The organism is Cognatiyoonia sediminum (assembly GCF_900129845.1).
GTDB classification, from domain to species: Bacteria; Pseudomonadota; Alphaproteobacteria; order Rhodobacterales; family Rhodobacteraceae; genus Cognatiyoonia; species Cognatiyoonia sediminum.
The window spans coordinates 55305-112235 of the sequence record NZ_FQXB01000004.1; the positions used below are offsets into that span (position 1 = coordinate 55305).

General features: G+C 55.8%; 54 protein-coding genes (1 of these 54 cut by a window edge). 36 read left to right on the forward strand and 18 right to left on the reverse strand.

Features of this window, described 5'->3' with window-relative positions:
- The 4 genes in view from BUA85_RS12520 to BUA85_RS12535 are tightly spaced (at most 43 nt apart) and all read left to right on the forward strand, a layout consistent with a single transcriptional unit that may run on beyond the window.
- Positions 1–1140 carry the 3' portion of a M16 family metallopeptidase gene (locus BUA85_RS12520; protein WP_072901632.1) on the forward strand. It extends 171 nt beyond the left edge of the window, so 1140 of the gene's 1311 nt are visible here — the last part of the coding sequence; its start codon lies off the left edge, out of view; the stop codon is at positions 1138–1140.
- 43 nt (positions 1141–1183) lie between these two features.
- Positions 1184–3007, forward strand: coding sequence for a DNA mismatch repair endonuclease MutL (mutL, locus tag BUA85_RS12525; RefSeq protein WP_072901634.1), 1824 nt, complete (start codon positions 1184–1186; stop codon positions 3005–3007).
- Positions 3004–4176, forward strand: a complete 1173-nt coding sequence (locus BUA85_RS12530) for a DNA recombination protein RmuC (RefSeq protein WP_072901637.1) — start codon at positions 3004–3006, stop codon at positions 4174–4176. Before mutL ends, BUA85_RS12530 begins: the two co-directional genes overlap by 4 nt.
- Before the next feature lie 5 nt (positions 4177–4181).
- Positions 4182–4841: an HAD family hydrolase gene (locus BUA85_RS12535; RefSeq protein WP_072901639.1), complete on the forward strand. Its 660-nt coding sequence runs from the start codon at positions 4182–4184 to the stop codon at positions 4839–4841.
- A gap of 58 nt (positions 4842–4899) precedes the next feature.
- Here BUA85_RS12535 and BUA85_RS12540 read toward each other — a convergent pair whose 3' ends face one another.
- On the reverse strand, positions 4900–5550 hold the full coding sequence (locus tag BUA85_RS12540; protein WP_072901889.1) for a ChrR family anti-sigma-E factor: 651 nt from the start codon (positions 5548–5550) through the stop codon (positions 4900–4902).
- An 8-nt stretch (positions 5551–5558) separates the two neighbouring features.
- Complete coding sequence (locus tag BUA85_RS12545; protein ID WP_072901888.1) at positions 5559–6080, reverse strand: sigma-70 family RNA polymerase sigma factor; 522 nt, start codon at positions 6078–6080, stop codon at positions 5559–5561.
- 258 nt (positions 6081–6338) lie between these two features.
- Between BUA85_RS12545 and BUA85_RS12550 the strand changes: the two genes are divergently transcribed.
- From BUA85_RS12550 to BUA85_RS12570, 5 genes are read left to right on the forward strand one after another with little or no spacing between them, the layout of a single operon-like run.
- On the forward strand, positions 6339–7637 hold the full coding sequence (locus BUA85_RS12550; protein ID WP_072901641.1) for an NAD(P)/FAD-dependent oxidoreductase: 1299 nt from the start codon (positions 6339–6341) through the stop codon (positions 7635–7637).
- Entirely contained in the window at positions 7634–8386 is a 753-nt protein-coding gene (locus tag BUA85_RS12555; RefSeq protein ID WP_072901643.1) for a DUF1365 domain-containing protein, read from the forward strand. Before BUA85_RS12550 ends, BUA85_RS12555 begins: the two co-directional genes overlap by 4 nt.
- Positions 8383–9609: an MFS transporter gene (locus BUA85_RS12560; RefSeq protein WP_072901644.1), complete on the forward strand. Its 1227-nt coding sequence runs from the start codon at positions 8383–8385 to the stop codon at positions 9607–9609. The genes BUA85_RS12555 and BUA85_RS12560 overlap by 4 nt, the downstream gene beginning before the upstream one ends.
- Positions 9610–9613: 4 nt before the next feature.
- Entirely contained in the window at positions 9614–10189 is a 576-nt protein-coding gene (locus BUA85_RS12565) for a DUF3833 family protein (RefSeq protein WP_072901646.1), read from the forward strand.
- On the forward strand, positions 10189–10926 hold the full coding sequence (locus BUA85_RS12570; protein WP_072901647.1) for an SDR family NAD(P)-dependent oxidoreductase: 738 nt from the start codon (positions 10189–10191) through the stop codon (positions 10924–10926). The genes BUA85_RS12565 and BUA85_RS12570 overlap by 1 nt, the downstream gene beginning before the upstream one ends.
- A gap of 335 nt (positions 10927–11261) precedes the next feature.
- Here the strand turns inward: BUA85_RS12570 and BUA85_RS12575 are convergent, their stop codons facing one another.
- On the reverse strand, positions 11262–11906 hold the full coding sequence (locus tag BUA85_RS12575) for a histidine phosphatase family protein (protein ID WP_072901649.1): 645 nt from the start codon (positions 11904–11906) through the stop codon (positions 11262–11264).
- Positions 11907–12088: 182 nt separating this feature from the next.
- Here BUA85_RS12575 and recQ point away from each other — a divergent pair, with 182 nt between their 5' ends.
- Together recQ and yaaA are read left to right on the forward strand one after the other, a co-directional pair.
- Positions 12089–14125 (forward strand): DNA helicase RecQ, encoded by a 2037-nt coding sequence (gene recQ / locus BUA85_RS12580; protein ID WP_072901651.1) that lies wholly within the window; start codon positions 12089–12091, stop codon positions 14123–14125.
- A gap of 67 nt (positions 14126–14192) precedes the next feature.
- The gene (yaaA, locus tag BUA85_RS12585) at positions 14193–14963 is read left to right on the forward strand and encodes a peroxide stress protein YaaA (protein ID WP_072901652.1); all 771 of its coding nucleotides are present in this window, start codon (positions 14193–14195) and stop codon (positions 14961–14963) included.
- Here yaaA and BUA85_RS12590 read toward each other — a convergent pair.
- A complete protein-coding gene (locus tag BUA85_RS12590) occupies positions 14960–16135 on the reverse strand; it encodes an acetyl-CoA C-acyltransferase family protein (RefSeq protein ID WP_072901654.1) in 1176 nt (391 codons plus the stop codon). The genes yaaA and BUA85_RS12590 overlap by 4 nt on opposite strands.
- A 140-nt stretch (positions 16136–16275) precedes the next feature.
- Between BUA85_RS12590 and BUA85_RS12595 the strand changes: the two genes are divergently transcribed.
- From BUA85_RS12595 to selD, 5 genes are read left to right on the forward strand one after another with little or no spacing between them, the layout of a single operon-like run.
- Positions 16276–16932, forward strand: a complete 657-nt coding sequence (locus BUA85_RS12595; protein WP_072901891.1) for an ABC transporter ATP-binding protein — start codon at positions 16276–16278, stop codon at positions 16930–16932.
- Positions 16929–19319 carry an ABC transporter permease gene (locus tag BUA85_RS12600; RefSeq protein ID WP_072901656.1) on the forward strand — a complete coding sequence of 797 codons (2391 nt, stop codon included), beginning with the start codon at positions 16929–16931 and terminating at the stop codon, positions 19317–19319. Before BUA85_RS12595 ends, BUA85_RS12600 begins: the two co-directional genes overlap by 4 nt.
- A complete protein-coding gene (locus BUA85_RS12605) occupies positions 19309–20334 on the forward strand; it encodes a lipocalin-like domain-containing protein (RefSeq protein WP_072901658.1) in 1026 nt (341 codons plus the stop codon). The genes BUA85_RS12600 and BUA85_RS12605 overlap by 11 nt, the downstream gene beginning before the upstream one ends.
- On the forward strand, positions 20327–20884 hold the full coding sequence (locus BUA85_RS12610) for a pyridoxamine 5'-phosphate oxidase family protein (protein WP_072901660.1): 558 nt from the start codon (positions 20327–20329) through the stop codon (positions 20882–20884). The genes BUA85_RS12605 and BUA85_RS12610 overlap by 8 nt, the downstream gene beginning before the upstream one ends.
- 24 nt (positions 20885–20908) lie before the next feature.
- A complete protein-coding gene (selD, locus tag BUA85_RS12615) occupies positions 20909–23050 on the forward strand; it encodes a selenide, water dikinase SelD (protein WP_072901662.1) in 2142 nt (713 codons plus the stop codon).
- On the opposite strand, the gene mnmH is transcribed toward selD, so the two are convergent.
- The 3 genes from mnmH to BUA85_RS12630 all read right to left on the reverse strand — a co-directional run bounded on the left by mnmH (position 23037) and on the right by BUA85_RS12630 (position 26940).
- Positions 23037–24089 (reverse strand): tRNA 2-selenouridine(34) synthase MnmH, encoded by a 1053-nt coding sequence (mnmH, locus tag BUA85_RS12620; protein WP_072901664.1) that lies wholly within the window; start codon positions 24087–24089, stop codon positions 23037–23039. The two genes, selD and mnmH, sit on opposite strands and share 14 nt — an antisense overlap.
- 65 nt (positions 24090–24154) lie before the next feature.
- Positions 24155–25750 (reverse strand): phosphoglycerate dehydrogenase, encoded by a 1596-nt coding sequence (gene serA, locus BUA85_RS12625; protein ID WP_072901893.1) that lies wholly within the window; start codon positions 25748–25750, stop codon positions 24155–24157.
- A gap of 47 nt (positions 25751–25797) precedes the next feature.
- Positions 25798–26940, reverse strand: a complete 1143-nt coding sequence (locus BUA85_RS12630) for a phosphoserine transaminase (RefSeq protein WP_072901666.1) — start codon at positions 26938–26940, stop codon at positions 25798–25800.
- A gap of 154 nt (positions 26941–27094) precedes the next feature.
- On the opposite strand from BUA85_RS12630, the gene serB reads away from it, so the two are divergent.
- Complete coding sequence (gene serB, locus BUA85_RS12635; RefSeq protein WP_072901668.1) at positions 27095–27970, forward strand: phosphoserine phosphatase SerB; 876 nt, start codon at positions 27095–27097, stop codon at positions 27968–27970.
- On the opposite strand, the gene BUA85_RS12640 is transcribed toward serB, so the two are convergent.
- Both BUA85_RS12640 and BUA85_RS12645 read right to left on the reverse strand, forming a co-directional pair.
- Complete coding sequence (locus BUA85_RS12640) at positions 27967–28341, reverse strand: rhodanese-like domain-containing protein (protein ID WP_072901670.1); 375 nt, start codon at positions 28339–28341, stop codon at positions 27967–27969. The genes serB and BUA85_RS12640 overlap by 4 nt on opposite strands.
- 149 nt (positions 28342–28490) lie before the next feature.
- Positions 28491–29177 carry a response regulator transcription factor gene (locus BUA85_RS12645; protein ID WP_072901672.1) on the reverse strand — a complete coding sequence of 229 codons (687 nt, stop codon included), beginning with the start codon at positions 29175–29177 and terminating at the stop codon, positions 28491–28493.
- A gap of 162 nt (positions 29178–29339) precedes the next feature.
- Here BUA85_RS12645 and ribA point away from each other — a divergent pair, with 162 nt between their 5' ends.
- The 5 genes from ribA (at position 29340) to BUA85_RS12670 (ending at position 32333) form a co-directional block, all read left to right on the forward strand.
- A complete protein-coding gene (gene ribA, locus BUA85_RS12650) occupies positions 29340–30410 on the forward strand; it encodes a GTP cyclohydrolase II (RefSeq protein WP_072901674.1) in 1071 nt (356 codons plus the stop codon).
- A 1-nt stretch (position 30411) separates the two neighbouring features.
- Entirely contained in the window at positions 30412–30906 is a 495-nt protein-coding gene (locus tag BUA85_RS12655) for a L,D-transpeptidase family protein (RefSeq protein WP_072901675.1), read from the forward strand.
- 66 nt (positions 30907–30972) lie between these two features.
- Complete coding sequence (locus BUA85_RS12660) at positions 30973–31455, forward strand: RNA pyrophosphohydrolase (RefSeq protein ID WP_072901894.1); 483 nt, start codon at positions 30973–30975, stop codon at positions 31453–31455.
- A 13-nt stretch (positions 31456–31468) separates the two neighbouring features.
- Positions 31469–31945, forward strand: coding sequence for a hypothetical protein (locus BUA85_RS12665; protein WP_072901897.1), 477 nt, complete (start codon positions 31469–31471; stop codon positions 31943–31945).
- A gap of 4 nt (positions 31946–31949) precedes the next feature.
- Entirely contained in the window at positions 31950–32333 is a 384-nt protein-coding gene (locus BUA85_RS12670; protein ID WP_072901677.1) for a DUF1801 domain-containing protein, read from the forward strand.
- On the opposite strand, the gene rnr is transcribed toward BUA85_RS12670, so the two are convergent.
- Both rnr and dapE read right to left on the reverse strand, forming a co-directional pair.
- The gene (gene rnr, locus BUA85_RS12675; protein WP_072901679.1) at positions 32324–34585 is read right to left on the reverse strand and encodes a ribonuclease R; all 2262 of its coding nucleotides are present in this window, start codon (positions 34583–34585) and stop codon (positions 32324–32326) included. The genes BUA85_RS12670 and rnr overlap by 10 nt on opposite strands.
- Positions 34586–34625: 40 nt before the next feature.
- Positions 34626–35771: a succinyl-diaminopimelate desuccinylase gene (gene dapE, locus BUA85_RS12680; RefSeq protein ID WP_072901898.1), complete on the reverse strand. Its 1146-nt coding sequence runs from the start codon at positions 35769–35771 to the stop codon at positions 34626–34628.
- Between the two features lie 133 nt (positions 35772–35904).
- Here dapE and BUA85_RS12685 point away from each other — a divergent pair, with 133 nt between their 5' ends.
- Positions 35905–37083: a Hint domain-containing protein gene (locus tag BUA85_RS12685; RefSeq protein ID WP_131802812.1), complete on the forward strand. Its 1179-nt coding sequence runs from the start codon at positions 35905–35907 to the stop codon at positions 37081–37083.
- On the opposite strand, the gene BUA85_RS12690 is transcribed toward BUA85_RS12685, so the two are convergent.
- Positions 37080–37409 carry a hypothetical protein gene (locus BUA85_RS12690; RefSeq protein WP_072901683.1) on the reverse strand — a complete coding sequence of 110 codons (330 nt, stop codon included), beginning with the start codon at positions 37407–37409 and terminating at the stop codon, positions 37080–37082. The two genes, BUA85_RS12685 and BUA85_RS12690, sit on opposite strands and share 4 nt — an antisense overlap.
- A gap of 95 nt (positions 37410–37504) precedes the next feature.
- Between BUA85_RS12690 and BUA85_RS12695 the strand changes: the two genes are divergently transcribed.
- Positions 37505–38572 (forward strand): transporter substrate-binding domain-containing protein, encoded by a 1068-nt coding sequence (locus BUA85_RS12695; protein WP_072901685.1) that lies wholly within the window; start codon positions 37505–37507, stop codon positions 38570–38572.
- Here the strand turns inward: BUA85_RS12695 and BUA85_RS12700 are convergent.
- The gene (locus tag BUA85_RS12700) at positions 38557–38844 is read right to left on the reverse strand and encodes a hypothetical protein (RefSeq protein ID WP_072901687.1); all 288 of its coding nucleotides are present in this window, start codon (positions 38842–38844) and stop codon (positions 38557–38559) included. The two genes, BUA85_RS12695 and BUA85_RS12700, sit on opposite strands and share 16 nt — an antisense overlap.
- Positions 38845–39672: a 2,3,4,5-tetrahydropyridine-2,6-dicarboxylate N-succinyltransferase gene (gene dapD / locus BUA85_RS12705; RefSeq protein ID WP_072901689.1), complete on the reverse strand. Its 828-nt coding sequence runs from the start codon at positions 39670–39672 to the stop codon at positions 38845–38847.
- A gap of 199 nt (positions 39673–39871) precedes the next feature.
- On the opposite strand from dapD, the gene BUA85_RS12710 reads away from it, so the two are divergent.
- Entirely contained in the window at positions 39872–40690 is an 819-nt protein-coding gene (locus BUA85_RS12710) for an LOG family protein (protein WP_072901690.1), read from the forward strand.
- On the opposite strand, the gene BUA85_RS12715 is transcribed toward BUA85_RS12710, so the two are convergent.
- Positions 40687–41691 carry a LacI family transcriptional regulator gene (locus BUA85_RS12715; RefSeq protein WP_072901900.1) on the reverse strand — a complete coding sequence of 335 codons (1005 nt, stop codon included), beginning with the start codon at positions 41689–41691 and terminating at the stop codon, positions 40687–40689. The two genes, BUA85_RS12710 and BUA85_RS12715, sit on opposite strands and share 4 nt — an antisense overlap.
- A 206-nt stretch (positions 41692–41897) precedes the next feature.
- On the opposite strand from BUA85_RS12715, the gene BUA85_RS12720 reads away from it, so the two are divergent.
- The 7 genes from BUA85_RS12720 (at position 41898) to BUA85_RS12750 (ending at position 50500) form a co-directional block, all read left to right on the forward strand.
- Positions 41898–43127 (forward strand): ABC transporter substrate-binding protein, encoded by a 1230-nt coding sequence (locus tag BUA85_RS12720; protein WP_072901692.1) that lies wholly within the window; start codon positions 41898–41900, stop codon positions 43125–43127.
- A 137-nt stretch (positions 43128–43264) separates the two neighbouring features.
- Positions 43265–44188, forward strand: coding sequence for a carbohydrate ABC transporter permease (locus tag BUA85_RS12725; RefSeq protein WP_083526286.1), 924 nt, complete (start codon positions 43265–43267; stop codon positions 44186–44188).
- Positions 44185–45144 carry a carbohydrate ABC transporter permease gene (locus BUA85_RS12730; protein ID WP_072901694.1) on the forward strand — a complete coding sequence of 320 codons (960 nt, stop codon included), beginning with the start codon at positions 44185–44187 and terminating at the stop codon, positions 45142–45144. The genes BUA85_RS12725 and BUA85_RS12730 overlap by 4 nt, the downstream gene beginning before the upstream one ends.
- 5 nt (positions 45145–45149) lie before the next feature.
- On the forward strand, positions 45150–46229 hold the full coding sequence (locus BUA85_RS12735) for an ABC transporter ATP-binding protein (protein WP_072901696.1): 1080 nt from the start codon (positions 45150–45152) through the stop codon (positions 46227–46229).
- A complete protein-coding gene (locus BUA85_RS12740; protein WP_072901698.1) occupies positions 46226–48619 on the forward strand; it encodes a beta-mannosidase in 2394 nt (797 codons plus the stop codon). Before BUA85_RS12735 ends, BUA85_RS12740 begins: the two co-directional genes overlap by 4 nt.
- A 4-nt stretch (positions 48620–48623) precedes the next feature.
- The gene (locus tag BUA85_RS12745; protein ID WP_072901699.1) at positions 48624–49364 is read left to right on the forward strand and encodes a sugar phosphate isomerase/epimerase family protein; all 741 of its coding nucleotides are present in this window, start codon (positions 48624–48626) and stop codon (positions 49362–49364) included.
- An 11-nt stretch (positions 49365–49375) separates the two neighbouring features.
- Positions 49376–50500, forward strand: coding sequence for a Gfo/Idh/MocA family protein (locus tag BUA85_RS12750; protein WP_072901701.1), 1125 nt, complete (start codon positions 49376–49378; stop codon positions 50498–50500).
- 18 nt (positions 50501–50518) lie between these two features.
- Here the strand turns inward: BUA85_RS12750 and BUA85_RS12755 are convergent, their stop codons facing one another.
- From BUA85_RS12755 to BUA85_RS12765, 3 genes are all read right to left on the reverse strand, one after another.
- Complete coding sequence (locus tag BUA85_RS12755) at positions 50519–51256, reverse strand: hypothetical protein (RefSeq protein ID WP_072901703.1); 738 nt, start codon at positions 51254–51256, stop codon at positions 50519–50521.
- A 60-nt stretch (positions 51257–51316) separates the two neighbouring features.
- Complete coding sequence (rlmN, locus tag BUA85_RS12760) at positions 51317–52495, reverse strand: dual-specificity RNA methyltransferase RlmN (RefSeq protein WP_072901903.1); 1179 nt, start codon at positions 52493–52495, stop codon at positions 51317–51319.
- 97 nt (positions 52496–52592) lie between these two features.
- Positions 52593–53126 carry an invasion associated locus B family protein gene (locus BUA85_RS12765; RefSeq protein WP_072901705.1) on the reverse strand — a complete coding sequence of 178 codons (534 nt, stop codon included), beginning with the start codon at positions 53124–53126 and terminating at the stop codon, positions 52593–52595.
- A gap of 165 nt (positions 53127–53291) precedes the next feature.
- Here BUA85_RS12765 and BUA85_RS12770 point away from each other — a divergent pair, with 165 nt between their 5' ends.
- The 4 genes from BUA85_RS12770 (at position 53292) to BUA85_RS12785 (ending at position 56913) form a co-directional block, all read left to right on the forward strand.
- Complete coding sequence (locus BUA85_RS12770) at positions 53292–54287, forward strand: asparaginase (RefSeq protein ID WP_072901707.1); 996 nt, start codon at positions 53292–53294, stop codon at positions 54285–54287.
- 10 nt (positions 54288–54297) lie between these two features.
- Positions 54298–55086 carry an exodeoxyribonuclease III gene (xth, locus tag BUA85_RS12775; RefSeq protein WP_072901709.1) on the forward strand — a complete coding sequence of 263 codons (789 nt, stop codon included), beginning with the start codon at positions 54298–54300 and terminating at the stop codon, positions 55084–55086.
- 14 nt (positions 55087–55100) lie between these two features.
- Positions 55101–55901, forward strand: coding sequence for a hypothetical protein (locus BUA85_RS12780; RefSeq protein WP_131802813.1), 801 nt, complete (start codon positions 55101–55103; stop codon positions 55899–55901).
- Between the two features lie 94 nt (positions 55902–55995).
- On the forward strand, positions 55996–56913 hold the full coding sequence (locus BUA85_RS12785; protein WP_072901712.1) for a thioredoxin family protein: 918 nt from the start codon (positions 55996–55998) through the stop codon (positions 56911–56913).
- Positions 56914–56931: the final 18 nt, after the last annotated feature.

Here is a 56931-nt window from a genome sequence, read left to right on the forward strand (position 1 = left end):
GATGCGCCCGGTAAGCGTGGTGCGACTAATCTGATGATGGCGCTGATCGAAGAAGGTGCGGGCGATATGGATGCGCAGGCGTTCCAGACAGCCCGTGAAAACCTCGCCGCGAGTTACGGTTTCCGCGCGTTTGATGATACGATTTCGATCTCGGCCGAGTTTCTGACCGAAAACCGTGATGAAGCGGTCGCTTTGCTGCGCGAAGCATTGGTGAACCCTCGCTTTGACCAATCCGCGATTGATCGAGTGCGGGCGCAGATCATTTCCGGCATCAATTCGGACGCCAAGAACCCGAACCGTATTGCCGGATCAGCCTTTGATGCAGCGGCCTTTGGTGATCATCCCTATGGCAGTTCCCAAGATGGCACGATTGAAAGCGTAAATGCGTTGACCCGCGAAGACATCTTGGACGCACATGAGGCCGCTTTGACCCGCGACCGCATGTTCGTCAGCGCGGTGGGCGATATCACGCAGGAAGAGCTTGGCGCGCTTGTTGATGATCTCCTGGGTGATTTGCCGGAATCGGGTCCTGCTTTGCCAGAGTATGTCGATTTCGGTCTTGGGCCGGGTATCACGGTCATCGATTATGAAACGCCCCAGTCCGTGGCGCTGTTTGGTCACAAGGGCATCAAGCGCGATGATGACGATTTCTTTGCTGCCTACATCATCAACCACGTCTTAGGCGCGGGTGGTTTTGAATCCCGCCTAACCACCGAAGTGCGCGAAAAACGCGGTCTGACCTATGGTATCGGCACCTATTTGATCCCGAAGTTCCATGCTGAGCTTTACCTAGGATCGGTTGCCTCCTCGAATGAAACCATTGCCGACGCGATTGAAGTCACCAAAGCCGAATGGGCGCGGATGGCCGAAGAAGGCATGACAGCGGAAGAACTGGCCGACGCGAAGAAGTTCATCACGGGCGAATACCCGCTGCGGTTTGATGGCAACGCAGAGATCGCATCGATCCTAGCGGGCATGCAGATGACCGGCTTGCCGTCCGACTATGTGATCAACCGGAATGGTTATGTTGAGGAAGTGACCTTGGATGATATCAACCGCGTTGCGGGTGAATTGCTTGACCCAGAGGCACTGCATTTCGTGGTCGTTGGACAGCCTGTCGGGTTGGAAACAACCGAATAATCCCGCTCGCAGAATCGCGTGGGTTCATGCTACACCTAGTGGCATGAACCTTGCTGACCCCCAAATACAGGCTAGACCCCTCATTCGGCAGCTGGATGAGGCCGCAATCAACCGGATTGCGGCGGGTGAAGTTGTGGAACGGCCAGCATCCGCAGTGAAGGAACTGGTTGAGAATGCCATCGATGCAGGTGCGACACGGATTGAGGTTGCAATTGCCGATGGGGGTAAGACGCTGATTCGGGTCACAGATGACGGCTGCGGGATCGCGGCAGAGGATTTGCCGCTTGCCTTGTCACGACACGCAACGTCGAAGATTGATGGCTCCGATCTGCTGAACATTCATAGTTTTGGATTTCGGGGGGAGGCTTTGCCTTCGCTTGGTGCGGTCGGCCGGTTGACCATTACCAGCCGTACTGAAGGCGATGCGGCAGAGATTACCGTTGCGGGTGGTGCAATGTCGGCCGTGAAACCTGCGGCTTTGTCCAAGGGCACGGTGGTTGAACTGCGCGATCTTTTCTACGCCACACCGGCGCGCTTGAAATTCCTGCGCACCGACCGCGCAGAGAACCAAGCGATCACAGATGTGGTCAAACGCTTGGCCATGGCGGAACCGTTCATCGGCTTCACGCTGGTGGACGTATCGGGCGGCGATCGCCGTGTAACCTTCCGCGCTGGTGCCGAAACCGGTGATATGTTCGATGCGTTGCATGGACGCTTGCGTGCGGTCTTGGGCAAAGAGTTTGCGGAAAATGCGCTGCCCATCGACACCGAACGCGACGAGTTTCATCTTACAGGCTATGCCGCTCTGCCGACCTACTCACGCGGCGCGGCTGTTGCGCAGTTCTTGTTCGTGAATGGTCGACCGGTTCGAGACAAGATGCTGCTCGGAGCATTGCGTGCGGCCTATATGGATGTGCTGAGCCGCGACCGTCATCCGGTGGCTGCGCTGTTCATCGATTGTGATCCGACGTTGGTTGATGTGAACGTCCATCCCGCGAAATCAGAGGTTCGGTTCCGCGATCCTGGAACCGTGCGCGGGCTGATTGTGTCTGGCCTGCGCCACGCCTTGGCAGAAGCGGGGCACCGTGCCTCGACCACTGTTGCAACGGCCACTCTAGGCGCAATCCAGCCAGAGAAACCTGCCGCACGGGTGTATCAGATGGACCGCCCCAGCTTCACCGCGCGTTCGATGACGTTTCAGGCGCAAGCTCCCGCGTTCATGGAAGAACCCTCCGCGCGGATTGAGCCGGCGCCTGAGCCGGTTGTGGAAGAGGCCCCGCTAGAGGCCAATCCGCTCGGTGCGGCTCGTGCGCAGGTCCATGAGAATTATATCATCGCGCAGACCGAAGCAGGGATTGTGATCGTTGATCAACATGCCGCTCATGAACGGTTGGTTTATGAAAAGCTCAAGACGCAGATGGCAGAAAACGGCGTTGCCGCGCAGGCGTTGTTGATTCCTGAAATCGTCGAGATGACGGAAAATGAGGCCGCGTCCTTGATGGAGATTGCCGATGACCTCTCGCGCCTCGGCTTAACCTTGGAACCTTTCGGTGGTGGCGCGATTGCCGTGCGTGAAACGCCTGCGATCCTAGGCGAAGTGAATGCCGAGGCTATGATCCGCGACATTCTGGATGAACTGGCGGATCAGGGTGACAGCGCAAAGGTGCAATCGAAAATCGAGGCTATCCTCAGCCGAGTGGCCTGCCATGGGTCGATCCGATCGGGCCGCCGGATGCAGGGTGCAGAGATGAATGCGCTATTGCGTGATATGGAAGCCACGCCGCTGTCTGGCCAATGCAACCACGGGCGCCCGACCTATGTGGAACTACAACTCTCCGACATCGAAAGGCTGTTTGGGCGCACATGATTACGCTTGGTGGTACGACCTATGAATTGAGTGATCCCATCGTTTTGCTGGCGCTGGGCGCTGCTGTCGTTCTGTTGCTGGTTGTGATCCTCTTGATTGTCTCTGTGCGGCGTGCAGGGCAATCGGCGTTGATGACGCAACACCTTGCCAGCCAGATGGGCGGGCTGGGCAGCCGTGTGAATGAGTTGTCGAATGGTCAACAACAGCTTTTCGGTGGTCTTAACTCCGTCTCAGAAGCGCAGGCGCAACAGCAGGCCCAAACCTTGCAACTGATGGAACAGCGCTTGGCGCAGGTGAATGAAGCGATGGGCCAGAACCTATCGGCCAGCGCACAACGCACTGCGCAGTCGCTGGGGGAGCTTCAGCAGCGGTTGCAAACCATCGACAAGGCGCAGGAGAATATCACTAAGCTCTCAGGCGACGTGCTGTCTTTGCAGGACATTCTCTCGAACAAGCAGACCCGCGGGGCATTTGGAGAAATCCAACTCAATGACATCGTGTCGAAGGCCTTGCCGAGCGACAGCTATGCGCTTCAGGCGACCCTATCGAACGGCAAACGGGCGGACTGTTTGATCCATCTTCCGAACCCACCGGGGCCGATTGTGATCGACAGCAAATTCCCGTTGGAGGCCTATGAGGCTTTGCGGAATGCGACGAATGATTGGGAGGTCAATGAGGCGGCGAAGCTCATGCGATCGTCGGTCAAACACCACATCAAAGCGATTTCCGAGAAATATATCCTTGAAGGCGAAACCGCTGACGGTGCGTTAATGTTTTTGCCGTCGGAAGCTGTTTACGCAGAGCTTCACGCCAATTTCCCTGAACTCATCCGCGATGGTTTTGCCGCCCGCGTTTGGATTGTCTCACCAACAACATGTATGGCCACGTTGAACACGATGCGCGCGATCTTGAAAGACGCGCGGATGCGGGAACAGGCGGGGGCTATTCGTAAGGAACTGAGCCTACTTTACGGCGATGTTGATCGACTTGGCGCGCGAGTGGAGAACCTCGATCGCCATTTTAGCCAAGCGGCGAAGGACATCACAGAGATCAAGATCAGCGCGGAGAAGGCTGGAAAGCGGGCGCGCCGGTTGGACAACTTCGATTTCGAAGAACTGGCAAAGGATGATGATCCGAAGGTCGTGCCGCTGGCATCCCCCAAATCATAAATTCCATGTACGCCGCTGCCCTTTTCGACATGGATGGTTTGCTGTTGGACACCGAGCGGGTCTATTTGCGCACGTTCTTACAGGCCGCAGAAGACCTTCGATTTCCGTTTCCAGATGAACTCGATCCGATTTTTCGCCGCATGGTCGGCTTACGCGCAAAAGACAGCGCGCAGATCATGGACGAAAGGCTTGGCGTTCACATCGATGTTGCGGCGTTCAACGAGGCTTGGAGCCACCATACCGTTAAAGCGTTAGAAAAAGAGATGCCACTGCAGGCAACGGTCAGAGAAACATTGCAGCGCGTTGCAGAGGCTAAAGTCCCTTGCGCCGTCGCAACCTCAACCCGAACATTTTTCGCCATTGATCATTTGGAACGGGCGGGAATTGCGGAGTTCTTTGATGTCGTCATCGGCGGGGAGCAGGTGAGCAAGGGCAAGCCAGCGCCTGAAATTTACCTTCGAGCGGCTGAGGCCCTTGGCGTGGATATTACAAAATGCGCAGCTTTTGAGGACAGCAATACTGGCATCCGAGCGGCGGTCGCCTCGGGCGCGCGGGCGGTTCAAATCCCTGATATGGTTGAACCGACAGAAGAGGTCAGAGCGCTGGGTCATTCGATAGCGCAGGATCTTATGGGCGCCGCGCGGCATATCGGGTTGATCAAATAGAAAAGACCCCTGAAATCAGGGGCCTTTTCGGTGCACACTTAGATGGTTTGGAGCTACATCAAATACGCACAAACTTTTGGGCAATACGTGGCAGGAAGGCGTTGAACTTCAACGGGGCGTCCGTTGCCGCGAGGCAAATACAATCCTCGCCCGGAGCGGCGACAGGTGTATGCTGCAAATCTTCGTTTGCAACTTCAACGTCGCCCGCGCTGAACGTGTCCTCTTCGTCAGCAAAGGCCCCCTTCAGAACCAGCGTCAGTTCCGTTCCGTTGTGGCCGTGATCCGGCACCGCGGTTCCGCCTGGGATTTTAAGCAAACGCACCGTGGCATCTTTCGATGTTGGCAAAATCATCTGGCTGACACCGCCACCAATTTTGCGCCATTTCACGTCTTCTAATCCGCCGCCAATATAGTCTTGCAATGGTGCAGGAATGTCAGAGGTTTTCGCCGCTGACTTCGCCTCTTCCTTCCGGAACGCATTATCCGCGATCAATGCAAGCGTTGCTTCAAGGCTGTCTTCTGACAGCTCCACGGGCTCGCCCGACATCATCACTTCGCCGCCAACGGCTTCATACTCTGCCAATGCCGCGCGGCATTCGTCACACATGGAGATATGCGTTGCCACAACAAGGTTGAACGCTTCTGGCAATGTGCCTGCTGCATAGCCCATCAGCAGTTCGTCAGTGAGGTGGTGTTTTATCTGTTTCATCGTCGTCATCATTTCATTGCGTGGCGGAGCCGTTCGAGAGCCAATCTAATACGTGATTTGATTGTCCCTAAAGGCAACCCCGTCTCGGCTGCTATTTCGCTATGTGAGAGATCGCCAAAGTAGGCTTTCTCAATCAACGTCCTTTGTTTCTCGGGCAGCTGGGCCAAAGCTTGACCCAACTGATCTGTTTCTTCTTGTAGGGCCATAGCGTCTGCCTGATCTGGCTCTGCTTCAGGACCCCATGGCAAATCCTCTGGCTCAGGCCGTCGCTGCTTGCGCAGCATGTCGATCCGCCGGTTCCGTGCGATGGTGAAGATCCACGTCGACACGCTCGCTTTGGCCGGATCAAACATATGGGCCTTGCGCCACAGGGTGGCCATTACATCTTGTGCGCATTCTTCTGCCACATCGTGGCTTGCGCCTGACTTCATCAAAAACGATTTCACACGGGGCGCGAAATGGCTGAACAATTCGGCAAAAGCCTCTTTGTCCTGCGTATCGCGCACGGCGTAGATCTGGGTCACCCACATCAGCCGCGTGTTCGCTTCAGTATCCGTCACAGTTTCCGACCTCACGGAACGGCGCTTCACCCCCTGGTGATGCGGTTTGCGGTCCAGAACCAGCTCTGCACCCGCTTTGTCCGTCTCTCGTGATGACATTAACATATAATCGTTACGACGCTAAATTCTTATTGGATCAAACTTTTTTGTGTCCTTCTTTTTCATCCGCTCTACGTCATGGGCCGTAAGAAGCCCAAACCAAGACTTGGGTGACAAGGAAGACCAAATATGCCGTTTGAGACTGGAACCGCAGCGCCACGAAAAATTGCTGTGATTGGGGCTGGGATTTCAGGAATGGGGGCGGCGCATCTGCTGGCCAAAGACCATCGTGTTGTTCTGTTTGAAGCCGAAGACCGTTTGGGCGGCCATGCGCGCACTAAGATGGCGGGGCCAAACCGCGACACGCCTGTCGATACCGGGTTCATCGTTTACAACTACGTGAACTACCCAAATTTGGTGAAGCTTTTCGATCACCTCGACGTGCCGGTAATGAAAAGCAACATGAGCTTTGGCGCGTCCTTTGATGGGGGTCGCTTGGAATACGGGTTGGCAAGCCTCAACGCCTTGTTTGCCACGCGTCGAAATTTGGTCAGCCCGAAGTATTACCGTATGATCCGTGATCTGACGGTGTTCAACAAACACGGGTTAGAGGCCAGCAAAGAAGACGGCATGACCATTGGCGGCTTGATGGAAAAGCTGCGCCTGAGTGATTTTTTCCGCGACCACTACATTTTGCCGTTCTCCGGTGCGATTTGGTCGACGCCCAAGCAAAAGATCATGGATTTCCCAGCTCATGCCTTGCTGAAGTTCTTTGACAACCACGCGCTCCTTGCGGCGACGGGTCAGCACCAATGGTACACCGTGAAGGGTGGTTCAGAGCAGTATGTCGCCCGACTTGGCGCAGACATGGATCGCCGCGGCGTTGACGTCAGATTGGCGGCTCCGATCAATGCGGTGCAGCGCACACCATTTGGTGTTCAGGTTAAGACCTATGGGTCTGAGTGGGAGATGTTTGATGAGGTTGTATTTGCGACACACTCAGACGACACCTTGAAAATGTTGGCTGATCCGACGCCAACGGAACAAGCAACGCTTGGTGCCGTTCGGTATCAGCCGAACAAAGTTGTCCTACACTCCGACACGTCGATTATGCCAAAACGTCGTGCGGTTTGGTCGTCTTGGATTTATACAGAGGATAAAGACAAGAAGACCGATCAGATCGACCTGACCTACTGGATGAACTCCCTACAAAATATCCCGCAAGATCAGCAGTTTATGGTGACATTGAATTCAACCCGCCAGATCCGTGAAGAGCTGATTTGGGATGAATGCACGTTGCGCCACCCAGTTTACGACAACGCCGCCTTGGCCGCGCAAGAACAGGCTGCCGCGATGAACGGATCAAACCGGACTTGGTTCTGCGGAGCGTGGATGAAAAATGGTTTCCACGAGGACGGATTGTCCTCAGCCTATGACGTCGTTCACGCTCTCAATGCGGTTGAGCGTCTGGAAATGGCGGCGGAGTGAACGCGGTCGAACATATCAGTGGGGAGACCTACCACGGTCGCCGCGGCGCGGTGAAAAACGCGTTTCGGTACTCCATTGATTATGTACTTTTGGACGCAGAAGCATTGGTGAAAGCACCCACACTCTTTGCGCGCAACAAAGCCTCTTTGATGTCTCTGCAAGACAGCGACCACGGTGGTCCGCCGAAGGAAGGCAAAGGTGCGCAATGGGTGCGCGACGTCTTGTCGGCGCATGGTATCCATTTGGACGGTCGGATCGAGTTGCTGGCCCAACCGCGTGTGTTGGGGCATGTGTTCAATCCGGTGAGTTTCTGGCTGTGCTATGACGGATACGCGCTCAAGGCCGTGATTGCAGAAGTCACGAATACATTCGGCGACCGGCATTCGTACCTCTGCGCGCATGATGATCTGCGCGAGATCACCAAGGACGAAACGCTACAGGCGCAAAAGCTGATGCATGTCTCTCCTTTTCAACCTATTGAAGGCGGCTACACCTTCCGGTTCGACATAAAAGCGACCGATATACTGATCCACATCGACTATTCCCGCGGAAACGGTGGATTGGTTGCGACGCTGAAGGGCCCGCGCAAGCCACTGACCAACCGGTCGATCCTAGAGGCGGTGGTGCGGCGTCCCTTCGGTTCTCGACGCGTTCTCACATTGATCCATTGGCAGGCGCTTAAATTGTGGTTCAAGGGGGCGACGTTCCGGTCCCAACCTGTGGCCCCGTCCGAAGAAGTGAGCAGATGAACGCGCTTGGTCAGCGGTTGCCGGCCTACAGCCTGTTCGCGGCTGTGATCGCTGCCGCAGGCTTACCAATCTACATCTACGCACCAAAATACTATGCCGACACTTATGGCGTTAGCTTAACGGCGCTTGGTGCGCTTCTATTCGCACTACGCCTATTTGATGTCGTCCAAGACCCTGTTTTGGGCTGGATCAGTGAACGCTTGCGCGGGGGAAAGGCTTTCTGGGTCAGCATGGGCGCGGTTCTTTTGGCCGTTTCGATGTGGGGGTTGTTTGCTGTCGATCCTCTGTTCGATCCGATTTGGTGGTTTGGGTTGACGATTACGGGTCTGTTCACTGCATTCAGCTTTCTGACCATCAATTTCTATGCACAAGGCGTCGGCAAAGCCTCGCAAGTGCACGGTGGACATGTCCGCCTCGCGGCTTGGCGAGAAACAGGTGGATTGCTAGGCGTTTGTATCGCCGCCGTTGCACCGACGATAATGATGGGTTCGACTGAAAACCCCTTTGCCGTTTTCGCAGGTGGCTTTGTTGTCGTCGTCGCTGTCGCCACGCTTTGGATGTGGCCGGAATGGTCGGGGCGAACTGAAACCGAGCCAACCGAAATCAGAGAGATCATTGCCGATCCATTGGCCCGTAGGCTTCTCATTCTGGCTCTCTTCAATGCCACCCCATTGGCGGTCTCCTCCACACTTTTCCTCTTTTTCGTAGAATCCCGCCTCGGCGCTGTCGGTTGGGAAGGCCCGCTGTTGGTCCTCTTCTTCCTTGCTGCGGCGATTTCCGCGCCGCTTTGGTCAAAGCTGGCGCAGCGCTATGGCGCAAAAGGCACACTTTTGACGGCAATGGCCCTCGCAATCCTCTCTTTTGCCTATGCGCTCACTTTATCGACCGGCGATGAAATCCAATTCGCCGTTATCTGCGTATTATCAGGAGCAACCATCGGAGCGGACCTTACGCTTCTGCCTGCGATGTTTGCGCGCCGGATGTCTGTCGTCTCTCCCAACGGCGGACAGGGCTTTGGGCTTTGGTCCCTGGTCAGCAAGTTCACATTGGCCTTCGCGGCGGTGATTTTGCTTCCGATACTAGAGAATGCAGGGTTCGCCGCAGGTCAAACAGACCTGCCAGAAAGCGCCCTAACCACACTGACGGTGCTCTATGCGGGGGTACCGTGCATATTGAAACTCGTGGCTGTCGCCATCTTGGCGACCACGACATTGGAGGAATAAACGAATGTCGTTTCTTCCCTATCTGATCATCGGCGCGGCCCTAATGCTGATCGCCACGTTCTTCAAAGAGCGATACGTCTCATTCTGGGGTCAAAGCTCTGACGACTATGCGGACGGCCCGCAATTCGACATTCGCGAACGGTTCGTCGGCCCGATCCAGTGCGAAGGGATCATCTACGGGCCCACAGGTCGTGTGTCTTCCCGTTTCACGGCGCAGTTCGACTGCACGTGGGAAGGGAATGTCTGCATGATGAAAGAGATCTTTCACTACGACAGCGGCAATGTTCAGAACCGTGAATGGACCCTTACGCTGGGCAATGACGGCGGTATCAAAGCCGAAGCGCCAGATGTGATCGGTGCGGGTAGTGGGCAGCAAAAAGGCTCTGCGGTTCTGTTGAACTACAAGCTGCAACTCACCGAAGAGGCTGGTGGCCATGTGTTGGATGTGACCGACTGGATGTATCTGATGCAAAACGGATCGATCATGAATCGCAGTCAGTTCCGCAAGTTTGGTATCAAGGTTGCTGAATTGGTCGCAACAATGCGCCCAGCAGAACCCAAAGTGATCTCGGCCGAGTAATGCGAAACTGGGCTGGCAAACGCTATTGGCTTGTGGGTGCCAGCGAAGGCTTGGGCCGTGAGCTGGCGTTTTCCCTGTCGCGCGCAGGGGCCGAAGTGATTGTCTCTGCCCGGTCTGAAGATCGGTTGAAGTCGCTTGTGGAAGAGCTTCCAGGCAAGGCGTCCTTTGTGACCGTCGATGTCGCGGACCGCGCGGCAGTTGAGGCTGCGGCGGCAGAAGTTGGCGAGCTGGACGGTGTGGTCTATCTGGCCGGTGTCTATTGGCCGATGAAGGCCTCCGAATGGGACAACGAAAAAGCCGACCTGATGGGAGAGATCAACTTCCTTGGCGCGTCCCGCGTTGTTGGCTCCGTCATGCCGCAGTTTGTGGCTAAGAACGCGGGGCATATCGTGCTGACAGGATCGCTCTCAGGGTTCCGAGGGTTACCGGGCGCGATTGGCTACGCCTCGTCCAAAGCGGGCATGATGGCTTTGGGTGAGTCGATGCAGGCAGATTTGCGCACCTCACCGATTGAGGTTCAACTCGTCAATCCGGGCTTCATCAAGACGAGGCTGACCGACAAGAACGATTTCAACATGCCGTTCATCATGTCCGTCGAAGACGCCGCGAAAGAGATGTTCGATCACATGAACACCGATACGTTCAAAAAGAGCTTTCCGATGGTGTTCTCGTGGGTCTTCCGTCTGTCGCAATTTATGCCGGATTGGATGTATTATCGGCTTTTTGGGGCGAAGTGATGGTCGTGTGATTGGTTGGTGAGTGAGCTAAATCAGCTGACTACTAGTCGCCGTTTTTCCTCAAGAATTTCCAGAATCGGTATAGTTCGTAGCCGATGCAATAAGTCACGAAAATTGATACTACCAACGCAACACTCGGTTGAGAAAGGCGTTCACTTTGAAACGCTAACCCGTATGCCACCAGTAGTGACAAGATTGCCAATCGGGCTAGAGCGTTTTTCATGTTTTGTTTATCCGCAGTGAGCTATCGGTAATCTTTATCGGATAACAGATGATCGTCAAAGTGGCCAAAACAGACTTAGATTCTAGTGACGAGGGATAGACCCAGTTGAGAACTAGTACACCGTTCTAGCATAGGTCCTATCCGCCACATCCAAATGCGGGGCGCTGTTGAAGGTGGCCAGCATTGGTCCGTGATCTGTGACCAAAATCCGGTGAACGGAGGTGTTCATAATCGGCGTGGCAATCTGAGCAAACTTCGGGATCGGTAGGTCGAGCAGCTGCGATACTATCGCAGCGATGACACCGCCGGAAGTCACGCAGAGCACGCGTTTGCCGGGTTGGCGGGCGAGGTTCATGACGTCGGCCACGCGTGTGTTAAACTCTTCCCAGGTTTCATGCCCTTTGATGTCTTTATTCTTCCACGCCTCAAGCGTTTTAGGGAAGTGGGTCACAAAATCATCGGGGCTGAGTTGTTCGAGGCCAAAGACGGATTTCATCTCTGCCGAGAGGTCGTAATAGGCGATCTCGTTGAGGCGCGGATCGATGTCCGTCTCCGTGAACCCCATGTTCGCTAGCGTTTGTTTTTGGCGCAGCAGGCTGCCGCTCATCGCGAGGTCAAAGGGCTGTTCGTGGTCCTTCATCCACGCGCCGAGCCATTTGGCTTGCTGGTGGCCGAGGTCTGACAGGCGGTCGTAGTCTTCTTCTGTGGTGGCCGCAGAATTCGCCTGCCCGTGCCGCACCAAAACAACTTCGCCCATCTCATCCTCCTACCTGAAGGCGAAGAGGTAGAGCGTTGGGTGTGGATTGGCAATGTGGGATGCTTCCGGCGGAGGTATTTTTGCTCAAAAGATTTGGGCGGGTCCGAGGTTTGTGTCTTGTTAAGGATGCCTTCATTTCGGATACTGAGAGTAAGAGCAGAACATGAAGAAACAGGGTTGAAATGACAGCGTTGCAGCTGCTTTCAGACGTATTTGGCTTTGATGATTTTCTCCCCGGTCAGGGTGAGATTGTGGAGGCTGTTTGCGCGGGCCGCGATACGCTCGCCATAATGCCGACGGGCGGGGGGAAGTCACTTTGTTTTCAGCTTCCTGCTTTGGCGCGTGATGGGGTGACGGTGGTGATTTCGCCACTGATCGCCTTGATGCGCGATCAGGTGCGCGGGCTGCAGGAAGCGGGGGTTGAGGCTGGCGCGCTGACGTCCGGCAACACGCAGGAAGAGACCGATTATGTCTGGCAGCGGTTGGAGGCGGGTACGCTGAAACTGCTTTACATGGCGCCGGAGCGGTTGGCGTCGGGCAGTATTGCGCAGATGTTGCATCGGGCCAATGTCAGCCTGATCGCCGTGGATGAGGCGCACTGTGTGAGCCAATGGGGCCATGATTTTCGCCCAGATTACTTGCGGATTGGGGAGCTGCGCGCGGCGTTGGACGTGCCATTGGTGGCGCTGACTGCCACAGCGGATGCGGAAACGCGCGATGAGATCATTGCGAAGCTCTTTGCCAGTCGCAAGGTTGAGGTGTTTCTGCGCGGCTTTGACCGACCCAATATTCATTTGGCCTTTGCAGCCAAGGACCAACCGCGCCAGCAGACTTTAAATTTTGCGACCGCCCGGAAAGGTCAGTCGGGGATTGTCTATTGCGGGACGCGGGCCAAGACCGAAACGCTCGCGCGGGCTTTGGCTGAGGCGGGGCATTCGACATGCCACTATCATGGCGGGATGGAGGCTGAGGATCGGCGTGAGGTGGAACGACGGTTCCAGCAAGAGGACGGTTTGATCGTTTGCGCGACCGTGGCCTTTGGGATGGGCATTGATAAGCCCGATATCCGCTGGGTCGCCCATGCGGATTTGCCGAAGTCGATTGAGGCCTATTATCAGGAGATCGGGCGCGCGGGGCGCGATGGTGCGCCGGCAGAAACGCTGACACTGTTCGGACCTGACGACATCCGTTACCGCAGGCAGCAGATCGACGAAGGGCTTGCTCCGCCAGAGCGGCGGGATGCGGATCATGGGCGGTTGAATGCTTTGCTGGGATTAGCGGAAGCTTTGAGTTGCAGGCGGCAGAGCCTGTTGCGGTATTTCGGCGAAGAAGCGGAGCCGTGTGGCCATTGCGATCTGTGTGAGAAGCCACCCGAGGTCTTTGATGGCACGCAGCCGGTGCGGATGGCATTATCTGCGGCCTTGCGGACGGACGAACGCTTTGGCGCAGGGCATCTGATCGACATTCTGCGGGGCACGTCGACCGATAAGGTGCGCGAACGCGGGCATGACGCTTTGCCGACTTTTGGTGTTGGCAAAGAGTATGACAAGCGCCAGTGGCAGGTGATCTTTCGACAGATGATGGGGCATGATCTATTGCGCCCAGATGCGGAGCGGCACGGGGCTTTGGTGATGACTGATAAGGCGCTGCCGCTTTTGCGGAACGAAGCTCAGATCGAGTTGAGGCTTGATACCGTACGGACAGCTAAGACCGGCCCGAAAGTGCGCATGATGGTGAGCGAGGACGACGCGCCGTTGCTCTCTGCGTTAAAGGCAAAGCGCCGGTTCTTTGCGGAGCGGATGAATGCGCCCGCATACATCATCTTTAATGATCGCACGCTCATTGAGATGGCAGAAAAGAAGCCGCGAAACCTCGATGAGATGGCCCAGATTGGCGGCGTTGGCGCGAAGAAGCTGGAAAGCTATGGCAAAGCGTTTCTTGAAGTGATTGCGGGTGCTCAAGAAGACATGCACCCAGCGCGGCGCAAACTTGCGGGACGCGGTGAGGGCGCGGTTTATGATCAATTGTTGGCGGTGCAGGCAGAGCTTGCGCGGGGCGAAGATGGGACAGGGAAACCGATGACCTGTTCCGCGTCGATGTTGGCGAAAGTGGCCAGTTTGCGGAATGCGGATTTGCAGGCTGTGACGCGGCTAATCGGAGAGAAATATTCTGAGCGGTTTGGACAGGCTTTCGTTGATGTGCTGGTTGAGAATGCGTGATCTTGCTGCTCTGGCCATTTCCGCCATCTGCGTTATCTAGTGCGGTGAAGAACGAAGGGCGCGGAACATGCTGATTGTCATTTCACCTGCAAAGTCATTGGATTGGTCGCCTGTTGAGGTGGACACAACCGCGCCTGCCTATCAGGACGATGCGGTTCGGTTGTCAAAGACGATGCGGAACCAGACGTTGGGTCAGTTGAAATCCTTGATGAGCATCTCTGATGACTTGGCGCGGTTGAACCGGGATCGGTTCAAGTCCTTTGCGGAGGAGCCTGCCGCGGATGTGACCAAAGCGGCGGCATTTGCGTTCAACGGCGATACTTATCAGGGTTTAGAAGCGAAGACGCTGGACGAAGCTGCGCTTGATTGGGCGCAGTCGCGGTTGCGTATTCTGTCGGGGCTTTACGGCTTGTTACGGCCCTTGGATGCGATCCAGCCCTATCGGTTGGAGATGGGCAGCCGGTTGAAAACGCGGCGCGGAAATTCGCTTTATGATTATTGGGGCGATCAACTGGCGAAGGATCTCAACGCTCAGGCCGCGGCTTTGGAAACCGATCTTTTGCTCAATTGCGCCAGTCAGGAATATTTTGGTGCCGCTGATACCAAGGCGCTGAAGCTGCGGGTGATTACGCCGAAGTTTCTGGAGGTCAAAGATGACAAGCCGCGGATCGTCAGCTTCTTTGCCAAACGCGCGCGTGGGGCGATGGCGCGGTTTGCAGTGGAAAATCGCGTGACCGAGGCGGAGCAGTTGAAAGAGTTTGCCACCGGCGGCTATCAGTTTGACGCTGATCTGTCCGACGGTGACACTTGGGCTTTTGTTCGAGACTACCCGACCTAAATCTTCTCGATCGCCAGCGCGATTCCCTGACCGCCGCCGATGCACATGGTGATCAAAGCGCGGTGGCCTTGGATGCGCTCAAGCTCATACATCGCTTTGACCGTGATGATCGTGCCCGTTGCGCCAACAGGATGGCCAAGGGCAATCGCGCCGCCGTTCGGGTTCACCTTTGCTGGGTGTAGGCCGAGTTCATTCGTTACGGCGAGCGCTTGTGCCGCGAAGGCTTCGTTCGATTCAATCACATCGAAGTCGGCAATGGTAAGGCCAGTTTTCTCCATTAGGTTCTGCACAGCAGGGACCGGACCAATCCCCATCACCTCTGGCCGAACGCCTGCATGGGCATAGCCAAGCACGCGGAATTTTGGTGTTAGACCTGCTTTCTCCGCTGCATCAGCACGGGCCAGAGTAACTGCCGCTGCCCCATCGTTCAGGCCGGAGGCGTTGCCCGCTGTCACGGTGCCGTCTTTCTCAAAAACAGGGCGCAGACCGGCGAGGGTTTCGACTGTGGTGGCTTTCAGATGTTCGTCCTTATCAAACGCAACCATGTCGCGCTTTACTTTGACCTCAATCGGCACGATTTGATCATCAAAATAACCGGCCGCTTGCGCCTTGGCGGCACGCTCTTGGCTGAGCGCGGCAAAGGCATCCTGATCGTCGCGGCTGATTCCATGTTCGCGGGCAACGTTCTCCGCGGTAACACCCATGTGGCCCGTCCCAAATGGACAGTTCAAAGCGCCGAGCATCATGTCTTGAGTCCGCACATCGCCCATCTTCGCGCCCCAGCGCTGTTGCGGGATGATGAAAGGGGAGCGGCTCATGTTCTCTGATCCGCCCGCAAGGCCGAAATCTGCATCGCCCAGCATCAAGGATTGCACGACAGAGACGATCGCCTGCACGCCGGAACCGCACAGTCGGTTCACGTTCATTGCAGGTGTCGTGTCAGGCACGCCTGCGTTCATCGATGCAACGCGGCTGACATACATGTCTTTCGGTTCAGTGTTGATCACATGGCCAAAGGCGACATGTCCGATCTGCCGGCCCTCAAGCCCCGCGCGGTCCAAAGCCGCTTTTGAGACAGTTGTTCCAAGTTCGATTGGTGTGGTGCCGGCAAGGGACCCACCAAAGGTGCCAATGGCTGTGCGTGCGCCGCTGAGAATGACAATATCGGTCATAAGAAATCTCCAGTCTTTGGATGTAGAATAGAGGACCTGAGGCGCTTCGCCACAGGAACGTACCGTCACGGTGTTTTGCGTTTGCGCTGGCTTTCAATTTTCCAATCCGATCTAAGTCATTGGTGATGAAAGGACGATCGATGCTGCTGCGCGCCCGTGATGTTTCCAAGACCTATTCGATTGCAGATCAAACTTTGCAGGTTTTGCGAGGTGTTGATCTAGATTTGGCGGCGAGTGAGACGCTTGCGTTGACCGGTGAAAGCGGTAGCGGGAAAAGCACCCTGCTGCATCTCGTCGGGGGGCTCGATGTGCCGGATGCGGGATCGATTGAAATCGAAGGCACTGATATTGCGGGAAGGTCAGATGCCGAGCGGGCCCATTTGAGGCGAACAGATATTGGGGTTGTATTTCAACAGTTTAATTTGATCCCAAGCCTGACGGTTGCGGATAACATCGCGTTTCAGGCACGCTTGGCGGGGTCGGCAGATAAAGAGTGGATCGCTTATCTCGGTCAAACTCTTGGGCTCGAAGATCAGCTTTCCAAATACCCTGAACAGCTCTCTGGCGGGCAACAACAGCGCGTCGCGATTGGGCGTACATTGGCGGTGCGGCCCAAGCTGGTATTGGCTGATGAGCCCACAGGTAATTTGGATGAGGCGAGCGCTCAGACAGTAATGGATTTGTTCCTGAAATTGGTTGGTGAAACGAGGGCGGGATTGCTTTTGGTTACGCATTCCAAATCATTGGCATCTCGACTGGATCGCAACGTCCACTTGTCCGTCGGTGTGGTGTCATGATCCGCACGACCCTTGCGGCGTTGATGAGCTATTGGCGCCGCAATCTCTTGCAGTTGATTACCTTGCTTGCAGGAATCGCTTTGGCCACTGCGTTGTGGTCGGGCGTGCAAGCTGTGAATGCCGAGGCGCGAGCGAGTTATGACGCAGCCGCAGCCACTCTGGGCGAGGGTCGGTTCGATCATCTGCGTGCTGCCGATGGTGGGTCAATTGATCAAGAGACGTTCGTTGCGCTTAGGCGGGCAGGGTGGCTCGTCAGCCCGATTGTAGAAGGGCGCATCAATGGTGTGCGCGTCATAGGCTTGGATGCTTTGACAGCACCCATCGGCATCGCGCCGGTTAGTCTGACAGAGCAGGCCGACCTAGGGGCATTTCTATCCGGTGGCGGCCAGATTTTCGGTCGGCCAGATGCGCTCGCCGCCCTTGAAGGAACGGTCGAGGCGGAGTTGATCGCGGACCCGAACATCGCCCCCCAAACTTTGACAACGGACCTAGTGTTCGCGCAAGAGCTGCTTGGCCGAGAGGGGGAGATTGACCGCCTTCTCATCGCAACCGTTCAACCAAAGCAGCAAGCGACACTTGCCGAGATCGCTCCCAATCTCACTCGTATCAGCGCGCAATCTGGGTCGGACATCGGACGGCTCACGGACAGTTTCCATTTGAACCTCACTGCATTCGGCTTCCTCTCCTTCGCGGTGGGGTTTTTCATTGTCCACAGCGCGATTGGCTTGGCGTTCGAACAGCGCCGCCCGATGATCCGCACTATTCGGGCGTTGGGTGTGCCGCTAAACATATTGCTTGCCTTGATGATGGTTGAACTGATCCTCTTCGCCCTGATCGCAGGCGTCGCAGGCGTGATCTTGGGCTACTTCATTGCCTCTGCACTGCTTCCTGACGTGGCCGCGACGTTGCAAGGGCTCTACGGCGCGAATGTTTCCGGCACGTTGGCATTCAGGGCGTCGTGGTGGGCGACGGGCCTATTGATCGCGCTGGGCGGCACGACGATTGCATCGGTGTCGGCGTTTCTAAAGCTCGCCAAGATGCCACTGCTGGCCGGCGGGCAGATCAGAGCGCATGTCATGGTCGCCGGACGACGCGCGGCGGTGCTTGCGATCTTGGCTGCCGCCTGCGCTGTGCTTGCCGTTATTCTTGCGGCCACGGCGGATGGGTTGGTATCTGGATTTGCCTTGCTTGCGTCTGTCTTGATTGGCGCCGCGCTCGCCTTGCCGCTCATCTTGGATCAAATGTTGCGGGCCTCGCAAAGCCTGTCGTCGGGCGCAAAGGCACAATGGTTCTGGGCCGACACACGCCAGCAATTGCCGGGGCTATCTTTGGCATTGATGGCCCTCCTGCTCGCCATGGCCGCGAACGTTGGCGTCTCGACCATGGTGTCGAGCTTTCGACTGACGTTTGTGGACTTCCTCGATCAACGTCTCGCCTCTGAACTTTACCTCACTGTGGAAGAGGATCGCGCGAAAGAGATCACCGGCTACCTCGAACCGCGTGTTGACGCGATCTTGCCGATTGTCTCGGCAGAGGCGCAGATTAAAGGGGTGGAGACCGAAGTTTTCGGTGCCCGCGTTCACAGTACGCAGCGCGACAATTGGACATTTCTCGACGCCATGGCCGACCCTTGGGATCAGGTCGCGGGCGGCGCTGGTATTTTGCTAAATGAACAGCTTGCGCGTCGAACGGACACTTGGCCCGGTGCGATTGTCGCCCTTGGGGGGCAATCGTTTGAGGTCGTCGGCGTCTACGGCGACTATGGCAACCCGATTGGGCAGGCCATTGTGTCTGAGGAGGTGTTTGCAGAGCTATACCCTGAAGAAATCGCCAACAACTTTGGCCTTCGCATATCGGTAGATCAGGTCGACGATTTGCTAAGCGACCTCGAAACACAATTCGGCATTAGCTCCGAGAATGTGATCAACCAAGCGGAGATCAAAGCCTTTTCCCTGCAAGTGTTCGAACGCACCTTCACCGTCACCGCCGCGCTGAACGTCTTGACGCTCGCCGTGGCGGGGTTTGCCATCCTGATGAGCTTGCTCACCCTCGCCGCAATGCGCGTGCCGCAGCTTGCACCCGTTTGGGCCGTCGGGATCACGCGCCGGTCTCTTGGACAGTTGGAATTGTTGCGAGCCTTGATCCTCGCGTTCTTCACGATCCTTATCGCCGTTCCGCTGGGCATTGTGCTCGCTTGGGTCTTATTGGCAGTGGTAAACGTTGCAGCCTTTGGATGGAAACTGCCGTTGTTCCTATTCCCCGCCGACTATCTCCAACTTGCGATCCTCTCCCTCCTAGCGGCGGCATTGGCGGCCTTTTGGCCTGCACTAAAATTGACCCGCTTGCGCCCCGCCGAGCTTTTGAAAGTCTTCGCCAATGAACGTTAGGCTTCTCCTCTTCCTCCTGATTTGGCCCACGTCCATCTGGGCGCAAGGGTTTGCGGGTCTTGGCACCGACGCCGAGGGGTTTTCCGTCCCCGAAAGGGGCTACGTCTTCGATTTCCCAGCTGACCATGGCGCCCACCCCGATTACCGGATCGAGTGGTGGTATCTGACCGCCAACATGCAAGACGCGGAAGGTCGAGACTATGGCCTGCAATGGACGCTGTTTCGCTCCGCCCTGATCCCCGATGAGATCGACGGCCAGATATTCATGGGCCACGCCGCCGTGACGACGCCAGATGATCATTATGTCACTGAACGCTTGGCGCGCGGGTCTCTTGGCCACGCAGGTGTGACGGCTGAGCCCTTTGAGGCGTGGATCGACGAATGGCAGATGGTCGGCGATATGGAGGTACTAAGCCTCAAAGCGGGATCAGATGAGTTTTCCTACGAGCTTGAACTGCGCAACGAAGGCCCGCTGATCTTTCATGGCGACGCGGGCTATTCGGTGAAATCTGCGGAGGGGCAGGCGTCCCACTACTATTCTCTGCCCTACTTGGCGTTGAGCGGGACACTCGCATTGCCAGAGGGCGAGGTCGAAGTGACGGGAGAGGCTTGGCTTGATCGCGAATGGTCATCGCAGCCGTTGTCAGACACTCAAACCGGTTGGGATTGGTTTTCGTTATCTTTTGAGAGTGGTGACAAAATGATGGGCTTTGCCCTGCGTCAGACCGATGGCAGCGTCTACACTTATGCGACGTGGATCGCGCTAGAGGGCGAAACGCAAGCCTATCCCGATGGCGCGCTAAGCGCAACGCCGCTGGAGACCTCGCAAACCAGCGGCGCAGAAGTGCCGACCAAGTGGCGGGTTGAATTGCCGGATCGTGGCGTTGATGTTGAGGTGCAAGCGATCAATCCTAATGCTTGGATGACAACAAGCGTGCCCTATTGGGAAGGGCCGGTAACGATCAGCGGCAGCCATAAGGGTCGTGGATATTTGGAGATGACGGGCTATGAGTGACTGGTTTGAAACCAAATCTGGACTTTGGGATATGACATGGGCGCAGTTGGATCTTGGTGTGCGTGACGCAAGCCATCCCTGCCGGTTGGTCAGTTTCTCGACCGTTTCCGCTGACGGCCTGCCCGAAAGCCGCAACGTAGTGTTGCGCAAGGCGGCCGCTGACGCCAAGTTTTGCGAGGTTCAGACCGACACACAAAGCTCCAAGATTGAAAGTCTGAAGGCGCACCCCCATGCCGCTTTGCTTTGGTGGGTGGAAAGCCTTGATTTGCAAATTCGAATGCAATGCGGCGTGGAGATTTTGGAAGGCCCAAGTGTGGATGATGATTGGGCCATTGTGCCGCCCTCGTCACGCGTGTCTTACGGGACATTACCAGCGCCCGGAACGCCGATACAAGGCGCGCTAGACTATGAAAAACCACCTGTGCGGGAACGGTTTTGCGTGCTTCGATGCCATCTGGAGCACCTCGACCTGATCCATCTGGGGCGAGATCACCGCCGCGTCGCCTACACACAGGCGCGTGACTGGGATGGCCAGTGGCTTTCGCCATAGCGCGGCAGCGGCTATGACACCGACATGAATACTCTACCAAAGGTCAAAGACCTCGTTCTTGTTGGCGGCGGTCATACCCATGCGCTTGTTCTGCGCGCTTGGGGGATGAACCCTTTGGCCGGTGTGCGGGTGACCGTGATCAATCCCGCTCCAACCGCGGCGTATTCGGGGATGCTGCCCGGGTTTGTGGCGGGCCACTACACACGGGATGAGCTTGATATCGACCTGCTTCGCCTTGCCCGATTTGCGGGTGCGCGGATGGTCGTGGGCATCGTCACGGAGATCGACAAAGACGCGAAAATGATCACTGTGCCGGGGCGTCCTCCCATCGCCTATGATCTATGTTCCATCGACATCGGCATAACGTCAGAAATGCCCAAGCTGAAAGGGTTCACTGAGCACGCGATCCCCGCCAAGCCGCTCGCTCCGTTTGCTCACAAATGGAATGCCTTTCGGACGTCACACAGCGAGGGCAATATCGCCGTTATCGGTGGCGGTGTAGCGGGCGTTGAGCTGGCCATGGCGATGCAGCATGCGGTGCCCAAGGCGAAGGTGCGCATTCTCGATCGGTCAAAGTCACTTACTGCCGTTGGCCTGCAAGGTCGCAACCGGCTTAAGCGGCAATTGACCGACATGGGGATCGAACTGGTCGAAGGGGCATCTGGCTGCGAAGTGACCGCAGATAGCGTCGTTTTGGAGAACGGGGACGCCATCCCCTCGGATTTCACCGTTGGCGCAGCGGGGGCCGAGCCGTTCGAGTGGCCAAAGGACATCGGCCTCAACATGCACGACGGGTTCATCGCAGTGGATGCGACGTTGCGCTCAAGCGATCCAAACATCTTTGCTGTTGGCGATTGTGCGCATCTCACCGCGTCGCCACGCTCCAAGGCGGGTGTGTTCGCGGTCCGCGAAGCGCCATTCTTATTTGACAACCTGCGCGCTGTTCTGTCCGGCGGGGCTTTGACAAATTATGATCCGCAGCGGGACTATCTGAAGCTGATCTCCATGGGTGGCAAATCCGCCATGGCCGAAAAATTCGGCCGTGCGTTTCACGGACCTTTGCTCTGGAAGTGGAAGGATCGCATCGACCGCGCCTTCATGACCAAGCTTGAAGACCTACCGGTGATGGCGAAACCCGAGGTTCCGCGCACCGCTGCCATCGGTTTGAAAGAGGTGCTCGGGGATAAACCGCTGTGCGCTGGCTGCGGGTCGAAGGTTGGGAACTCTGCCTTGAAATCCGCCCTAACGGGTTTGCCGAGGAACGCGCGGAAGGACGTTGAACGCCTACCATCCGACGATGCAGGCGTGTTGACCGTTGGCGGGCAGAAGCAGGTGATTTCCACGGACCACCTCCGCGCCTTTACCGAAGATCCCGTCATCATGGCACGCATCTCAGCTGTCCACGCGTTGGGTGACATCTGGGCCATGGGCGCAAATCCGCAAGCGGCAACCGCGAACATCGTGCTGCCGCAAATGTCGGAAGACTTGCAAAGCCGCACGCTCTCCGAAGTGATGTCAGCGGCGCAGGAGGTTTTTGCCGACGCCGGAGCAGAGATTGTTGGTGGGCATTCGTCCATGGGTGCGGAGATGTCGATTGGTTTTACCGTCACAGGGCTGCTGGATCGGGACCCGATCACTTTGGGCGGCGCACAGGATGGTGACCAGTTGATGCTGACGAAACCCATTGGATCAGGCGTGATCCTCGCGGCAGAGATGGCAGGTGCCGCGCGGGGCTGGGACGTTCATCGTCTGTTCGAACGCATGTGCCAAGGGCAGGGCGCGGCGGCAGACATTTTGTCAGATAGCCATGCGATGACTGACGTGACCGGCTTTGGGCTGCTCGGTCACCTTTGGGGCATGTGCGAACAATCGCAGGTGGCAGTTGAGCTTACCCAAGCCGCTGTGCCTTTCTTTGATGGCGCAGAGGCACTTTCCAATGAGGGCCATAGGTCGTCCATCTTTGGGTCCAACGTTGCCTCCGTCGGCGCAGTTGAAGGTACGCCGCATGACCTTCTGTTCGATCCTCAAACCTCTGGCGGATTGCTCGCGGCGGTTTCGGGTGACATGGCGGCGGATTGCGTGGCGAAGTTGCGGGCAGCGGGTTACGAGGACGCGATGGTGATTGGGCGGATCATCAAAGGCCCTGCCACGATCAAAGTGATCTGACGATCTCCGCAACTTTCTTCGCCGTGGTTTCAACACCCGTCTGATCCAGAGTTTCTGAATGAACCTCGCCCAAAACCTCCCGCTCGTGCTTTTTCTGCGCCGTCGCGTAGGCCGGATCATAGTGATCTTCGATCAGCGCTTGCGCCAAGCCGGATAGATCGCCGCTGTCCTGCAAACCTTGCCACCGATCCACGTTCGCATGACCGCGCAAATGCCGCAGCGGGGCGAGGCGTTTGGTGACGGTATCCGGATCGGCGAGGATATCGCGATAATCCTCCGTGATGAACGCGACCCGTGCCGCTAGAGAGGCCGTGATCTTGATGCCAGGCGCTTGGGCCATTGCAGACCAAAGGCTAGGAGGGATGATAAGCCTCCCGATCTTACTGCTTTCTGCTTCTAAAACAACCGGTTGAGACGGGTCGCAGTGATACAACGCCTGCGCTAACCGACTTTCGAACATGCGTTGTGACGGCTGCCCACCCGGCATTTCGCCCAAAAGCGACCCGCGATGACCTGCCATTGCTTCGAGGTCAATCGTTTGAACGCCCAAGGGTTTCAGAGCGTTCAATACTGCGGTCTTGGCGGTCCCTGTGTAGCCATCAAGCAAAATGAACCGATGCGGTAAGGTTTCTTCATACAGCAAATGCTGCACCAACCGTCGATACGTCTGATAGCCTCCATCGACCACCTCTGCGCGCCAGCCAATCTCTTTCAACAGCGTTGTGAAGACACCGGACCGTTGCCCGCCGCGCCAGCAATAGATCAAAGGCCGCCAGCTGCCATCATGGTGCTGCAACGGCCCAGAAACATGGCGCGCGACGTTTGAGAGGACCAGAGACGCCCCAACTTTCCGCGCCTTAAACGGGCTGACTTGTTTGTAAATCGTGCCAACTTCTGCGCGTTCCTCGTTCGACAGGGACGGCAGGTTTATCGCACCCGGAATATGATCAATCGCGAACTCAGCAGGCGAGCGAACGTCGATCACTGTATCAAAGCCGTGCGTGTAAAACTCGGAAAGTTCGGAAAAATTAAGCGCCATGATCCCGTGTGTATCAGGGCGCTCCAAAGACAAAAAGGCCCGACGCTTGGCCGGGCCTGATCGCCTTATTTTACATCAAAACTCAGCGGTTTGACCTGCGTAAACAACCCCGTATTCTCGAGCGCTTTCAAAGCTGGCGCTGGCACCGGTTCATCGACGTACAGCAGAGCAATCGCCTCACCCTTTGCCTCTTTCCGGCCGAGCGTAAAGTTCGCGATGTTGACGTTGTTTTCTCCCATGGTTTGACCCAAGGCACCGATGATACCGGGAACGTCTTCGTTGGTCGTGTAGACCATGTTCGCGCCGATCTCCGCATCGATGTTGATGCCTTTGATCTGAATGAACCTTGGTTTGCCATCGCTAAAGACCGTACCTGCGACGGAACGTTCGCGCTTTTCGGTCACGACGGTCACTTTGATATAGCCTTCAAAGGCCCCGGATTTATCCTGCTTGGTCGTGGACACCTGAACGCCACGTTCTTTCGCGATCACCGGCGCGCTGACCATGTTCACATCGGGGTTCACCTTTTTCATGATACCTGCGATTACCGCACAGGTCAGCGCGTTGAGGTTCATCTCACTTGCTTCACCGTCATAAAGAATGTTGATCGCCTGCACCGGCTCATCCGTCATCTGACCGATGAAGTTCCCAAGGTGGCCGGACAGTTCAATCCATGGCCCCATGACCTTGGCTTCTTCGGCAGTGACCGATGGCATGTTGAGCGCATTGGCGACTGCCCCTGTCAGAAGATAATCCGCCATCTGCTCCGCGACCTGCAGGGCGACGTTTTCTTGCGCTTCCATCGTGGCGGCACCAAGGTGCGGCGTCACAACGACATTTGGCAGGTTGAACAATGGGCTGTCGGTGGCTGGCTCAACAGCGAAGACGTCAAAGGCCGCACCAGCGATGTGGCCGGATTTCAATGCCTCGGCCAGCGCCTCTTCATCGACCAAGCCACCGCGCGCACAGTTGATGATCCGCGCGCCCTTTTTCATCATTGCGATGCGTTCAGCGGTGATCATGTTGGCTGTCTGCTCTGTCTTTGGCACGTGCAAAGTCAAGAAGTCGGCACGCGGAAGCAGTTCTTCCAGCTCGACTTTCTCGACACCCATCTTGTCGGCCTTCTCTTGGCTCAAGAATGGATCATAGGCGATAACCTTCATCTTCAACCCACGGGCGCGGTCACAGACGATCCCGCCAATGTTGCCAGCGCCGATCACGCCAAGCGTTTTGCCGGTCAACTCAACACCCATGAACTTGGATTTTTCCCATTTGCCTGCATGGGTAGATTCAGACGCTTCCGGAATCTGACGCGCCACGGCGAACATCATCGCAATCGCATGCTCAGCCGTTGTGATCATATTGCCGAACGGCGTGTTCATCACGATGATACCTGCCTTGGAAGCAGCGTCTTTGTCGATGTTGTCGGTGCCGATCCCAGCGCGGCCAATGACCTTCAGGTTCGTGGCATTCGCAATGATCTTTTCTGTCGCCTTGGTCGCGGACCGGATCGCCAAACCGTCATAATCGCCGATGACTTTGAGCAGTTCGACCTTGTCTTTGCCAAGGTCCGGTTTGAAATCCACATCAATACCGCGATCCTTGAAGATCTGTACGGCAGCGTCAGAGAGTTTGTCAGAGATAAGTACTTTGGGGGCCATGTCTTTGGTCCTTTTGAAGAAGTGAGTTGCGGGCAGAAGCCGCGAAATTAGAAAGCTGCGATTTCCGTCTCGAACGCCCATTCGAGCCAGGGCAACATCGCTTCGATGTCAGAGGTCTCCACCGTCGCACCACACCAGATCCGAAGACCGGCAGGCGCGTCCCGATAGGCCCCGACGTCCAGCGCCACACCTTCGGCTTCCAGCCGTTTCGCCACGGCTTTGGCAAAAGCCGCGCCGTCGGTGATCCGATCGTCGGTGAACTTCAGGCAGACGGAGGTGTTCGACCGAATGGACCGATCGCTTGCTAGGTTCGCAATCCAATCGCGCGACGCAGTGAAATTCCAGATCGCCTGCGCATTCGCATTTGCGCGATGCATCAAAGCGTCCAGCCCGCCAATGGATTTTGCCCATTTCAGCGCGACCAAATAGTCCTCAACCGCCAGCATTGAAGGCGTGTTTATCGTCGCACCCTCAAAGATGCCGTCGATCAATTTGCCACCTTTTGTCAGGCGGAAAATCTTCGGCAACGGCCACGCAGGCGTGTAGCTTTCCAACCGCTCCACAGCGCGCGGTGACAAGATCAGCATGCCATGGGCCGCCTCGCCACCCATCACCTTCTGCCAGGAGAAGGTCGTCACATCCAGTTTGTCCCACGGCAAATCCTGCGCAAAAGCAGCAGAGGTCGCGTCGCACAGCGTTAGACCTTCGCGGTCCGCTGGGATGACATCACCTGAGGCCACCCTCACACCAGATGTTGTTCCATTCCAAGTAAAGCAAACGTCTTGGTCATAATCCAACGCTGCCATATCGACGATCTCACCGTACTCAGCCGTATGAGTCGTTGCTTCAATCTTCAGCTGCTTGACCACATCCGTGACCCAGCCCGCGCCAAAGCTCTCCCAGGCGACCATTTGCACAGGGCGTTCGCCCAGCATTGACCACATCGCCATCTCAAACGCACCAGTGTCCGAAGCGGGCACGATCCCAATCTTATGGTCATGGGGCACACGCAAAACCTCGCGCGTCAGCTCGATCGCTTCTTTCAGCTTTGACTTGCCAACAGCGGCACGATGCGACCGGCCCAAAGAGGCGTCGCTCAAATCATCCAATTTCCATGTGGGGGGCTTGGCACAGGGGCCAGACGAAAAACGCGGGTTTGCCGGCCGCGTTGCCGGTTTGGTCATTACCATCAGTGGTATCCTCACAGATATGCGCCCTTCGTTGGGGAAGGGTGTCCCACAGCCGGAGTTACGGGGCTTTGGGGACTTCCGCAACAGGAGAAATGACGCTAGACCGCCGCTCAAACCGCTTTTTGCGACATCCCCGACGCCAATAGGAAACCCGATGTTTGTTGCCACTCTCATTTCCGCGCCGAACCAGCGGGGCCTCGACGCCGCGTTGGTCGACAACTTACGCAACGCTTGGGGTGGCGGAGAGACACACTGGTTAGCGATTGATGAAGCTGCTGAGTTCGCGCTTCCGATGCGACCCGACAACGTCGATGACGTTTGGAAAAGCTGTCAGGACATGAGTGTCGATCTGATCGTTCAACCGCTCGAAGGCCGCCGCAAAAAAATGCTGTTGGCCGATATGGACAGCACCATGATCCAGCAGGAGTGTATCGACGAACTCGCCACCGAAGCAGGCGTCGGCGACCGCGTGGCTGAGATCACTGCAAAGGCGATGAATGGAGAGTTGGATTTCGAAGGGGCTATCGATGAACGCGTCGGCCTTCTCAAAGACCTCCCCGAAACGATCATCGATCACGTCTTGAACACACGTATCACTTACATGCCCGGAGGCGCGACCTTGCTCGCGACGATGAAAGCCAATGGCGCTTATGCGGCCCTCGTCTCTGGCGGCTTCACCGCCTTCACCGCCAAAGTTGCAGCGCATCTCGGTTTCGACGAAAACCGCGCGAATACTCTAGAAATCGTTGATGGAAAGCTTTCTGGCAAAGTGGCCCGGCCAATCCTTGGCCAAGAAGCGAAATTAGATGCTTTGAATGAGATTACCGACCGACTCGGTATTCAGACATCTGATGTTCTGGCGGTCGGCGATGGTATGAACGATCTGTTGATGCTCAAAAATGCCGGAACTGGGGTCGCATTGCATGGCAAGCCGGCTTTGCAAGAAAAATGCAAAGTACGGATCAATTTCGGGGATTTGACCGCGCTGCTGTACCTGCAAGGATACAGCAACACGGAGTTTGTTGCTTAGGCCTCGGTTGGTCCGCCTGCGTCCTTCCAAGCGCTAATGCCACCGATATTTGTGACGTTCTCATAACCCATATCGATCAGTGTCTTGCCAGCAAGAGCGGCTTGGCCACCTGCGGCACAGATCAAATATATCTCGGCTTCCTTTTGCAAAGCATCGTTGTAAAGCGCTGTTTCAGGATCCGCCACGAACTCTAGCATTCCGCGAGGGATATGAAGTGCGCCTTGGATCTTACCAGTCTGCGCAACAGCGGAACTGTCACGCACATCGACAAAGACGCCGTTACCCTCTGCGTGTTTATCGATGGCGTCTTCCGCGCTCATGCGTGGAACAACGGCGTTAGCCTCTGCCAAATAGTCCTTAGATGATTTCATGTGATTGTCCTTTTTGGGTAAAAAAATGCCCGGACAGTGTCCGGGCAAGTCCAACAGGGAGGTGGTGGCTCGGGACCCCGCCACCAGAGGGGTTCTTTTAGGTCAGCACTTCAGCGTGGGAGGATCACCAAAACGCCGACCTATCTCAATTATGCAATCAGTCTATAGCCACCTGATTCGGTCACAAGAAGGCGGGCATTTGACGGATCTGGTTCAATTTTTTGCCGAAGACGGTAAATGTGTGTCTCCAAAGTATGGGTCGTCACACCTGCGTTGTAGCCCCAAACTTCGTGCAACAGAACGTCGCGCGCTACGACACCTTCAGTTGAACGGTAGAGGAACTTCAGAATGTTCGTCTCTTTCTCGGTCAGGCGAACTTTCTTGTCTTCTTCCGTTACAAGCATCTTCTGAGCAGGCTTGAACGTATACGGCCCAAGCTGGAAAACAGCGTCTTCTGACTGTTCATGTGTCCGCAACTGGCTGCGGAGGCGCGCTAAAAGGACAGGGAACTTAAATGGCTTGCTAACGTAGTCATTGGCGCCAGCGTCTAAACCGTAGATTGTGTCTGCATCGCTGTCCTGAGCGGTAAGCATGACGATCGGGCACTTCACACCTTGCTTGCGCATCAGGCGGCACAGCTCGCGGCCATCTGTATCGGGCAGGCCCACGTCGAGGATCATCAAATCATAAAGCTGCTCTTTCGCTTTCACCATCGCTTCGGTGCCGTCGGCAGCTTCGAACACGTCGAAATCTTCGGTCATCAGCAATTGTTCACCAAGCGCTTCGCGCAGGTCGTCGTCATCGTCGACAAGTAGGATTTTCTTTAGCTGAGCCATTGGTGGGTCTCCGTGTTTCGTTGAGACAGAAATGTGATCTATACGTGTTTTAGACAAGCATTTGCTCGCTAAATTCACACGGACGTGTCATCTTCACTTGAAATGTTTCAATCTCTGACGGCATCCGATATGGGTTTTCAGGAATAGAAAAGGCAGTCAAAATTGGCGTTTTCCCCTGACAATATTGAGAAACTGGCCCGTGCTCGCGCAGATTTACGAATGGGTGTGCCGGTTGTGATGTCAGATGGCGTGATTTTGGCTGTTGAAACATTGAAAGCAGACCGTCTGAAGGATTTGTGCAGTTTCGGAGCGGCTCAACTGGCGCTTACAGACTGGCGTGCACGCACTTTGAAGGTGCATGTTTACGATTCTGACCTTACGCGGATCGCTCTGCCAGAGGATGTATCGCTATCTTGGGTTCGGGCGATGGCGGACCCCGCGGATGACTTGAATATGCCGATGAAGGGCCCGCATAAGATGGTGCGGGATGATCAATCGGCTTTGGCGCGTGCTGGCATTCAACTCGCCAAATCGGCGCGCTTGCTGCCTGCTGTGCTCTGCCTGCCATTGGACATGCCCGCCGGGTTTGCGCACCAACATGACCTGACCATGGTGGATCAGGCCGTTGTTCTGAACAGCCAGCTGAGCCCGATGCAGCCCGTTGTTCATGCGCGCCTTCCGATGACCGTCTCGGATGCCGGGCGGTTGCATGTGTTTCGCCCCGAGGATGGTGGCGAAGAACACTACGCCGTTGAGATCGGAACGCCTGACCGCAGCAAACCAGTGCTGGCACGATTGCATTCGGCCTGCTTCACCGGTGACGTGCTTGGATCGCTCAAATGCGATTGCGGTCCGCAGTTGCACGGTGCCTTGGCGCAGATGGGTGAGGAAGGGCAGGGCGTTCTGCTCTATCTCAATCAGGAAGGGCGCGGCATCGGACTGGCCAACAAGATGCGCGCCTACGCTTTGCAGGATCAAGGTTTTGATACGGTCGAAGCCAACCACCGCCTCGGGTTCGAAGATGACGAGCGTGATTTCAGGATCGGCGCGGAGATCTTGCGCAAGCTCGGCTTTGACCAAGTTCGACTGATGACGAATAACCCCGCCAAAATCGCCCGTATGGAGGGCTGCGGTATCACGGTCACGGAACGTGTACCGTTGCAGGTCGGGCGAAATCCGTTGAACGACCATTACCTTCAAACCAAAGCGGCCAAGTCGGGGCATCTGTTCTAAGATGAAAGCCACCGATCTTGTCGTCATGCCAACCCATGTGCGGTTCATGGGCCGCAGGTTTCCCCGCACCATCGGGTCGGGCGGTTTGACTAACAGTAAGGCCGAGGGCGATGGCGCGACGCCACGCGGGACACATCGGATCGTTGGTATGCTCTACCGCCCCGACCGCATGTCTCAGCCGGCCGATTGGGCCCTACCTATCCGGCCCGGTGACCTGTGGTCCGACGATCCAAAACATGAAGATTACAATCTGATGGTGCGCGCGCCTTACGCGTATTCTCATGAAAATCTGCGCAGGGCTGATCCGATGTATGATCTGATACTGATCACGGATTGGAATTGGCCCTATGCGGTAAAGGGTCGGGGCTCTGCCATTTTTCTACATCAATGGCGCGGGCCGGGTCGCCCGACGGCTGGATGCGTTGCGTTTCGCAGGGATCATCTACTTTGGATTGCTTCACGTATTCGTCACGAAACCCGACTTGTTATCGCATAGCACTGGACCTTTTGCCTAAATCCGGGAAAACGGAAAGGCAGGAATATGAATCAACAAGGCCCCTTTATGACGCCTGAGCAAATCGCAGAATTGCCCTATCGCCCCTGTGTCGGGATTATGCTGACCAACCCGCGTGGGCATATCTTTGTCGGTCAACGCAATGATCGTGACACGGACGCATGGCAAATGCCACAGGGCGGTGTGGACAAGGGTGAAAACACGCTGGATGCCGCCTATCGCGAGCTGTGGGAAGAGACAGGTGTCACGAAAAAGCTGGTGACGCTGGAGGCGGAGAGCAGCCGCTTGATACCTTATGATCTGCCGCATCACATCGTCCCTACGATCTGGAAGGGGCGCTATCGCGGGCAAGAGCAGAAGTGGTTCCTGTTCCGATTCCATGGGGCGGATACGGACATCAACATCGAAACAGAGCATCCCGAATTCACGCAATGGAAGTGGATGCCTAAGGAAGATCTGGTCGCCAACATCGTGCCGTTCAAACGCGCTGTTTATGAAGAAGTTTTGGCGGAGTTCGGCGCGAAGCTGTGACGGGGAGGCGAAGTTGAAGTTTTCAAGTGCCGCAGCCCTTTGTTTCATCGCGAGCCAAGCCACGGCGCTCAGCTGTATGCCTCCTGACGTAGCAACGGCGTTCAATCGCATGAATGAGGTGCCAGAGGACGTTTATGTTCTGCGCGGCAAGTTAGACTTCGATGAAAGCCTATTGCCGCAGGGCGTTGTGAATAAAGAACGTCATCCAGCTCCGATCTCCGGCACCTTCACTGGTGAAGCTCTAACGCGCGACGGTTTCACCTCCCGCTTCGACAGTCCGGCGATCGTTCAATCCGTCTGTTATGGCCCATGGTGCGGCGGCGTCGGATCGAGCGAAGACCTCATAACTTTTGCCAAAATCATCGACGGTGCTGTCGTGGTCGAGGTTGATCCCTGTGACTCAACCGTCTTTTATAACCCCACACCAAAGATGGAGAGCGACCTGATCTCCTGTATCCGTGGGGAAACCTGTGAGCCAAAAGAACGATAGAACCATGAGCGCCGAAGTGTGCGCCGCGTTTGAGGCTATGCCACCGCAGGCGCGCGATGCGGCTTTGCAGCTTCGCGAATTGATATTCGACGTCGCCGACGACACGCCCGAAATTGGGCCTATCGAAGAAGTTCTACGCTGGGGCCAGCCCAGTTACATCACGCCAAAGAAAAAGGCGGCATCGACACTGCGGCTGGGCGTCCCCAAGAATGGCACTTTCGCCATCTTCGCGCATTGCCAGTCGTCGGTAATTTCAGATTATGTTGCGCTCTTCCCTGATCAGGATCGTATCGAGGGCAATCGTGCAGTTTTATTTGACACTAAAGATCAAATCGACCCCAACCGCCATGGCCTGCTGATCAAATCTGCGCTGACCTATCATCTCTGACGGCGTTTGCGTGTGACCTTGCGTTTGGTCTTTGCGCCTTTTTTCTTTGCCGCTGACATTTTTCGCCGCGCCGGTTTTCCCCGTCCGCGGCTCGGGCCGCGCGGGAGTATCTGTTCATCCAACGACACCAATTCAGCCAACAGCCCGCCGGAGATCGGCGCAGCCTCTATCAATTTAACCGTCGCGCGCTGACCAAGCCCGATCATCGTACCACTCTCTGACCCCATCAAAGTTTGAGTCTCGGCATCATAGTCAAAGTACTCGTGGCCCAAGGTGCGGATGGGCACAAGCGCATCTGCACCTGTTTCATCCAATTTGATAAACACACCAAACTTCGCAATTCCTGCCACACGCCCCGGCATCTCTGCGCCCATTCGGTCGGAAAGGAACGCAGCAAGGTAGCGATCGGTTGTATCCCGTTCCGCCATCATCGACCTGCGCTCCGTATCGCTGATCTGTTTGGCCGTCTCTGCTAGGTTTTCGACATCAAACGGGGATAAGCCATCATCGCCCCACTTGTGCGCATCGACCAAAGCGCGGTGAACGATCAGGTCGGAATAGCGCCGAATGGGCGACGTGAAATGCGCGTAAGCCTGCAAGGCCAGGCCAAAGTGCCCGAAGTTTTCGGGGTTATAATAGGCCTGCGTCATAGACCTCAGCGTGGTCAGGCTGATCAGCTCTGATTGTTCAGTCTCACGTGCCTGCTCCATCAGACGGTTCAACTGACCTGTCTTCAAGACTTGCCCCTTGGCCAAAACCAACCCGCTGGCCTGTGCTACCTCTCGCAATTGGTCGATCTTTTCGGGGCTTGGCTCTTCGTGCACGCGGAACAGCTGTGGCACGCGTTTGGCGATCAGGGTCTCGGCCGCTGCGACATTGGCTAGAACCATGAACTCTTCGATCAGTCGATGCGCGTCCAGCCGCTCTTTGAAATTCACCGACCGAACGATGCCTTTGTCATCGATCTCAATCTGCCGCTCTGGCAGGTCCAACTCCAAAGGCTGCCGCTGTGCACGCGCCTTTTTCAGCGCCTCGTAGGCCGCGTAGAGCGGGCGCAACACGCCCTCCAAAAGCGGTTCGGTCTTGGCGTTGGCATTCCCATCTATCGCCGCCTGCACCTCTTCATAATTCAGCGAGGCGTGGCTTTTCATCAAAGCGCGATGAAAGCTGTGATCGATCTTGTTTCCGTGGCTGTCGATGCGCATCGCGACGGCGATACAGGCGCGCTCGACCCCTTCGTGTAGCGAACAGAGATCGCCTGACAGTCGGTCCGGCAACATCGGCACCACGCGATCCGGGAAATAGGTGGAGTTGCCCCGCTTGCGTGCCTCTCGATCAAGCGCTGACCCAGACGTCACATAGTGCGCCACATCCGCGATCGCGACCCAGATGATAAATCCACCCTTGTTCTTGGGGTCATCGTCAGGCTCAACAAAACAGGCATCATCGTGATCCCGCGCATCTGCCGGATCGATTGTGACCAACGGCAGATCGCGCAAATCGCGCCGTTTGCCCAAGCCTGCTGGTTCCGCCTTATCTGCTTCCGCAATCACCTCGTCCGGGAAGTGATCGGGGATGCCATGTTGGTGGATCGCGATCAAGGACACGGCTTTCGCTTGTGTCGGATCACCCAGCCGCGTCACAATCCGCGCGCGCGGCAATCCCATGCGGGTTTTTGGCCCGCTTTGCTCTGCCTCAACAAGTTCGCCATCTTTGGCACCGCCCAACTCACCTGCTGGTACGATCCATTCCTTGTCCGACCCCTTATCAATCGGCACAATCCGACCGCCTTCGGAGCCTGCGCGAAACACGCCCAAAATCCGCAAGGGGTTTGTGCCAATCCGTCGGATCATTCGACCCATGTAGGGGAATTCATCCTTTGGCGTTTCGGTTAGCCGCGCAAGGATACGGTCGCCAGCCCCCAAGGCCGGATCGCTGTCACGCAGTGAAAGCAGAACCGTTGGCGGTTCCCCCTTACCGTTCCATTCCATCGGACGGGCCAAAAGATCGCCGTCTTCATCGGGTGCAATCACTTGCAAAACCGAAACCGGCGGCAGCTTGTCGGCGTCGCGATAGCTGCTGCGCCGTTTTTGAAGCATTCCCTCAGCCTCCATCTCTTTTAAGATGCGCTTCAGGTCGATACGCTGAGCACCCTTAATCCCAAACGCCCGTGCAATATCCCGCTTGGCCGTGCGCGAAGGGTTATCGGTGATCCAATCGAGGATTTCAGATTTGGAGGGGATGCGTGCCATGCGCTGCCCCTAGCACGTGTGACAGAGGCTGCACAGAGACTTAGGCGAAATAGTCTGCCAGCATCCGCGCGTAGATCGCTTTCAACTGGATTATGTCCGCGACCGGCACTTTTTCATCCACTTGGTGCATGGTTTTGCCAACCAGACCGAACTCCGCCACAGGACAATGGCTTTTCATGAAGCGCGCGTCGGAGGTGCCGCCAGATGTCGACATCTCAGGCGTTTGGCCTGTTTCGGCTTTCACAGCGCGGGCGATCAAGTCAGAGAGTTCACCGGGGGGCGTGATGAAGCTCTCACCAGAAATTTTCACTTTCGTTTCAATGCGAATTCCAGTGTCGCCCACAACTTTGGCAACCTCGCGGTCAATCCACTCTGTCAGGCTGGACCCGCTATGGTGATCGTTGAAGCGGATATTCACAGCCGCACGGCATTGCGCGGGGATCACGTTGGTGGCCGGATTGCCGGTGTCCATCGTCACGATGGCGAAATTCGACGGATCGAAATGATCGTTGCCTGCGTCCAATTCATGCGAGGCGAGCGTATCCATCAACCGCGCCATCGCGGTCAGGGGATTATTGGCGCGATGGGGGTAGGCGGAGTGGCCTTGAACACCTGTAAAGGTGAACCAAACGTTCATTGATCCACGACGTCCGATCTTCATTGCCTCACCCATGTGATTGGGGCTTGTCGGTTCGCCCACAAGGCAGTGGGTCATCACTTCACCTTGCGCTTCCATCCAGTCGAGGAGTGCAACGGTCCCATCTGTAGCGTCGCCTTCTTCATCTCCTGTGATAGTCAGAATGACCGCTCCGTCAGGCGGCGTGTCCCGAACAAAATCAATCGCGGCCGCGGTGAATGCGGCGACGCCAGATTTCATATCCGTCGATCCACGACCCCACAAAAACCCGTCTTTGATCTCAGCCCCAAAAGGATCAACCGTCCACGCATTTTCGTCGCCCAATGGCACAACGTCCGTATGTCCGTTGAACCCAAAGCTCCGGTTCGCGCCCTTCCGTCCCCACCGCGCAAACAGGTTCGACGTTCCGTTCCGATCCACCTGAGTGCACTCGAAGCCAGCACTTGAAAGCAAATCTTCCAGCAGGACCAACGCGCCACCTTCTTCGGGCGTGATCGAGGGACAACGGACGAGTTGTGCGGTCAGGTCAACGGGATCAACGGGGGTCATGTTCTTCATCCAATGGGCATAGATTTCATCCGGACTACACCAACCGCATGTAGCGCGGAAGACACGAAATTAGCCTACTCAGCCATGGTTAACAGACAAGATGCTGTATTCCATGGAAAATTCGCGTTAACTGGTGACAACAACAACCAAAATGATCGCGCAGGTCAGGCAAACCGACGACGATCAGAGAGCGAGATCAGCCTTAGAAGCTGACGGAAATGGGCAGGACGTGAGCTGGTTAGGTTTACGAGAAAGGCGCGGTGGGGCCTTTAGTACGGTCGGTCTGGGCAAGACAGCTGCCGCACGTGTTGACCCCGATAAAACGCTCGACCAAGGAACGATCCTTCTTGAATTTGTGGCAATTCCTGGTGCTGTCGATCAAGTCTTGCTGCGGTATCAAAGCCCGGAACCATTGGGCTTAATGTTTGAAATTCGCCTCGACTTGCAAGGCAACCTGATCATCACTCACAGCGAAATCGGAACCCGTCGCAGCTATCGTATCGACGCGGGTTTTGTGACTCGGTCTAACTGTGTCAGCCTTCGGTTCACATGGGACGCGGATCAGGGCATCGGCGGGCTCAGCATGGAGATTGCAGAGACCGGCGCGCTTTATTTTGAAACGCTCGAACTGCCCGAACCGCTGGTCTTGCGGGACGCCGTGCGTATGTTTGCCTGCACCCAATTTATGCAACTCGCCAATGGGGTGCGCTTTGTCGCGATCGCAGATGAAACCTTGCCACACGGCCCGTTGCCGACCTTGGGGTTAGACACGTGGATCAACACCGATCGCGGTCGTAGATCCGTCTCCGACCTTAAGCCGGGTGATGTGGTCAAAGATGTAAATGGCCGAGCCGCGCAAGTCAGATGGGTCGGGCTTGCCGAAGTGCCTGCGCGCGGTCGTTTTGCGCCGCGCCAAATTTGTGCGCCGTTTCATGGGGCCAAGACTGACCTGATCTGCAGCCACGACCAATTGATCCGATTGGCAGGCAGCGAGGTCGAATACCTCTTTGCAACGGATTTTGTAGCGGCCAGAGTGGGCGATCTGTCCCACGGCGTTCTCAGCGTGCCGCCGTCTCGCGTGCCCTTGGCGACCTACGCGCAGTTTGTCATGGATCGTCCCTGTGTCATTGATGTCTCGGGCGTGCTGATCCAAGGGCTTGATATTCAAGAACTGCAAGATCGGCCAGATCTGCGGCGTCAGAGCGTTTTAGCAAACCTGCCCGAAGTGATGATCCCCACCGTCAGCCCTGCTCGATTAGATGTTCTTATGCCCTTCGAAACCGTCGCGTGGAGCCAGATGCAGGCCGCCTAAACCTTGTCATAGAACGGAGTCATCTGCGCGACGATAACGCTATTCTCGTCAAGTGCTCTCTGCATCAACGCCTTTTCCTCATCGCTGATGTCGTGCCCTTCGGCCAACCGCTCTTCCAACGTGCCATAGCCAGACACGTCCAAAGGTGCCAAATCAGCCTTTTTCAGAATGGCGACGGTTTCTCTAACCGCCTCGGCCTCGTCCACGCCGCTGGCGTAACACATCAACGCACCACCGGTTGCGTCCTTTGGCAGGCCGTCACCAGCATTCCGGCCGACTTCGACCAATAGAGTAAAGACTTTATGGGTTTTGCGCTTCTCGGCCATGTTACGCTCCGTTTCGTGACGTCGTGATGGCGTATCGCCTCCTTGTCAACCTGTTGGGGACGCGGCTAAATAGGTCAACTGTATTGGGGACTTGCATGACTCGCCTTGTTTGCTGGGTTTTTTCAGCCGCTCTCATCGTTGTCGCATCGGTGGCACAGGCGCAAGACTTGCGGGTCGCGACTGTGGAGCGCGAGCCCTTCTCCATGATGTCAGAGGGCGGTTTCGAAGGCTTCAGTATCGACCTTATGAACCGTGTGACGGAAGACCTCGGCCTCTCGGTGGAATACATTCTTTACGATTCCTTCTCAGGTATGTTGGACGCGGTCGAAACTGAAGACGTTGACGCGGCCATTGCTAATATTTCCATCACTGCCGACCGCGAAACGCGCATGGATTTTAGCCAACCTATGTTCGATAGCGGCATTCAGGTGATGGTGCAGTCAGAGCAGGGGATGTCGCCATCTGTCTTTACTGCGCTCTTCACCAAGCAAATCGGGATCGCTGTCTTATCGGCGCTCGCTCTGTTGTTCGGTGGCGGCATGTTGATGTGGGTCTTTGAACGAAAGGCTCAACCCTACTTTGACCGACCGCTGAAAGATGCGCCTTTTCCCGCCTTTTGGTGGGCTTTGAACCTTGTTGTGAATGGAGGCTTTGAAGAGCGTATGCCGCAAAGTCGAGCAGGGCGGTTCTTTGCTGTTGGCCTTGTGATCTCCAGTTTGTTCATTGTGTCGATCTTTGTGGCTCAGATTACTGCGGCTCTGACGATCAATGCGATTAGCGAAAACATCCAAGACTTGAATGATTTAGATGGCCGTCGCATCGGTACGATCGAAGGATCAACCAGTGCATCGTTCTTGGATGTCCGTGATTTGTCTCACATCGGCTTTGCCGACACAGAAGCGCTGTTCCAAGAATATGAGGCGGGCGGGATAGACGCTGTGGTATTCGATAGCCCCATTCTGGCCTATTACGTTGCCGAACGGTCCGGCGGCGACGCACGGTTATTGGATCGGGTCTACCGCGCCGAAAACTACGGAATCGCGTTTCCTACGGATAGCGAATTGCGCGAACGGGTAGATCGCGTTTTGCTTGGTTTGAGGGAACAAGGTGTCTTCGACGAGCTGACAACCAAATGGTTTGGAACGGCCTATTCGGGTCGTTGATCGTTGTCGTCATGCGTATTGCGGGATTTCGCTGCCCACAAGGCTGACCAAATCAAGACGATTTGGATCGGGACAAAGTAAAATAAGAAAAAGAACGCGAAGACCAAGCCAAGGCTAGAACCGTCCAATAAGTCGGTCACCCAAGGAAACGCTAGATAGAGGATCGTGAACAAAACCGCGCCATCTACAACCACCGGCAGCCAAGCGGCGACCCACTTAGGGTGTTCGCCGCTGGAAATTCGGTGTTTGGCAAGTGCGCGACTAAGGATCACTTAATCGCGCAGCAGTTCGTTGATTCCGGTTTTGGAACGCGTGCGCTCGTCAACCCGTTTCACAATCACGGCGCAGTAGAGCGATACGTTATTCTTGCTTGGCATAGACCCAGCAACAACGACTGAATAGGGCGGAACCTCACCATACATCACTTCGCCGGTTTCGCGGTCTACGATCTTAGTAGACTGGCCAATAAAGACCCCCATGCCCAGAACGGACCCTTCGCGCACGATACAGCCTTCGACCACCTCGGAGCGTGCGCCGATAAAGCAGTTGTCTTCGATGATCGTAGGGCCAGCCTGCATCGGCTCCAAAACGCCGCCAATACCAACACCGCCGGAGAGGTGCACGTTCTTTCCGATCTGAGCACATGACCCAACGGTCGCCCAAGTGTCCACCATTGTGCCTTCGTCAACATAGGCGCCGAGGTTCACGAAAGACGGCATCAAAACAACGCCAGGCGCGATGAACGCAGACTTGCGAACAACGCAGTTTGGAACTGCACGAAAACCCGCGGCCTTCCAATGGTTGTCACCCCAGCCTTTGAACTTGCTGTCGACCTTATCCCACCAGCCAGCGCCTTGAGGCCCGCCGTCATGCTGTTCCATGTCCTTGATGCGGAAGCCAAGCAGCACAGCCTTCTTGGCCCACTGGTTCACATGCCAAGATCCATCTTCTTGCTTTTCAGCAACGCGCAGCGTGCCGCCGTCCAATGCGTTCAACGTATCTTCAATAGCTTCGCGAGTTTCACCTGTCGTGGAAGGGGTGATGCTATCGCGGTCTTCCCATGCGGCTTCGATGGCGGTTTCAAGTTGTGCGTTGGACATGTTTGCCCCCCCTTTGTCTCGGTTTGGGGCCACATAGCGCTGACTCAAGGGAAGGGAAAGAAGTTATCGCGAATTCATCGTCAGCCGCATCAATGATTTAACGCATAAAGTCATCACCTTTGATTGATGGCCAACCGATTTCCCATGGTGTGGATCATTTCCTCAGTCTAGGCTTTTCCCAACAGATTTGGAGTACGAAATGAAAGACGACGTTCACCGCCGCCATCGGATGCGGGACAGCCACCAGGACCGAGAGTTTGCTGAAAACGTGCCAGACACGCCCCAAACGCGTGCACCGTCCTATCGATTGGCCTTTGCGGATGACGATTTCCTCTGTCGCGAGGATTTGCGACCGGTGCGATTGCAACTGGAATTGCTCAAACCTGAGCTTCTGATGAACGAAGCGGATGTTGATTCAACGATTGTTCTGTTCGGGGGCGCTCGCATTCCAGAACCTGCAAAGAAAGATACGGCTAGAACTCAAACGCTCGCCGATTTGTCTGAATACTACGAAGAGGCTCGCAAATTCGCAGAATTGATGACCAAGCGGTCAATGGAAGCCGGAGGCCGCGAGAATGTGATTGTTACTGGTGGCGGTCCTGGAGTGATGGAGGCAGGTAACCGAGGCGCACAAGAGGCTGGTGGGAGGTCTATTGGCCTCAACATCGTACTGCCGCATGAACAAGCTCCAAACGAGTACGTGACGCCTGAATTGTGCTTTAACTTCCACTATTTCGCGATCAGGAAGATGCACTTCCTGATGCGCGCCTCTGCGATCACAGTGTTCCCCGGTGGGTTTGGCACGCTTGATGAATTGTTTGAAGCTCTGACCCTCATCCAGACAGGCCGCATGGATCGTGTGCCATTTTTGCTGTTTGGACGCAGCTTTTGGGAAAAGATCATCAATTGGGATGCCTTGTCCGATGCTGGCACCATTTCGGCGGATGACCTGAACCTGTTCAAATTTGTCGAGACCGCCGAAGAAGCGATTCACGCTTTGGACAATTGGGACGCTTAGAACTGCGGCACGTCTAGCTTTTGCATCGGTGGCAATTCTGGATGGCGCACGGCTTGAATTGCGGCCTTTGCAAGGAATTCACCAGCTTCACCGACGTTTTCATAGCACGCCAATAGCTCTGGCCGCATGAGGGTCAGATAAGGTTCGGCTTCTTTGGTGTAGATATCGATATCTTCGCCCAATCTACGTCTCAGTCTTTCTACGGCGCCAACGGCTGCGGTTGCGGCATTTGTCGATCCGGTGACGATGGCGTCGATCTCAGGATTCTGGTGTAAGAACTCCACGACATGATCGGCCAATTGCGGGCTCAGCATATCGCTGTCGACGTCGGACATACGCAGAAAATGTTGACCGTTGTCTGCGGCCCCTTCTTGGACACCTTTCAACATATGGCCGCCATAGCTTTGCTCCAACGGCGGGCCGATGAAAGCTATTGTCTTACGCCCTCTCAATTTAAGGTGGTTGGCGGCCTTGCGACCGTAGGCCTCATTGTCAAAATCGTAATACCCATGCTCGTCCGCCCAATTGCTACGCCCGTGTGTCACGAATGGGAACTTCTTCTCCATAAGGTAAGCCACACGGCGATCTTCTGGTGCGATCTGGTTTAGAATGATTGCGTCTGCGGAACCTGTTTCAACAACATAGCGGACAGGCTTCATCACGTCTTCTGCCGGAAAAGATGGCGTGACGATTAAGTGAAAGGGTGAATCATGTAGTCCACCTGAAGCGCCTGCGATGATGCGTCCAGTATGATTGTTGTGATCCGTCGACATGATCAAACTGACGACGTTAGTCCGACCTGTCCGCAGGCGGACGCCGGCGCGATTTGGGACGTATCCGATCTCATCCGCGATCTTCCGAACAAGCTCTTTCGTGCGGGTTCCAATATCGGGCGCGTCGTTCAAAGCACGCGATACCGTCGGCACTGCAAGACCACTCAATTCAGCGATGGTTTTGAGAGTCGGCTTGCGTTCAATGCCTTTGATCTTCGTGTCCGCCATGAGGCGATTTCCTTCCTGGTCTTCATGCGATTCTAGAGAATTTCCAGAACCACGGCGCAAAAATTTTTCGCGCATCGCCCTTATTTTTATGGGCGTTTGGCAGAATTTTCACCGCTTTGCAAAAAAGCAACTAATTCTTCTTGCCCAACCTTTCTAAATCGATATAGATTTTTCTACAACGATTTAGAACCAGGGAGGAAAGAATCGTGAAATTGTCAACTAAGCTACTTTCAGCAACCGCCATCGTAGGCGCATCTGCTGTTTCAGCTGCAGAACTCGAAGTCACACACTGGTGGACATCTGGTGGTGAAGCCGCCGCGGTGGCCGAGTTTGCGTCAGCCTTCAACGCGACAGAGCATACATGGATCGACGGTGCGATTGCCGGTTCCGGTGGTACGGCGCGTCCGATCATTATTTCCCGCATCTTGGGCGGTGACCCAATGCACGCAACACAGCTGAACCACGGTCGTCAGGCGGAAGAGCTTGTCGAAGCTGGTTTGATGCTTGACCTCACAGACGTTGCAGAAGCTGAAGGTTGGGCTGACGTTGTGAACCCATCCCGTCTTCTGGACGCATGTACGCTTGACGGCAAAGTCTACTGTGTGCCTGTGAACATCCACTCACCTCAGTGGCTGTGGCTGTCACACGACGCATTCGCGAAAGCTGGTGTTGATGTTCCAGCAGACTGGTTCGAATTCGTAGATGCAGCTCCTGCACTGCGCGACGCAGGCCTCGTGCCGCTCGCAATGGGTCAGCAGTCTTGGCAGACAAGCCTCGCCTTTGGCGCATTGATGGTCGCCGTTGGTGGTACAGACCTCTACATCGACGTTCTGACGAACAAGAACGCTGATGCGGCTGCGTCTGAAGACATGACCAAAGTTTGGGAAGCCTATGCTGCAGCTCGTTTGCTGTCTGAAGGTTCTAACGTGAATGACTGGAACCAAGCGACAAACCTCGTCATCACTGGTCAGGCCGGTGGTCAGATCCACGGTGACTGGGCGCAGGGCGAATTCCAGGTTGCTGAGCAAGTAGCTGGTACAGACTACACCTGTCTGCCAGGTCTGGGTGTGAACGAAATCATCGCAACTGGTGGTGACGCGTTCTACTTCCCGAAGCAGGACGACCCAGCGATCGAAGCTGCTCAGAAAGAGTTGGCTTCCCTGATGATCTCTCAGGAAGTTCAGGTTGCGTTTAACCTCAAGAAAGGCTCCTTGCCGATCCGTGGTGACATCGACCTGTCCGCTGCAAACGACTGCATGCAGAAGGGTCTTGCGATCCTTGCAGCTGGTAACGTTCTGCCAGACGGCGTGAACAGCTTCTCAGCTGACACAGCTGGTCAGATCGATGACCTGACAGTTGAGTTCTGGAACGACACATCCATCTCAGTTGAAGACGCACAGGCTCGCTACGTCGATATCATCGCAAGCGCAGACTAATTATCTTCTCCCTGTTGGGCCCGTGGTGAAAGCTGCGGGCCTGGCAGTTCCCAAACGCACTTGGAAATTCCAAACACCCCTAAACGGGAGTGGGGTGTTTTGACTTACCCAGTAGCCAACAAAAATGGGGGGACAGGATGGCCGTAACTGACACCGGACGAATGGATGTGGGGGCAAAGCGCCCCTCCCGTTTGTTCAAAAACATGACCGCCAAAATTGCGGCGATCCCCATGATCGCGACCGCCTTGGTCGTTTTCATCGGATGTACCGCTTGGACGATCTACCATTCGTTCACACGATCCCGCCTTTTGCCCGCTCCCGATAAGTGGACAGGCCTCCAGAACTATGACCGGTTATGGAGTGAGAATCGCTGGCTGGTGTCGATCGAGAACCTCGCCATCTTCGGGTCGTGTTCATTGGTTCTGTCACTGGTCATCGGGTTCATCCTTGCGGCTCTATTGGATCGCAAAATCCGGTTTGAAAATACCATCCGAACCATCATTCTGTATCCCTTCGCACTATCCTTTGTTGTGACCGGTCTTGTTTGGCAGTGGTTGCTGAACCCAGATTTGGGCCTTCAAAACGTGGTGCGCAGCTGGGGTTGGGAAACCTTCACATTTGACCCACTCAACAACGCGGATATCGTGATTTACGGCATCTTGATTGCAGGCATCTGGCAGGGCTCCGGTTTTGTGATGGTCCTCATGCTCGCTGGGATGCGCGGCATTGACGAGGACGTTTGGAAAGCCAGTCGCGTCGAAGGTATCCCAACGTGGAAAACCTACATCTTCATCGTGATCCCAATGATGCGCCCCGTCTTCGTGACCGCACTCGTGATCATCTCCGCCGGTATCATTAAGGTCTACGACTTGGTCGTTGCGCAAACGAGCGGGGGGCCGGGCATCGCCTCGGAGGTTCCCGCGAAATACGTGATCGACAAAATGTTTGGCTCGCAAAACCTCGGCCTCGGCTTCGCGGCGTCAACCATGATGCTCCTGAGCGTCTTGGTGGTGCTGATCCCATGGGCTTACCTCGAATTCGGAGGCAAGAAAGAAAGATGACCGACGCTACTGTAAATGCGCTGAGCGGACCAAAAGGGCCAAAGCCAAAGAAGGTTTTCTCCTCCACCAACATAATCATCTACGGCACGTTGTTCGTCGTCTGCATGTACTACTTGCTGCCGCTCTACGTGATGATCGTGACCTCGCTGAAAGGGATGCCCGAGATCCGCTTGGGAAACATCTTCAGTCCACCGGTTGAGGTTACATATGAACCGTGGGTTAAAGCTTGGGCCGAAGCCTGTACTGGTATCAACTGTGATGGTCTAAGCCGCGGATTCTGGAACTCAGTTTGGATTCTGATCCCCTCGGTTTTCTTGTCCATCGCGATTGCCTCCGTCAACGGATACGCGCTCGCGAATTGGAAATTCAAAGGGTCCGAAGTCTTCTTTACGATCCTGATCTTCGGTGCGTTCATTCCGTATCAGGTTATGATTTATCCAATCGTTATCCTCTTGCGTGAAAGCGGCGACGGGATCACGGCATTCATTCGAATTTTCAACAGCGATGCTGACAACTTCCGCCTTATGGGCTCTCTCTGGGGCTTGGTGATAGTACACACGATCTTCGGTATGCCGATCCTGACGCTACTCTTCCGGAACTACTTCACCTCCGTGCCAGAGGAACTGTTCAAAGCGGCTCGTGTCGATGGCGCTGGTTTCTGGGGTATCTATTTCCGGATCATGCTGCCGATGTCACTGCCAATCTTCGTTGTTGCGATGATCTTGCAGGTGACGGGTATCTGGAACGACTTCTTGTTCGGTGTGATCTACACCAAACCGGATACCTATCCGATGACGGTTCAGCTCAATAACATTGTGAACTCTGTCCAGGGCATCAAGGAATACAACGTGAATATGGCGGCGACCCTTCTGACCGGTCTCGTCCCACTGGTTATTTACTTCGCTTCTGGCAAACTCTTCGTCCGCGGCATCGCTGCCGGTGCTGTGAAAGGTTAAGACACATGGCAAACTCAGTAGAAATCAAACATCTCGATCTGAATTTTGGGGCAGTCAATGTCTTGAAAGATCTCAACCTTGAGATTGCAGAAGGTGAATTCCTTGTCCTTCTCGGATCGTCAGGCTGCGGTAAATCAACACTGTTGAACTGTATTGCCGGTCTTTTGGAAGTCTCTGACGGCCAGATCTTCATCAAGGGCAATAACGTGACTTGGGCAGAGCCGTCCGATCGCGGGATCGGTATGGTGTTCCAGTCCTATGCGCTTTATCCCCAGATGACGGTGCGCGGGAACCTCAGCTTTGGCTTGAAGAATGCGAAGTTCCCTAAGGCGGAAATCGAGAAACGGATCGCAGAAGCGGCGGACATCCTGCAAATTCAACCTTTGTTGGATCGTAAGCCTGCGGCCTTGTCCGGTGGTCAGCGTCAGCGTGTCGCTATTGGTCGCGCGCTGGTGCGCGACGTGGATGTGTTCCTCTTTGACGAACCGCTCTCTAACCTCGACGCGAAGCTACGCGCTGATCTGCGTGTGGAATTGAAGCGGCTGCACAACCAGCTTGAAAACACCATGATATACGTGACCCACGATCAAGTCGAAGCGATGACGCTTGCCGACCGCATCGCGATCATGAAGGGCGGCAAGATCATGCAGCTGGGAAGCCCAGATGAAATTTATAACCGTCCCGAAAACATCTATGTGGCTGACTTCATCGGTTCGCCTTCGATGAATTTCTTTGACGGTGAAGTTGTGGGTAACCACTTCAAAGGTGGCGATCTTGATCTTCCGCTAGATGGCTACACCTTCGGTCCTGGCGGCGCGGTTGACGGCAAAGCTGTCATCGGAATCCGCCCAGAGCACATCATCACCGGCGAACTTGTTGCAGGTGCTCCGGTGAAGCTGGAGGTTCCAGTGGAATTGGTTGAGCCGATGGGCTCCGACACTTTGGTATATGGTACACTTAATGGCCAAGCCCTGCGTATTCGTATGGATGGTCAGGCACGTGTGTCGCTCGGAGACTCTTTGCCAATTGGTATTGATCCGTCCCGTGCGTCTCTCTTCGATAAAGCATCTGAATTGCGTTTATGACCCAACTTGACCTCGCTGGCGTCTGGCATCTGTCAGACATCGGCACCGATTATAGCTGTCCCATCACCTTTCCGGGTGATGGGATCACTGCCCTGCACGCTGCAGGCAAGATTCCTGACCCGTATTGGGGCCGGAACGAATATGATGTGCGGTGGATTTGCGAGCGGGATTGGATCGCAACGCGCGAGTTTGAGCTGACATCTAACGATGTGTCATTGACCCTTTCGCGCGTCGATACCGTTGCGACGATAGAGCTGAATGGTGTGGTCATTGGCGAGACTGACAACGCGTTTAGAACCTATCGTTTTGATCTGTCCTCTGCTGCAAAGATCGGCCAAAATACTCTCCGGATTACCTTTCATTCGTCAGTGGAAGCGGGCAAAGCGCTCTACGATGCGCATCTGTTTGAGATCCCGTGGTCGACGGACAATTGTCCAATCCCCTACGGCAATTTCCTCCGCAAACCTGCCTGTGATTTCGGCTGGGATTGGAATATCGCACTTGCCCCCTTCGGCGTCTATGGCGACATAAAAGCTGAAGAGAATGCGGCCCCACGGATCGAAGGCGCCCACATTCGCCAAGACCACTCCGACCAGCGCGTCAAACTTACAGTTTCTGTGGAAGTTGCCAACTTCGACGAAGAGGTCATATTCGATTTCGATGGCCACGCCGTCTCTGTAGGAGTTGAGAACGGCAAAGCCACTGCAGTGATTGAGGTCACGGACCCAAGCCTTTGGTGGCCGTCGGGGCAGGGCGATCAACCGCTTTATGGTCTAACCGTTACCGCTGGCACAGCCGTCGAAAAGCGCCGGATCGGCTTGCGCACAATCGAACTCGTCACCGAAGCGGACGACATCGGCCTTGGGTTCAAATTCCGTGTGAATGGTCGCGATGTGTTCTGCAAAGGGGCCAACTGGATTCCGGCCGATGCGCTTCAGGGTCGGGTCACGCAGGACGGTGTCCGCGACATGCTTCAATCCGCCAAAGACGCAAACATGAACATGATCCGCATCTGGGGTGGCGGGCAATATGAACCCACGTGGTTCTATGATCTGTGCGACGAACTAGGCTTGATGGTCTGGCAAGATTTCATGTTTGCCTGCAACCTCTACCCTTCCGACAGAGTTTACCTTGAGAATGTGAAGGCCGAGGTGCGCGATAACGTGGCGCGTCTACAGCACCATGCCTGTTTGGCGGTTTGGTGCGGCGACAATGAATTGATCGGTGCCCTGGGGTGGTATGACGTTAGTCGCAAGGACAGAGATCGGTATTTGGTGAACTACGACCGGCTGAATCGGGCGCTCGAAGACACCTTATTTGAAGTCGATCCGGATGCGATCTGGTGGCCCTCATCACCCTCGCCAGGTCCAATGAATTTTGGCGATGCCTGGCATGATGACGGTTCGGGCGATATGCATTTCTGGTCCGTATGGCATGAAAATCGCGACTTCGATCACTACCGCGATGTTGGCCCGCGGTTCTGCTCTGAATTCGGGTTCCAATCCTATCCGACGATGAACGCGATCCGCCGCTTTTCTGATCCAGTAGATTGGAACATCGCGTCTCCGGTTCTAGAGAGCCACCAAAAGAACGCCTCAGCCGCTGGAAATGCGCGGATCGCGCAGACCATGTTCCGCTATTTCCGTTGGCCAGAACGGTTTGAGGATTTTGTCTACCTCAGCCAAGTGCAACAAGGCGTCGCGATCAAAACCGCCGTAACCCATTGGCGCAGCTTGAAGCCGCGCAATATGGGCACTTTGATCTGGCAGCTCAATGACACATGGCCGGTGTGCTCATGGGCGTCTTTGGATCATGGCGGTGACTGGAAAGTCATGCACCATATGGCCAAGGACTTTTATGCAGATGTGATCGTGACAGCGGTGCCAATGGGCGACAAGATTGAGCTACGAGCTGTCAACGATGCACCCGATTCCGTCGAACTGGACGTGAAACTCTCAGCTGTCTCTGGGACTACTGCGCGCGCGTTATCTACTCAATCTCTAACGGTTGGGACGGTGGCTGAAACGGTCTCATCCATCGCGGTCTCTGACCTGGGCGCAGAGGAATTCCTTTGTATCGACTGGTCCTACGCTGGCGGCTCAGGACGGGAAGTCTACGCCCCTAAACCCTACAAATCATATGACCTCGAAGACCCGAATGCGAAGATGGCGGTGAACAATGCAGGCGAAACCTACGACATCACGGTCACATCCGAGGGCCTTGCCCTCTTCACAACGGTCGAAGCCGATACCGAAGGCCGGTTTAGCGACAACGCGTTCGACATGATGCCGGGTGAGACGAAAATCCTTCGCTTCACGCTTAAAGACCCATCCGCCCAACCGAATTTTTCGCTGCGCCATTTGCACAACGCGACCTACGCAAAAGGATAAACTCATGCCTCATATTGCTTATCAGCTCTATTGCTCCCGCAACTTTCCACCGCTCGCAGAGACCTGCAAAATGCTGTCCGAGGCTGGCTATTCCAACGTCGAGGGCTTTGGCGGATTGTTTGGTGATCTGCCCACGCTTGAGGCAGCGTTGAAGGACAACGGCTTGCGGATGACAAGCAGCCACATCGGGCTGGATATGCTGGAAAACGACCCTGCAAAAATCTTGGAAATCGCTAGCACCTTTGGCACCCAAAAGATGTTCGTCCCCTTTGTCATGCCCGACGACCGACCAAATGATGATGCCGGATGGCGTGCTTTTGGCAAACGGTTAGAAGCGGCCGGCAAACCAGTGAAAGACGCGGGCGTTGCCTTTGGATGGCACAATCACGACTTTGAATTCGTCGCGACCGAAAGCGGCGCGATGCCAATGGACTTGATCGCCGAAGCCGACATCGATCTTGAGCTAGATCTCGGTTGGGTCGCGCGGGCAGGTCTTGATCCCGTGGAGTGGATCAACAAATACGCAGGCCGGATCAAAGCCGTCCACGTCAAAGACATCGCGCCGACAGGAGAGGCGACGGACGAAGACGGCTGGGCCGACGTCGGCCATGGCACGTTGGACTGGGGTTCAATTCACGCGGCCCTCCACCATGCAGGGATCGATCGCTACGTCGTCGAACACGATAACCCGAGCGATGACAAACGGTTCGCGACCCGCTCCATCACATCCATCAATGCATTCTAAGGATCTGTCAGATGAAAAAACTAGGCGTCGGCATCATCGGATGCGGAAACATCTCAGCGGCCTATCTGCGGCTTGGCTCAATGTTCAAAGCGCTCGACATGCGGGCGGTGGCTGACCTGAATATGGACGCCGCCAACGCAAGGGCCGAGGAATTTGGCGTGCGCGCCGAAACGGTAGAGGGGCTTTTGGCGGCGGACGACATCGATGTGATCGTGAACCTCACGATCCCAGTGGCCCATTATTCTGTGACAAAGCAAATCCTAGCGGCGGGCAAACACGCCTATACCGAAAAGCCAATTGTTCTTACCTTGGAAGAAGGTGAAGACCTCCGGCGCATCGCCTCCGAAAAAGGCCTGCGCATCGGTGCTGCCCCTGACACCTTCCTTGGTGGCGCGCACCAACAGGCACGCGCCATCATCGATGCGGGTGACATTGGCAAAGTCATCGGAGGCACCTGTCACGTTATGGGGCATGGCATGGAAAGCTGGCACCCGAATCCGGATTTCTTCTACCAACCCGGTGCAGGCCCGGTGCTGGATATCGGTCCCTACTACGTGACCAACCTGATCCAGCTTCTAGGGCCAGTAAAATCCGCGGTGTCTTTGGCGACGACCACCTTCTCTGAACGCACCATCGGGAACGGCGACCGCTTGGGCGAAAAGGTTGAGGTGAATACGCCTACAAACATCCATGCTCTGCTCGAATTCGCCAATGGCGCGACGATCACGCTGGGCACCAGCTGGGATGTTTGGGCACATCGCCATGCGAACATGGAACTTTATGGTGAAACCGGCAGCCTGTTCGTCCCTGACCCGAACTTCTTTGGCGGCGCGTTGGAGAAAAGCGGTGAAAGCAGCGACATTGAAGAAGTCGACGCTTGGGATCATCCCTTTGGCGTTCCGAACGAAGGTGACCGGGCAAACTACCGCTGCGCAGGCCTCGCCGATATGGCAGCCGCCATCGAAGAAGGCCGCCCGCATCGCTGCGGCATCGACCTTGCGGTGCATGCGGTTGATGTGATGACAGCGATCCTTCGAGCGGGCGAGGAACGGCGCTTTGTCGAGTTGACGACAACTTGCGAACGACCAGAGCCGTTGTCGCCTCAACAGGCAAAGGACTTGCTGCAACAGGTCTAAAGGGACTCAAGCACTTTGTTATTCAAGAGCTTCAAGTTCGCGCTGATAACGGTCTCGTTCTCGGCGCAATAACTCTTGGTGGAGCATTTCAGTTAGCAGGGCGGCATTGAGTTGGCGAATTTTCTCGCGCAGATACCGCCTACGAAGCTCTTTGCTTCCCGGCTTTCCGTTCTCAAAAACGCCAAGGTCAATCGGTTCGACCGATTTGCCGTTCTCCAGACTCGACTCCAACTGATCGGGTTGACAGAATTCGATGATTTCGACGGCGAGGTCTGCCGAATGCGGTAGGCCGATGAAAAAATGCATTCTTTGTTTGGCGTTCGTAAATTTAAAGAAATGAAAATTTATCTGAAGCCACAAACGATAAGAGGCGATCGGTTTTAACCAATCGAAGCCGGATGCGTCGACCTTGATTTTGTGTTTTCCAAAGGCGCGATGCGACACGGTGATAAGGTCATTCACCCCGCGAAACTTAAGGGCCTTAAGCACTTTTGCCTTCATAAGTAACGTGGCCGTGGGGTCTGGCGTGCCAAAGGCACCAAAAGTATCGACATGGAACTCTACCAAGTTAGGAACTGTGAGCTTTCCGTCTTGATCCAGACGCAGACGTGATGTGCCCTTTTGCGTCCGACAGTTCCAAATGTAGAAGTTACGCCTTTTTGCGGTTGCGACTGAATTGGTGCTGATGAACGTTGGATCAAGCCAATCCGTCTGCGGATCTCCGTCGAACGGTATCCCGTTTATTGTCAGTGCCATATCTATACCCTCTCTCAAATTGAGAGGGAGCTTATCACAGCTTTTGAAATTTCAAGCGGTTCAGTTCAAACCCGCTTCGGCTTCGATCTGCTTGCGCGACTTCCGCGCCCGCTCTGTCGCGGATTTCAACTGCCCACAGGCGGCCATGATGTCTTCGCCCCGTGGTGTGCGGATCGGGGTCGCATAGCCCGCTTGGTAGATGATGTTGGCAAAGGCGCGGATGCGGTTGTTGGACGACCGCTTGTAAGGCGCGCCAGGCCATTCGTTGAACGGGATCAGGTTGATCTTGGCGGGAATGCCTTCGATCAGCTTGACCAGACGATGGGCGTCCTCATCGCTGTCGTTAATCCCGTCGAGCATTACATATTCAAAGGTGATCCGTTCGGAATTGGACACCTTTGGATAGCTCTTGAGGGCCTCCAACAACTCTTCCAAAGGCCAGCGTTTGTTGATCGGGACCAGAATGTCACGGACTTCATCGGTCGTGGCATGGAAGGAAATCGCCAATTGGCAGCCGATTTCTTCGGCAGTCCGCGCCATCTCTGGCACCACGCCTGAGGTCGACAGCGTGATCCGACGGCGGGACAAGGCGATGCCTTCGCCGTCCATAGCAATCTTCATCGCGTCACGCACGTTCTCGAAATTATAAAGCGGCTCACCCATGCCCATCAGTACGATGTTCGACAACAGCCGCGTTTCATCCTTTGGCGCACCGGGCACCGGCCATTCGTCCAGATCATCGCGGGCCATCATCACCTGACCGATGATCTCCGCCGCCGTCAGGTTCCGCACGAGCTTCTGCGTTCCGGTGTGACAGAACGAGCAGGTGAGCGTGCAACCCACCTGGCTGGAGACACACAGCGTCCCGCGATCCGTCTCAGGAATATAGACTACCTCTACCTCATGGCCGCCCGCGATCCGCACCAGATATTTGCGCGTGCCGTCTTCGCTCACCTGTTTGGTCACAAGTTCAGGAATTTCGACAACGAAATGCTCTGCCAGTTTTGCGCGATAATCCTTCGACAAGTTCGTCATGGCATCAAAGTCACGAACGCCCCAATGATAAACCCACTGCCAGATTTGCCCTGTCCGCATCTTTGCCTGCTTCTCTGGCGTCCCCATCTCGATCAACGCATCGCGCAGCGCCTCACGCGTCAGGCCAACGGTATTCGTCGGGCCATCGGGCAGTTTGCGCGGGATCGTATGAACGTCCTGAGTGATGGGGGCCTTGGCAGTCATATCCATGCCTTTCAGCGAAGTGGGAGCGCTTCATATAAACAAAAAGGGCGGGTTTCCAATCGAAAACCCGCCCGAAATTCGAAGATTTGGCCGAAAATCAGCTCTGACAGCGCTTTTGCGCCTCTTCCACTGCGGCGCTAAAGCCCAATAGAGAGAATGTATCGGTTGTCACATTGCCTCGGCCAGAGCGTCCACGCACGATCGCATTCGCGCCCCGCTTCATCGCAGCAACGATCTTTGCGTCTTCGTCCGGTGTCGCGGGCCACGCATATTCCGGCTCGCTCGCATCTGTGAATAGCGTGTATTCCGTTCCGCCGATATCCATGGTGACGGTCGATCCGCTTGCAAATGGATACCCGCCGGTAAAGGCCACCTGTGCCGATACATCAGCGCCCGGGCGATAGAACACGAACAGTAGCATGTCGCTACGGCGACCTGTTGTTGGGTTGCCGTCGGAATCCGTCAGGCGGCTCTCCTTCGGCGCAGATACGGCCCAACATTCGGTTGGATTGTTTTCGACAAACACGCTCCAATCGGTGTTCGCCGCCACGCGGTTATCACTGGTTTCCTGTGCTGACGCCGCGCTTGCCAATACAGCAATGCCCATCGCGCCCAAAATCGATTTCATCATGATACAGCCTCCAAGCTGTCCTTGCCTCTGTCTCCGACCCGTCCGGTGCGTCTTTGGCGTACCTTTTCGACTGGAAGGATGTGTTTCAACTCGATAGCCATAGAACTAGCAAAATTTTGCCCACGTGGGAAAGCCCAAAGTGTCGCGCCAAAGGGGAGGTATGCAATGTCTGGTCCAGTAGATATGGTAGAAGTCTGGCGCGGCAACTTGCTGGAATCCATTCATCAGGGCCACGCCGTTGTCTGCGACGAGGCTGGAGAGATCGTGGAGGCTTGGGGCGATCCAGAGGCCGTGATCTACCCGAGGTCGTCTTGCAAAATGATCCAAGCGCTGCCGCTGATCGAAAGCGGGGCAGCAGATGCCTATAACCTAACGTCCGATCACCTCGCCCTCGCTTGCGCTTCCCACAATGCGGCAGCAATCCATAATGACCTCGTGTCGGCATGGCTCAGCGATCTGGGCTTGAGCGACGATGACCTTCGCTGCGGCCCGCAGACACCGCGTGACGCAGAGGTACGTGACGCCCTAATCAAAATCGATCAAAGCCCGTGCCAAATCCACAACAATTGCTCCGGCAAGCACGCAGGCTTTCTGACGTTGAACAAACATCTCGGCGGCGGACCCGACTACGAAAAGATCGACCACCCCGTTCAACAAGCCAACCTTGCCGCGTTTGAAGAACTCACCGGCGAAACCAGCCCCGCCTTTGGCATCGACGGCTGTTCCGCTCCGAACCACGCTTGCACTGTCCACGGATTTGCCCGCAGCCTCGCGTTCTTTGCCACCGCGCAAGACCGCTCTGACACACGCTCCAAAGCCGCCGTGCAATTGGTCGACGCGATGACCAAGCACCCAGAGCTCGTCGCGGGCGAAGGGCGGGCCTGCACCGAACTGATGCGCGCCATGGATGGCAATGTCGCTCTGAAAACAGGGGCGGAGGCTGTGTTCAGCGCCATCATCCCCGAAAAACGGCTTTCCGTCGCCGTAAAAATCACCGATGGGGCCTTCCGCGCCAGTGAGGCCGCGGTTGCCGCGATCCTCGTCAAACTCGGCGTCCTAGATCTTAGTCACCCCGCCACCATCAAACGCATGACCCCAACTGTGACCAACTGGCGCGGGCTGGAGGTCGGCCACATTCGCCCCACCGCCGCGCTACGCTAAGGAGACACCCATGTCCTTCACCCTCGCCACTTGGAACATCAACTCCGTCCGTCTGCGCGAAGACATCGTCGCGAAACTCATGGCGGACGAGGCGCCCGACGTCCTCTGCCTACAAGAATGCAAAAGCCCGGTGGAGAAAATCCCGCAAGAGCAGTTCCAATCGCTGGGCTACACCCACATGGTCGCGCGCGGGCAAAAGGGGTACAACGGCGTCGCGATCTTCTCCAAAATCCCGATGGTGGAAGCGGGGGCTGAAGACTACGCAAACCTCGGCCACGCCCGCCACATCGCGGGTAAGTTGGAGAATGGCGTGACTGTCCACAACTTCTATGTGCCAGCGGGTGGGGATGTGGCGGACCGCGAGGTGAACGAGAAGTTCGGCCAGAAGCTCGACTACCTCGCCGAAATGCGCGACGCCTTCCACAAAGACGCGCCAAAGAAATCGATCCTCGTCGGCGACCTGAACATCGCCCCACGAGAAGACGATGTCTGGGATCACAAGAAACTCTTGAAGGTCGTCAGCCATACGCCGGTCGAGGTCGAAGCCCTCGCCGAAGTCCAAGACGCAGGTGCATGGGTCGACGTCACCCGCACCGACATCCCCGATGGCAAACTCTACAGCTGGTGGTCCTACCGCGCCAAAGATTGGGACGTCGCCGACAAAGGCCGCCGGTTAGACCACGTCTGGGCAACGCCGGATATTGCGGGTGCTGCGCATGGCAGCCGTGTTTTGAGGGACGCCCGTGGGTGGGAGAAACCGAGTGACCACGCGCCTGTGTTTGCGACGTTTGATTTGTAGATAGGATCATATAATTGAGTAATTGGCCCAGAAGCCTGATCTACATTCTTCTAGTCGCTATGTTTGGTGTCTTTCCGGCACTGGCAGCGAGCGGCGATACAAGCGATGAAATTGTTCACGACGAACGTTTCTGGGATCAGCTGTTCGTCGATGCGGTACATTCTAGAGAGGCATGTAACTTAGACTTCAAGCCTTGTCGTGCTCCGCTCCAAAAGAGAGTTGAAGACTACTATCTTCGTGTTCGAGGCGAGACGAAATTTCTTTCTGATGAGGTTGCTGAGGCCGCTAGCAGAAGCCTAACGAGGGTGATTGAAGATATTTATCGGACAACTGGGTTGCGCCCAATTCAGGGTGTTCCAGAGCACGCGTCTAATTTCATATTCCTATTATTTTTCAATGAGGAAGAGTATCAGTCCGACCCTGAAAACTACATTCTCGCGCGGATCGCGCCACCAACTCTCAGGTTTTCAGAAAAACGACTAGAATTTTTTAGTTGGTTCCGTTCATCTCACCTAGACTGCACGTTAGTTACGACACCTTACCCAGACGGGATCATTCGAGATGTGCAAATCTGGATAAAGGTGGACGTATCAACAGAAGTTGTGTCGAATTGTATTGCAGAAGAATTCTTCAACTCATTCGGCCTCGACGACACGCCAGAATTTGAGAGTATTTTTGATTGGCCGACTGTCGTCGATGGCGAGATTGCTGATGGTAAATTGACTGAAAGGCATTTGAGCTTTTTGCGAAGACTTTATGAGCCGGAAATGATTCCTAACCAAGCAGAGGAAGCGACTTGGGCGTTAATTCGATAAGTAGGAACATTCTATAGTTGTTCGCAAATCCCCCTTGGACATTCCACCCCCCGCGCACATATAAGCCCCAAGACCTAATCTTCAGGAGCGCGCCATGATTGAACTTGGTAGAACCCAACCAGCCGCCCCAGCCGGTGATCTGATCATCGACGGGACAGATGACACCTTCATGCAAGACGTGATCGAGGCGTCACAGACGACCCCGATCATCGTGGATTTCTGGGCAACATGGTGCGGCCCGTGCAAAACCCTCGGCCCCGCCATTGAGGCGTCCGTCACCAAAGCTGGCGGTGCAGTGAAGCTCGTCAAAATCGACGTCGACGCCAATCCCGGTTACGCGGGCCAGTTGCGCGTGCAGTCGATCCCAACCGTCTATGCCTTCTGGCAAGGCCAGCCGGTCGATGGATTCCAAGGCGCTCTGCCACCCTCCGAAATCGACGCCTTCGTCGAGAAAATCGCTGCCCTTGGCGGCGGCGCACCCGATGGTGGCCTTGCCGATGCCATCGAAGCTGCCGAAGCGATGTTGGCCAAAGGCGCCGCTGCGGACGCCGCCGAAACCTTCGCCGCGATCCTGCAGGAAGACCCGGCCAACGCCCCCGCCTACGCCGGTTTGATCAAAGCCTACATCGCCCTTGACGACCTCGACCAAGCCGAGGCGATCTTGAACGGTGCCCCCGCTGAAATCTCCACCGATCCCGCCCTTGAAGCCGTCGCCTCCCAAATCGCGCTCGCGAAAGAAGCGGCCAACGCCGGCCCCGTGGCAGAGCTTCAGGCTGCGGTTGAGGCAAACCCCGACGACCACCAAGCTCGCCTTGATTTGGCGACCGCCCTGCACGCCAACGGCAATGCCGAGGCCGCGGTTGATCACCTGCTCGATCTCTTTCGCCGCGATCGCGAATGGAACGAAGGCGCCGCAAAGACGCAGCTTTTCAAGGTGTTCGACACGTTGCAGCCTAACGATCCCGTGGTGCTCAACGGTCGTCGAAAATTGTCGTCAATGATATTTGCCTAAATCCGGCGTCGGGCTACT

What these genes read in the sequence shown, in the direction of transcription:
- BUA85_RS12785 (WP_072901712.1), top strand. Translation starts at nt 55,996, where the DNA reads ATGATTGAACTTGGTAGAACCCAACCAGCCGCCCCAGCCGGTGATCTG.
- BUA85_RS12750 (WP_072901701.1), top strand. Translation starts at nt 49,376, where the DNA reads ATGAAAAAACTAGGCGTCGGCATCATCGGATGCGGAAACATCTCAGCG.
- BUA85_RS12590 (WP_072901654.1), bottom strand. Translation starts at nt 16,135, where the DNA reads ATGACCGATATTGTCATTCTCAGCGGCGCACGCACAGCCATTGGCACC.
- BUA85_RS12740 (WP_072901698.1), top strand. Translation starts at nt 46,226, where the DNA reads ATGACCCAACTTGACCTCGCTGGCGTCTGGCATCTGTCAGACATCGGC.
- BUA85_RS12770 (WP_072901707.1), top strand. Translation starts at nt 53,292, where the DNA reads ATGTCTGGTCCAGTAGATATGGTAGAAGTCTGGCGCGGCAACTTGCTG.
- BUA85_RS12560 (WP_072901644.1), top strand. Translation starts at nt 8,383, where the DNA reads ATGAACGCGCTTGGTCAGCGGTTGCCGGCCTACAGCCTGTTCGCGGCT.
- serB (WP_072901668.1), top strand. Translation starts at nt 27,095, where the DNA reads ATGTTTGTTGCCACTCTCATTTCCGCGCCGAACCAGCGGGGCCTCGAC.
- BUA85_RS12670 (WP_072901677.1), top strand. Translation starts at nt 31,950, where the DNA reads ATGAGCGCCGAAGTGTGCGCCGCGTTTGAGGCTATGCCACCGCAGGCG.
- BUA85_RS12535 (WP_072901639.1), top strand. Translation starts at nt 4,182, where the DNA reads ATGTACGCCGCTGCCCTTTTCGACATGGATGGTTTGCTGTTGGACACC.
- BUA85_RS12745 (WP_072901699.1), top strand. Translation starts at nt 48,624, where the DNA reads ATGCCTCATATTGCTTATCAGCTCTATTGCTCCCGCAACTTTCCACCG.
- BUA85_RS12595 (WP_072901891.1), top strand. Translation starts at nt 16,276, where the DNA reads ATGCTGCTGCGCGCCCGTGATGTTTCCAAGACCTATTCGATTGCAGAT.
- BUA85_RS12735 (WP_072901696.1), top strand. Translation starts at nt 45,150, where the DNA reads ATGGCAAACTCAGTAGAAATCAAACATCTCGATCTGAATTTTGGGGCA.
- BUA85_RS12725 (WP_083526286.1), top strand. Translation starts at nt 43,265, where the DNA reads ATGGCCGTAACTGACACCGGACGAATGGATGTGGGGGCAAAGCGCCCC.
- dapE (WP_072901898.1), bottom strand. Translation starts at nt 35,771, where the DNA reads ATGACCCCCGTTGATCCCGTTGACCTGACCGCACAACTCGTCCGTTGT.
- BUA85_RS12645 (WP_072901672.1), bottom strand. Translation starts at nt 29,177, where the DNA reads ATGGCTCAGCTAAAGAAAATCCTACTTGTCGACGATGACGACGACCTG.
- BUA85_RS12605 (WP_072901658.1), top strand. Translation starts at nt 19,309, where the DNA reads ATGAACGTTAGGCTTCTCCTCTTCCTCCTGATTTGGCCCACGTCCATC.
- BUA85_RS12655 (WP_072901675.1), top strand. Translation starts at nt 30,412, where the DNA reads ATGAAAGCCACCGATCTTGTCGTCATGCCAACCCATGTGCGGTTCATG.
- BUA85_RS12630 (WP_072901666.1), bottom strand. Translation starts at nt 26,940, where the DNA reads ATGGTAATGACCAAACCGGCAACGCGGCCGGCAAACCCGCGTTTTTCG.
- BUA85_RS12690 (WP_072901683.1), bottom strand. Translation starts at nt 37,409, where the DNA reads ATGGCCGAGAAGCGCAAAACCCATAAAGTCTTTACTCTATTGGTCGAA.
- BUA85_RS12660 (WP_072901894.1), top strand. Translation starts at nt 30,973, where the DNA reads ATGACGCCTGAGCAAATCGCAGAATTGCCCTATCGCCCCTGTGTCGGG.
- rnr (WP_072901679.1), bottom strand. Translation starts at nt 34,585, where the DNA reads ATGGCACGCATCCCCTCCAAATCTGAAATCCTCGATTGGATCACCGAT.
- xth (WP_072901709.1), top strand. Translation starts at nt 54,298, where the DNA reads ATGTCCTTCACCCTCGCCACTTGGAACATCAACTCCGTCCGTCTGCGC.
- BUA85_RS12640 (WP_072901670.1), bottom strand. Translation starts at nt 28,341, where the DNA reads ATGAAATCATCTAAGGACTATTTGGCAGAGGCTAACGCCGTTGTTCCA.
- BUA85_RS12565 (WP_072901646.1), top strand. Translation starts at nt 9,614, where the DNA reads ATGTCGTTTCTTCCCTATCTGATCATCGGCGCGGCCCTAATGCTGATC.
- BUA85_RS12550 (WP_072901641.1), top strand. Translation starts at nt 6,339, where the DNA reads ATGCCGTTTGAGACTGGAACCGCAGCGCCACGAAAAATTGCTGTGATT.
- mutL (WP_072901634.1), top strand. Translation starts at nt 1,184, where the DNA reads ATGAACCTTGCTGACCCCCAAATACAGGCTAGACCCCTCATTCGGCAG.
- BUA85_RS12545 (WP_072901888.1), bottom strand. Translation starts at nt 6,080, where the DNA reads ATGTGGGTGACCCAGATCTACGCCGTGCGCGATACGCAGGACAAAGAG.
- BUA85_RS12730 (WP_072901694.1), top strand. Translation starts at nt 44,185, where the DNA reads ATGACCGACGCTACTGTAAATGCGCTGAGCGGACCAAAAGGGCCAAAG.
- mnmH (WP_072901664.1), bottom strand. Translation starts at nt 24,089, where the DNA reads ATGGCGCTTAATTTTTCCGAACTTTCCGAGTTTTACACGCACGGCTTT.
- yaaA (WP_072901652.1), top strand. Translation starts at nt 14,193, where the DNA reads ATGCTGATTGTCATTTCACCTGCAAAGTCATTGGATTGGTCGCCTGTT.
- BUA85_RS12530 (WP_072901637.1), top strand. Translation starts at nt 3,004, where the DNA reads ATGATTACGCTTGGTGGTACGACCTATGAATTGAGTGATCCCATCGTT.
- serA (WP_072901893.1), bottom strand. Translation starts at nt 25,750, where the DNA reads ATGGCCCCCAAAGTACTTATCTCTGACAAACTCTCTGACGCTGCCGTA.
- BUA85_RS12755 (WP_072901703.1), bottom strand. Translation starts at nt 51,256, where the DNA reads ATGGCACTGACAATAAACGGGATACCGTTCGACGGAGATCCGCAGACG.
- BUA85_RS12610 (WP_072901660.1), top strand. Translation starts at nt 20,327, where the DNA reads ATGAGTGACTGGTTTGAAACCAAATCTGGACTTTGGGATATGACATGG.
- BUA85_RS12710 (WP_072901690.1), top strand. Translation starts at nt 39,872, where the DNA reads ATGAAAGACGACGTTCACCGCCGCCATCGGATGCGGGACAGCCACCAG.
- selD (WP_072901662.1), top strand. Translation starts at nt 20,909, where the DNA reads ATGAATACTCTACCAAAGGTCAAAGACCTCGTTCTTGTTGGCGGCGGT.
- dapD (WP_072901689.1), bottom strand. Translation starts at nt 39,672, where the DNA reads ATGTCCAACGCACAACTTGAAACCGCCATCGAAGCCGCATGGGAAGAC.
- BUA85_RS12575 (WP_072901649.1), bottom strand. Translation starts at nt 11,906, where the DNA reads ATGGGCGAAGTTGTTTTGGTGCGGCACGGGCAGGCGAATTCTGCGGCC.
- rlmN (WP_072901903.1), bottom strand. Translation starts at nt 52,495, where the DNA reads ATGACTGCCAAGGCCCCCATCACTCAGGACGTTCATACGATCCCGCGC.
- BUA85_RS12570 (WP_072901647.1), top strand. Translation starts at nt 10,189, where the DNA reads ATGCGAAACTGGGCTGGCAAACGCTATTGGCTTGTGGGTGCCAGCGAA.
- BUA85_RS12765 (WP_072901705.1), bottom strand. Translation starts at nt 53,126, where the DNA reads ATGATGAAATCGATTTTGGGCGCGATGGGCATTGCTGTATTGGCAAGC.
- recQ (WP_072901651.1), top strand. Translation starts at nt 12,089, where the DNA reads ATGACAGCGTTGCAGCTGCTTTCAGACGTATTTGGCTTTGATGATTTT.
- BUA85_RS12695 (WP_072901685.1), top strand. Translation starts at nt 37,505, where the DNA reads ATGACTCGCCTTGTTTGCTGGGTTTTTTCAGCCGCTCTCATCGTTGTC.
- BUA85_RS12540 (WP_072901889.1), bottom strand. Translation starts at nt 5,550, where the DNA reads ATGAAACAGATAAAACACCACCTCACTGACGAACTGCTGATGGGCTAT.
- BUA85_RS12600 (WP_072901656.1), top strand. Translation starts at nt 16,929, where the DNA reads ATGATCCGCACGACCCTTGCGGCGTTGATGAGCTATTGGCGCCGCAAT.
- BUA85_RS12715 (WP_072901900.1), bottom strand. Translation starts at nt 41,691, where the DNA reads ATGGCGGACACGAAGATCAAAGGCATTGAACGCAAGCCGACTCTCAAA.